This is a genomic window from Bdellovibrio sp. MYbb2, assembly GCF_056175685.1.
The window spans coordinates 1-56,079 of sequence record NZ_JBJKJI010000001.1; the positions used below are offsets into that span (position 1 = coordinate 1).

61 protein-coding genes (1 of these 61 only partly in view) are annotated in these 56,079 nt (G+C 50.2%); 26 read left to right on the forward strand and 35 right to left on the reverse strand.

Going from position 1 to position 56,079, the window contains the following annotated elements:
• Positions 1-253: 253 nt before the first annotated feature.
• Entirely contained in the window at positions 254-1,087 is an 834-nt protein-coding gene (locus AC04MQ_RS00005; protein ID WP_475390429.1) for an outer membrane beta-barrel protein, read from the forward strand.
• A gap of 103 nt (positions 1,088-1,190) precedes the next feature.
• Here the strand turns inward: AC04MQ_RS00005 and AC04MQ_RS00010 are convergent, their stop codons facing one another.
• Positions 1,191-2,648 (reverse strand): DUF1552 domain-containing protein, encoded by a 1,458-nt coding sequence (locus AC04MQ_RS00010; protein WP_475390431.1) that lies wholly within the window; start codon positions 2,646-2,648, stop codon positions 1,191-1,193.
• A 9-nt stretch (positions 2,649-2,657) separates the two neighbouring features.
• The gene (locus AC04MQ_RS00015; RefSeq protein WP_475390433.1) at positions 2,658-4,625 is read right to left on the reverse strand and encodes a DUF1588 domain-containing protein; all 1,968 of its coding nucleotides are present in this window, start codon (positions 4,623-4,625) and stop codon (positions 2,658-2,660) included.
• Between the two features lie 302 nt (positions 4,626-4,927).
• Between AC04MQ_RS00015 and AC04MQ_RS00020 the strand changes: the two genes are divergently transcribed.
• Both AC04MQ_RS00020 and AC04MQ_RS00025 read left to right on the forward strand, forming a co-directional pair.
• A complete protein-coding gene (locus tag AC04MQ_RS00020) occupies positions 4,928-5,428 on the forward strand; it encodes a hypothetical protein (RefSeq protein WP_148278686.1) in 501 nt (166 codons plus the stop codon).
• Positions 5,429-5,593: 165 nt separating this feature from the next.
• Complete coding sequence (locus AC04MQ_RS00025; RefSeq protein WP_475390435.1) at positions 5,594-5,932, forward strand: hypothetical protein; 339 nt, start codon at positions 5,594-5,596, stop codon at positions 5,930-5,932.
• Positions 5,933-5,987: 55 nt separating this feature from the next.
• Here AC04MQ_RS00025 and AC04MQ_RS00030 read toward each other — a convergent pair whose 3' ends face one another.
• Positions 5,988-6,338: a hypothetical protein gene (locus AC04MQ_RS00030; RefSeq protein WP_015089826.1), complete on the reverse strand. Its 351-nt coding sequence runs from the start codon at positions 6,336-6,338 to the stop codon at positions 5,988-5,990.
• A 116-nt stretch (positions 6,339-6,454) separates the two neighbouring features.
• Here AC04MQ_RS00030 and AC04MQ_RS00035 point away from each other — a divergent pair, with 116 nt between their 5' ends.
• The 4 genes from AC04MQ_RS00035 (at position 6,455) to AC04MQ_RS00050 (ending at position 9,944) form a co-directional block, all read left to right on the forward strand.
• Positions 6,455-7,333: a TIGR02147 family protein gene (locus AC04MQ_RS00035; protein ID WP_475390437.1), complete on the forward strand. Its 879-nt coding sequence runs from the start codon at positions 6,455-6,457 to the stop codon at positions 7,331-7,333.
• Positions 7,330-7,587, forward strand: coding sequence for a hypothetical protein (locus AC04MQ_RS00040; protein WP_015089824.1), 258 nt, complete (start codon positions 7,330-7,332; stop codon positions 7,585-7,587). Before AC04MQ_RS00035 ends, AC04MQ_RS00040 begins: the two co-directional genes overlap by 4 nt.
• A gap of 81 nt (positions 7,588-7,668) precedes the next feature.
• Entirely contained in the window at positions 7,669-9,123 is a 1,455-nt protein-coding gene (locus AC04MQ_RS00045) for a substrate-binding periplasmic protein (protein WP_475390439.1), read from the forward strand.
• 11 nt (positions 9,124-9,134) lie between these two features.
• Positions 9,135-9,944, forward strand: a complete 810-nt coding sequence (locus tag AC04MQ_RS00050; RefSeq protein ID WP_475390441.1) for a nucleoside-specific channel-forming Tsx family protein — start codon at positions 9,135-9,137, stop codon at positions 9,942-9,944.
• A 1-nt stretch (position 9,945) separates the two neighbouring features.
• Here AC04MQ_RS00050 and AC04MQ_RS00055 read toward each other — a convergent pair whose 3' ends face one another.
• From AC04MQ_RS00055 to AC04MQ_RS00065, 3 genes are all read right to left on the reverse strand, one after another.
• A complete protein-coding gene (locus AC04MQ_RS00055; protein WP_475390443.1) occupies positions 9,946-10,479 on the reverse strand; it encodes an acyl-CoA thioesterase in 534 nt (177 codons plus the stop codon).
• A 68-nt stretch (positions 10,480-10,547) separates the two neighbouring features.
• A complete protein-coding gene (locus AC04MQ_RS00060; protein WP_475390444.1) occupies positions 10,548-11,609 on the reverse strand; it encodes a linear amide C-N hydrolase in 1,062 nt (353 codons plus the stop codon).
• Between the two features lie 124 nt (positions 11,610-11,733).
• Positions 11,734-13,389, reverse strand: coding sequence for a methyl-accepting chemotaxis protein (locus tag AC04MQ_RS00065; protein ID WP_475390446.1), 1,656 nt, complete (start codon positions 13,387-13,389; stop codon positions 11,734-11,736).
• A 395-nt stretch (positions 13,390-13,784) separates the two neighbouring features.
• Here AC04MQ_RS00065 and AC04MQ_RS00070 point away from each other — a divergent pair, with 395 nt between their 5' ends.
• Positions 13,785-14,513, forward strand: coding sequence for a hypothetical protein (locus AC04MQ_RS00070; protein WP_475390448.1), 729 nt, complete (start codon positions 13,785-13,787; stop codon positions 14,511-14,513).
• A gap of 227 nt (positions 14,514-14,740) precedes the next feature.
• Entirely contained in the window at positions 14,741-15,550 is an 810-nt protein-coding gene (locus AC04MQ_RS00075) for a S1 family peptidase (protein WP_475390450.1), read from the forward strand.
• On the opposite strand, the gene AC04MQ_RS00080 is transcribed toward AC04MQ_RS00075, so the two are convergent.
• A complete protein-coding gene (locus AC04MQ_RS00080) occupies positions 15,547-16,110 on the reverse strand; it encodes a hypothetical protein (protein ID WP_015089813.1) in 564 nt (187 codons plus the stop codon). The two genes, AC04MQ_RS00075 and AC04MQ_RS00080, sit on opposite strands and share 4 nt — an antisense overlap.
• 105 nt (positions 16,111-16,215) lie before the next feature.
• On the opposite strand from AC04MQ_RS00080, the gene AC04MQ_RS00085 reads away from it, so the two are divergent.
• Entirely contained in the window at positions 16,216-17,310 is a 1,095-nt protein-coding gene (locus AC04MQ_RS00085; protein WP_475390452.1) for a DUF2914 domain-containing protein, read from the forward strand.
• Positions 17,311-17,498: 188 nt separating this feature from the next.
• On the opposite strand, the gene AC04MQ_RS00090 is transcribed toward AC04MQ_RS00085, so the two are convergent.
• Together AC04MQ_RS00090 and AC04MQ_RS00095 are read right to left on the reverse strand one after the other, a co-directional pair.
• Positions 17,499-17,738, reverse strand: coding sequence for a hypothetical protein (locus AC04MQ_RS00090; protein WP_015089811.1), 240 nt, complete (start codon positions 17,736-17,738; stop codon positions 17,499-17,501).
• A gap of 57 nt (positions 17,739-17,795) precedes the next feature.
• A complete protein-coding gene (locus AC04MQ_RS00095; protein WP_475390454.1) occupies positions 17,796-19,613 on the reverse strand; it encodes a monovalent cation:proton antiporter-2 (CPA2) family protein in 1,818 nt (605 codons plus the stop codon).
• A 79-nt stretch (positions 19,614-19,692) separates the two neighbouring features.
• On the opposite strand from AC04MQ_RS00095, the gene AC04MQ_RS00100 reads away from it, so the two are divergent.
• The 4 genes from AC04MQ_RS00100 (at position 19,693) to AC04MQ_RS00115 (ending at position 22,730) form a co-directional block, all read left to right on the forward strand.
• Positions 19,693-20,892 carry a TCR/Tet family MFS transporter gene (locus AC04MQ_RS00100; RefSeq protein ID WP_475390456.1) on the forward strand — a complete coding sequence of 400 codons (1,200 nt, stop codon included), beginning with the start codon at positions 19,693-19,695 and terminating at the stop codon, positions 20,890-20,892.
• Positions 20,893-20,988: 96 nt separating this feature from the next.
• Positions 20,989-21,606 carry a PAQR family membrane homeostasis protein TrhA gene (gene trhA / locus AC04MQ_RS00105; protein ID WP_419144693.1) on the forward strand — a complete coding sequence of 206 codons (618 nt, stop codon included), beginning with the start codon at positions 20,989-20,991 and terminating at the stop codon, positions 21,604-21,606.
• 77 nt (positions 21,607-21,683) lie between these two features.
• Positions 21,684-22,103: a hypothetical protein gene (locus AC04MQ_RS00110; protein ID WP_475390458.1), complete on the forward strand. Its 420-nt coding sequence runs from the start codon at positions 21,684-21,686 to the stop codon at positions 22,101-22,103.
• A 30-nt stretch (positions 22,104-22,133) separates the two neighbouring features.
• Positions 22,134-22,730: an NUDIX hydrolase gene (locus AC04MQ_RS00115; protein WP_475390460.1), complete on the forward strand. Its 597-nt coding sequence runs from the start codon at positions 22,134-22,136 to the stop codon at positions 22,728-22,730.
• A gap of 379 nt (positions 22,731-23,109) precedes the next feature.
• On the opposite strand, the gene AC04MQ_RS00120 is transcribed toward AC04MQ_RS00115, so the two are convergent.
• Entirely contained in the window at positions 23,110-24,048 is a 939-nt protein-coding gene (locus tag AC04MQ_RS00120) for a hypothetical protein (protein ID WP_475390462.1), read from the reverse strand.
• A gap of 90 nt (positions 24,049-24,138) precedes the next feature.
• Positions 24,139-24,987: an NAD(P)H-hydrate dehydratase gene (locus AC04MQ_RS00125; RefSeq protein ID WP_015089804.1), complete on the reverse strand. Its 849-nt coding sequence runs from the start codon at positions 24,985-24,987 to the stop codon at positions 24,139-24,141.
• Between the two features lie 25 nt (positions 24,988-25,012).
• Between AC04MQ_RS00125 and map the strand changes: the two genes are divergently transcribed.
• From map to AC04MQ_RS00145, 4 genes are all read left to right on the forward strand, one after another.
• Positions 25,013-25,771, forward strand: a complete 759-nt coding sequence (gene map, locus AC04MQ_RS00130; protein WP_475390464.1) for a type I methionyl aminopeptidase — start codon at positions 25,013-25,015, stop codon at positions 25,769-25,771.
• Between the two features lie 72 nt (positions 25,772-25,843).
• A complete protein-coding gene (locus AC04MQ_RS00135; RefSeq protein ID WP_015089802.1) occupies positions 25,844-26,350 on the forward strand; it encodes a GlcG/HbpS family heme-binding protein in 507 nt (168 codons plus the stop codon).
• 92 nt (positions 26,351-26,442) lie between these two features.
• Positions 26,443-26,838 carry a hypothetical protein gene (locus AC04MQ_RS00140; protein ID WP_015089801.1) on the forward strand — a complete coding sequence of 132 codons (396 nt, stop codon included), beginning with the start codon at positions 26,443-26,445 and terminating at the stop codon, positions 26,836-26,838.
• A gap of 227 nt (positions 26,839-27,065) precedes the next feature.
• Entirely contained in the window at positions 27,066-27,593 is a 528-nt protein-coding gene (locus AC04MQ_RS00145; RefSeq protein WP_475390467.1) for a MarR family winged helix-turn-helix transcriptional regulator, read from the forward strand.
• 64 nt (positions 27,594-27,657) lie between these two features.
• Here AC04MQ_RS00145 and AC04MQ_RS00150 read toward each other — a convergent pair whose 3' ends face one another.
• The gene (locus AC04MQ_RS00150) at positions 27,658-28,884 is read right to left on the reverse strand and encodes a hypothetical protein (protein WP_015089799.1); all 1,227 of its coding nucleotides are present in this window, start codon (positions 28,882-28,884) and stop codon (positions 27,658-27,660) included.
• Positions 28,885-29,091: 207 nt separating this feature from the next.
• Between AC04MQ_RS00150 and AC04MQ_RS00155 the strand changes: the two genes are divergently transcribed.
• The 4 genes from AC04MQ_RS00155 (at position 29,092) to AC04MQ_RS00170 (ending at position 31,770) form a co-directional block, all read left to right on the forward strand.
• Positions 29,092-29,394: a hypothetical protein gene (locus tag AC04MQ_RS00155; protein WP_041576941.1), complete on the forward strand. Its 303-nt coding sequence runs from the start codon at positions 29,092-29,094 to the stop codon at positions 29,392-29,394.
• On the forward strand, positions 29,391-30,293 hold the full coding sequence (locus AC04MQ_RS00160; protein ID WP_475390469.1) for an SAM-dependent methyltransferase: 903 nt from the start codon (positions 29,391-29,393) through the stop codon (positions 30,291-30,293). The genes AC04MQ_RS00155 and AC04MQ_RS00160 overlap by 4 nt, the downstream gene beginning before the upstream one ends.
• On the forward strand, positions 30,266-30,943 hold the full coding sequence (locus AC04MQ_RS00165) for a flagellar brake protein (RefSeq protein WP_015089796.1): 678 nt from the start codon (positions 30,266-30,268) through the stop codon (positions 30,941-30,943). The genes AC04MQ_RS00160 and AC04MQ_RS00165 overlap by 28 nt, the downstream gene beginning before the upstream one ends.
• A gap of 101 nt (positions 30,944-31,044) precedes the next feature.
• Complete coding sequence (locus tag AC04MQ_RS00170) at positions 31,045-31,770, forward strand: DMT family transporter (protein WP_475390471.1); 726 nt, start codon at positions 31,045-31,047, stop codon at positions 31,768-31,770.
• A 71-nt stretch (positions 31,771-31,841) separates the two neighbouring features.
• Here AC04MQ_RS00170 and AC04MQ_RS00175 read toward each other — a convergent pair whose 3' ends face one another.
• A complete protein-coding gene (locus AC04MQ_RS00175) occupies positions 31,842-32,651 on the reverse strand; it encodes a hypothetical protein (protein WP_148278682.1) in 810 nt (269 codons plus the stop codon).
• A 96-nt stretch (positions 32,652-32,747) separates the two neighbouring features.
• Between AC04MQ_RS00175 and AC04MQ_RS00180 the strand changes: the two genes are divergently transcribed.
• Complete coding sequence (locus AC04MQ_RS00180) at positions 32,748-33,389, forward strand: hypothetical protein (RefSeq protein WP_041576939.1); 642 nt, start codon at positions 32,748-32,750, stop codon at positions 33,387-33,389.
• On the opposite strand, the gene smpB is transcribed toward AC04MQ_RS00180, so the two are convergent.
• The 6 genes from smpB to pal are packed head-to-tail and all read right to left on the reverse strand — an operon-like array spanning position 33,334 to position 37,164.
• The gene (smpB, locus tag AC04MQ_RS00185; RefSeq protein ID WP_041576937.1) at positions 33,334-33,792 is read right to left on the reverse strand and encodes an SsrA-binding protein SmpB; all 459 of its coding nucleotides are present in this window, start codon (positions 33,790-33,792) and stop codon (positions 33,334-33,336) included. The two genes, AC04MQ_RS00180 and smpB, sit on opposite strands and share 56 nt — an antisense overlap.
• Positions 33,793-34,617 (reverse strand): 16S rRNA (adenine(1518)-N(6)/adenine(1519)-N(6))-dimethyltransferase RsmA, encoded by an 825-nt coding sequence (gene rsmA, locus AC04MQ_RS00190; RefSeq protein ID WP_475390474.1) that lies wholly within the window; start codon positions 34,615-34,617, stop codon positions 33,793-33,795.
• Positions 34,614-35,651: a tRNA (adenosine(37)-N6)-threonylcarbamoyltransferase complex transferase subunit TsaD gene (gene tsaD / locus AC04MQ_RS00195; protein ID WP_475390476.1), complete on the reverse strand. Its 1,038-nt coding sequence runs from the start codon at positions 35,649-35,651 to the stop codon at positions 34,614-34,616. The genes rsmA and tsaD overlap by 4 nt, the downstream gene beginning before the upstream one ends.
• Positions 35,652-35,655: 4 nt before the next feature.
• Positions 35,656-36,327 carry a tetratricopeptide repeat protein gene (locus AC04MQ_RS00200; protein WP_015089790.1) on the reverse strand — a complete coding sequence of 224 codons (672 nt, stop codon included), beginning with the start codon at positions 36,325-36,327 and terminating at the stop codon, positions 35,656-35,658.
• Positions 36,324-36,635: a DUF4398 domain-containing protein gene (locus AC04MQ_RS00205; protein ID WP_011163199.1), complete on the reverse strand. Its 312-nt coding sequence runs from the start codon at positions 36,633-36,635 to the stop codon at positions 36,324-36,326. The genes AC04MQ_RS00200 and AC04MQ_RS00205 overlap by 4 nt, the downstream gene beginning before the upstream one ends.
• Before the next feature lie 22 nt (positions 36,636-36,657).
• Positions 36,658-37,164, reverse strand: coding sequence for a peptidoglycan-associated lipoprotein Pal (gene pal / locus AC04MQ_RS00210; protein WP_015089788.1), 507 nt, complete (start codon positions 37,162-37,164; stop codon positions 36,658-36,660).
• A gap of 131 nt (positions 37,165-37,295) precedes the next feature.
• Here pal and AC04MQ_RS00215 point away from each other — a divergent pair, with 131 nt between their 5' ends.
• Both AC04MQ_RS00215 and AC04MQ_RS00220 read left to right on the forward strand, forming a co-directional pair.
• Positions 37,296-40,250: a TolB family protein gene (locus AC04MQ_RS00215; protein ID WP_475390479.1), complete on the forward strand. Its 2,955-nt coding sequence runs from the start codon at positions 37,296-37,298 to the stop codon at positions 40,248-40,250.
• Between the two features lie 119 nt (positions 40,251-40,369).
• A complete protein-coding gene (locus tag AC04MQ_RS00220) occupies positions 40,370-40,879 on the forward strand; it encodes a hypothetical protein (protein ID WP_015089786.1) in 510 nt (169 codons plus the stop codon).
• Positions 40,880-40,915: 36 nt separating this feature from the next.
• Here AC04MQ_RS00220 and AC04MQ_RS00225 read toward each other — a convergent pair whose 3' ends face one another.
• From AC04MQ_RS00225 to AC04MQ_RS00235, 3 genes are all read right to left on the reverse strand, one after another.
• Positions 40,916-41,713, reverse strand: a complete 798-nt coding sequence (locus AC04MQ_RS00225; RefSeq protein ID WP_015089785.1) for a S1 family peptidase — start codon at positions 41,711-41,713, stop codon at positions 40,916-40,918.
• 108 nt (positions 41,714-41,821) lie between these two features.
• Positions 41,822-42,064 carry a hypothetical protein gene (locus AC04MQ_RS00230; protein ID WP_475390482.1) on the reverse strand — a complete coding sequence of 81 codons (243 nt, stop codon included), beginning with the start codon at positions 42,062-42,064 and terminating at the stop codon, positions 41,822-41,824.
• Positions 42,065-42,973, reverse strand: coding sequence for a DUF2802 domain-containing protein (locus AC04MQ_RS00235; RefSeq protein WP_475390484.1), 909 nt, complete (start codon positions 42,971-42,973; stop codon positions 42,065-42,067).
• A gap of 161 nt (positions 42,974-43,134) precedes the next feature.
• On the opposite strand from AC04MQ_RS00235, the gene AC04MQ_RS00240 reads away from it, so the two are divergent.
• On the forward strand, positions 43,135-44,355 hold the full coding sequence (locus AC04MQ_RS00240) for a hypothetical protein (protein ID WP_475390486.1): 1,221 nt from the start codon (positions 43,135-43,137) through the stop codon (positions 44,353-44,355).
• Positions 44,356-44,411: 56 nt separating this feature from the next.
• Here AC04MQ_RS00240 and AC04MQ_RS00245 read toward each other — a convergent pair whose 3' ends face one another.
• The 13 genes from AC04MQ_RS00245 to fliD form a co-directional block, all read right to left on the reverse strand.
• Positions 44,412-45,614 carry a pyridoxal phosphate-dependent aminotransferase gene (locus tag AC04MQ_RS00245; RefSeq protein WP_015089781.1) on the reverse strand — a complete coding sequence of 401 codons (1,203 nt, stop codon included), beginning with the start codon at positions 45,612-45,614 and terminating at the stop codon, positions 44,412-44,414.
• A gap of 10 nt (positions 45,615-45,624) precedes the next feature.
• Positions 45,625-46,107, reverse strand: a complete 483-nt coding sequence (coaD, locus tag AC04MQ_RS00250) for a pantetheine-phosphate adenylyltransferase (RefSeq protein ID WP_041576929.1) — start codon at positions 46,105-46,107, stop codon at positions 45,625-45,627.
• A complete protein-coding gene (rsmD, locus tag AC04MQ_RS00255) occupies positions 46,100-46,699 on the reverse strand; it encodes a 16S rRNA (guanine(966)-N(2))-methyltransferase RsmD (RefSeq protein ID WP_475390488.1) in 600 nt (199 codons plus the stop codon). The genes coaD and rsmD overlap by 8 nt, the downstream gene beginning before the upstream one ends.
• Positions 46,700-46,701: 2 nt before the next feature.
• Positions 46,702-47,049, reverse strand: a complete 348-nt coding sequence (locus AC04MQ_RS00260) for a response regulator (protein ID WP_038451406.1) — start codon at positions 47,047-47,049, stop codon at positions 46,702-46,704.
• Positions 47,046-48,968 carry an ATP-binding protein gene (locus AC04MQ_RS00265; protein WP_475390491.1) on the reverse strand — a complete coding sequence of 641 codons (1,923 nt, stop codon included), beginning with the start codon at positions 48,966-48,968 and terminating at the stop codon, positions 47,046-47,048. The genes AC04MQ_RS00260 and AC04MQ_RS00265 overlap by 4 nt, the downstream gene beginning before the upstream one ends.
• 34 nt (positions 48,969-49,002) lie before the next feature.
• Positions 49,003-49,686, reverse strand: a complete 684-nt coding sequence (locus AC04MQ_RS00270; RefSeq protein WP_475390493.1) for a hypothetical protein — start codon at positions 49,684-49,686, stop codon at positions 49,003-49,005.
• On the reverse strand, positions 49,673-51,127 hold the full coding sequence (locus AC04MQ_RS00275) for a glycosyltransferase family 9 protein (RefSeq protein ID WP_475390495.1): 1,455 nt from the start codon (positions 51,125-51,127) through the stop codon (positions 49,673-49,675). Before AC04MQ_RS00275 ends, AC04MQ_RS00270 begins: the two co-directional genes overlap by 14 nt.
• A gap of 56 nt (positions 51,128-51,183) precedes the next feature.
• Entirely contained in the window at positions 51,184-52,692 is a 1,509-nt protein-coding gene (locus AC04MQ_RS00280; protein WP_475390497.1) for a glycosyltransferase family 9 protein, read from the reverse strand.
• The gene (locus tag AC04MQ_RS00285; RefSeq protein ID WP_041576925.1) at positions 52,693-53,304 is read right to left on the reverse strand and encodes a polyamine aminopropyltransferase; all 612 of its coding nucleotides are present in this window, start codon (positions 53,302-53,304) and stop codon (positions 52,693-52,695) included. It abuts the gene before it with no gap.
• Position 53,305: 1 nt separating this feature from the next.
• Positions 53,306-54,352, reverse strand: a complete 1,047-nt coding sequence (locus AC04MQ_RS00290; RefSeq protein WP_475390499.1) for a tetratricopeptide repeat protein — start codon at positions 54,350-54,352, stop codon at positions 53,306-53,308.
• Positions 54,353-54,498: 146 nt separating this feature from the next.
• Positions 54,499-54,924, reverse strand: coding sequence for a hypothetical protein (locus tag AC04MQ_RS00295; RefSeq protein WP_015089770.1), 426 nt, complete (start codon positions 54,922-54,924; stop codon positions 54,499-54,501).
• 23 nt (positions 54,925-54,947) lie between these two features.
• Complete coding sequence (gene fliS, locus AC04MQ_RS00300; RefSeq protein ID WP_015089769.1) at positions 54,948-55,358, reverse strand: flagellar export chaperone FliS; 411 nt, start codon at positions 55,356-55,358, stop codon at positions 54,948-54,950.
• A 35-nt stretch (positions 55,359-55,393) separates the two neighbouring features.
• Positions 55,394-56,079, reverse strand: the 3' portion of a protein-coding gene (fliD, locus tag AC04MQ_RS00305) for a flagellar filament capping protein FliD (RefSeq protein WP_041576923.1). Its footprint extends 679 nt past the window's final position; the window shows 686 of its 1,365 coding nt (coding positions 680-1,365); its start codon lies off the right edge, out of view; the stop codon is at positions 55,394-55,396.

The following is a 56,079-nucleotide window of genomic DNA, read 5'->3' on the forward strand; positions in this document are numbered from 1 at the left end:
CTTGGCATGAAGAGCCCAGTCGAGTACAAGGAGTCCGTGAACTTTTAACTGTGTCCAAAAAATCGGGGTTCACTCCAATCGACATGGCTATTTCCTAGAGCCACACCGGTCAGATGGAAGAAGAAAGCCACCTAATAACTGACCAATTCAGGTAATTTGATTCTTTATGTTAAATGTCGACTGTTGACTATTAAGTTAAACAGCTTTGGAATATTTGGACTCAACTGAGTATTAACAGCTTAAGGAGCTCCAAATGTTTTCTAAAGTAATCGCAGCAGCCATCGTATTGGCTTCCGTATCTGCAAATGCAGCAGACAATGAATTCTTCTTCCAATCCAAAGCGGGTCAGTCTGATGTGACGGCACGTTTGGGCCTTCTTTCCACGTCCATCAAAGCAGACAGTGCTTCTGATGAGACCAAATACACTGGTCTTATCAACACTGGTGCTTCTTACGAATACGGTATCAACGATCAGTTCTCTATCGAAGGCGCTTTGGCGTTCACTTCCGTAGAAGACGATTCCACTCCAAAAAACAAAACAACCGGCCTTCAGGATCCAACAGTAACTTTGAAAGGTACTTCCAACATGGGAGCTTCCACTCTTCGTTACGGTTTGGGTGTGTCTTTGGGTCTTCAAAAAGCAAAAATTGATGGCAACGAAACTTCTGCAGCAACTGGCGGCTACTCTTTCAATCCATATGTAGGTATGGACACTGAAGCAGCTGGCGGCGTTATCGGCGGTCGTTTGAACTATGTGATCAAAACTGAGCGCACGACTGATGTTGAAGGCTTCGGCGACGTTAAAACCAAAGGTGGCAACGTAATGGGTCTGTCTGCATTCTACGAAACAAAAGTTACTGACATCACTTTCGGTGGTGCTTTGAACTACGTAAGCTTCGCAGAAACTGAAAATGAAAATGGCACCACGGCTACTGACTCTTACAACAAATTGGGTCTTTCTGCATACTCTGTAATGCCAATGGGTACTTTCGCGTTGATTCCTCGTTTGGACTACGATTTCTCTCACAGCGATGCTGATAAATACAATGTTATCGTTCTGTCTGTAGCAGGTCGTTTCAACTTCTAGTTTTTAGTTGTTGTTCATTCCGAATACAAAAAAGCCGACTGCAAAGTCGGCTTTTTTATTGTTCAAATTCTGCGACAACATCCCCTTTCCAGGAATCCGTCTTTTAAGTCAGAATCTCGGAAATCGGCTGATAGAATCTTCCTTTCAAAACATGATTGGCCGGGAATTCCCCATAATAGCCAAAGCCCTGTCCGTTTGGCGTCGCAAAGGCGTATTCAGACGGCGGCACACCCATCAACTGCAATAGGGTGATGAGGAAACAATTGTATGGCAAACCCGCAGACGGCATCGTCACATAACGACCCGAGCGCAAAGCCCCGCCCATATTACCAATCAATACCTGCTGGGAATCATAGCCTTGGTGGCCGTTGTCATCACCGAGGTCGCCCATGCCACCGGCACACAGCATCCCCGTCACCATGTTTTCCAAATAGGTCCGCCCCGTAACACCCTCTTCGACATTCAAAGGCGCCAAGAAGCGGTCGGCAATCATATTGGCAAAGTATTTCCACCAAACCTCAAACGCGGTTCTTTGAATAGCGCTGCCACGACTGCCGTGCATGGCATCGTGCACGTTGGTACCCAGTCCGCTTAAACCCGGAATCCACTGTGGGTCCTGCGCCTCCAAAGCCATGACGCCCACTTTGGTAAGACCACACTTAAAGGCCACAGCCAACAGGTCCATATAAATTCGATTGCACAAAGCCGGATCGGAAACCGAACCCGGGTCCGCAGGCTTCGAACAAGTCGGCGTCGGCGCCACCTGCACCAGGGATTTCTGCAAATCCGAGATATATCCCATGTGTTGCTCAAGACGGGCTTTGTCTTCGGCTGAAATTTTACGGCTGTTTTTAAAACCCGTGTAAGCCCCGAAAACCCGATTCAAAATATTGGATTTCAATTCATTCGTGTTATCCGCCGGAGCCGTCGTTCCCGCGGTCAAACTGCCAAAGACTTCGTTATAGAAGTTGCGGATCGTCCAGTCTTCATAGTGCGGGATGACCTGCACATTGCTGCCGACCTTCTGATAGAACAAGGGCCCAGCCCCCATCAGACTGACCCGGATGGATTTACGCACATAGGCCGGTGTTGAATCCGGATAAAGAGTCTTTGAAGCTTCCAAAACAGATTCAATCGAAGGGAATCCCCCTTCTGAATTTCGATCCTGCGCAGAAGCCACCACGAAATTCCCGTGAGCCGAACCCCAGCGAACTGAAGCATCCAGACCGCGAACAATCGTCATCTGGTCGTTGTTTTTCAAAGTTTCATACAACGGGTTGTTCAGCACCGGACTGATGGTGCTGGCCGTACCCAGATTTCGCAGCAGCACTTCTTTCATTCCACTGGAACCCACCGCGGTCGTTGCCGCACTTTTTGCGGGCCAAAGGACGTTCACATTACCGTGGTCAAACCAGAACATCATCATACGCTTCGGCGGAGTCGCAGCTTGTGCGAAAGCTTCCACCGGCATCAGACTTGGCAACAGTGGCAGGGCCAGAAGTGTTTTTCCGGATCCGACCAAAAACTGACGACGGGTTTTCTTGCAATAGTACATCGACATAACGTCCCCTTAGTATTTCCAGCGTCTGAATTCAGGTGAAAGAACAAGGCTTTTAATAGCGCCCTTGATAGAGCCCTGAGTGCCGTCTTTCCCGTACAATGTTGTTAAACTGCGATTCATCTGGCAGTTCGCGTTGGCATCCGCCGGCACGCGAGCCTCAAACCGCTTCAGATGTTTTGTAAAGCACATCATCGCGCGATCACTGACGCCCAGTTGTTCTGACATCTGACGGGCGCCGGTTCCGGAAACTGATTTTCCGGTGATTTCTTTGCTCGAATAGGATGTGTCCACCGGAAGTGATCCAATGGCCTGATTGTTCTTATAGATTGTCTCGGAAGTACGGGAACGGCCGAAGCTGTCGAAGCCTTCAAAGGCATAACCCAGAGTATTAAATCTGGAATGGCAACCCACGCAGGTTGTTCCCGATGCTTCGGTGGAATGAGCCGTGCGATAACGGGTGGTAATCATGTCTTCAGTCAGAACAGGCAATGAGGTCGGAGCACTTGGTGGCGGCAGGCCAATATCCTGACAAAGCACGTGTTCAACAATGCTCAAACCACGCTTGATCGGTGACGCCGTGAAGCCGGATCGTTTGGTCAACATCGCTGCGCGACTCAGGAATCCGGATCGGTCTTCAGCCAGTGTGTCAGTCACGGCATTGACGTTGTAAATCACACCCATGCGCCCGTCCGTGGCGTTGGTGAATCTGGAAGTCATGATATCCAGGAAAGTCCCCGAGCGATTCAGCACAACTTCTTCAAAGTATCCGTCAAGCTCTGAGGCCATCACTTCGCCCAGGCCACTGGTATTGACACCGCCGATAAAGCCAGAATCGTACTGCAAACGATCAAAGACATCGTAACCGTAAGATTCACGGAACAAACGGCGGATCATGTCTTTCGCGCCCGGAGTCGCCATCAGTCGATCGATCTGCTGACCAAGAACCGTGTCATCCAGGATCTGCCCGTTGTCAGCCAGACCTTTCAATGTGCTGTCCGGCGGAGACCCCGTCAGGAAGAAGGCCATCTTCGTCGCCAGCTCATGCGCAGAAAGACTCAGCACTGTGGTGCTGCCAACAACGGCGCTGCCGCGGTCATAGATTTTGTAAAGGAAGTCCGGCATGGTCGCAACACCGGTGAAGGTCACCTGCAACAGTTCTGACTTGGTCAAAGAGGCATCCCAGAAACGGGCCGCCACTTCGTTGGCTTCGGTTGTGCTTAGAGGACGGCGGAAAGCACGGCTGCCCAGCTCTTTCACAAACAACTGATGACAGGACTGGGTGATGCTGCCCGCATTCAGACACTGATTGGTGTTCGGATAGTTTCGTAAACCCGTCGTTGCCCCGACCACCAGTTCTGATGCACGGAAGGCTGATTCAAACAAGGCGTTGGAAATAGGCGCAGTCATCAACAAAGACTGCTCTTTCAATGTGTCACGGTTTTCCGTGGCAACATCCGTTGGAATGGCGCCGATCTTTGAAACCAATGTGGTATCACTTTTTAAAGTGGGCGCAAAATCATCCAACAAAGCAAACAAAGCTGTTTTGTATTCACGGTTGGTCAGCCTGACCATCGGGGTATTTTGCAACTGTCCTGGTGTGCAGGCAAATTCCTGACGATTGTCTTCATTCACCACTGGTGGTGGATTGTAGGCATCAGGGGACAGGGCTTTGGCAATCAACTCCAGCTCGCCCTGACTTAAAGAAATCATACGCATCTGGGATTCTGTTTTAATGGCGATAGAGATCTGTTCGGCCGTGCGTGAACGCTTTGCTGTCGACTTCACCGAACCATGGCAGCTGGCGCAGTTTTCAACATACAGCTTTTGCCCCTGCTGCACTTCTTCCGTGACAACAGGTGTACCCGTTCTTAACTCGGCAGGCCCCATGTCCAAGGCGCTACAGTTCTGAAAGGCCACCATCATCGGCAGCGTGACGACCAAAAAGGCTCCAAGTCTGTAAGCAGCTTTAACGTCCATAGTTAGAGTTTACCTCGTGATATCTGCTTTTCGGCAGATAACTGACGGAGTGGATCCTAAATTACGAGTTATTCATGGCATTTACACTTTCTTCGTCTTTTGTCCGGAGCAAAGTGAACAAGCACTGAGCATTACCAATTTTGCTTGGGAAAAATGCCGCTTTTCCCAGTCTCATTCTGTATCAGTTCCTGCATCGGCCCGGAGTTTATTATTCTTTCAAAGCATATATTCTTTCAGTGTATGCAATTTACTTCGCTTCTCTGCGGGACTACAACAGGCCCATCAAACGAACTGGAGTCCCCATGAAAATCCTATTGGCACTAATGCTTTCTGTTTTCTCTGTAAATGCCGTTGCTTCTTCCAAAGCGGAACAAGCCTTCCTTAAAAAGCTGTATGCGGTGGTCGAATCCGGCACCGAGACTTTTGAAGAAATTGAACTGGACAGCCTGAGTGCCCAGGACCAAGCCGCTCTTTTGAAAGCCGCTGAATATGAATCCAACATCTGGTACGACACCATTCTGGAAGGCGACTATCAGCTGAAAGCCGACGCCAGCGTGGAATATGGTTCCCTGACCAAGATGTATTCTGCAAAAGGTGAATTCATTGCCTACAAGGGCCTTATCCAGCATGAAGCCTACGACACTGGCAGCTGTGACATTCCTTACGAAGAAGACGACAGCGTGATCCAGGACTACATGAAAGAAAACTGCACCCCGGGCTATATCTCCAGCGGGATCTATGTCAGCCCGGATTTCAAATTCCACCTGCGTGACGAAAACGCGATCGAAGACTTCCAAGAATAGTAATAAATTCGCAGTTATAGTCTGAAAGCCACCTCCGGGTGGCTTTTTTTATTCCCGGAAAAGACCGGAACACTTCCCGGCGTCTTAACGGGATCCAAACACTCAAAGCCCCCCTTTTAGGTTACAAGGTCCGTGCAAAACACACTTTAACCAAGAGGATTTATCATGAAACACCTGATCGCACTTTCCGCTCTTTTGATCTCTGGCCCGGCATTCGCTGATTCTATCAAATGCGAAGGCCCCCTGAACTCTGGCACTTATGCAGAATTTGAAATGCCTGCGACTGGCAAGGCGACTTTGGCTTTTGACTATCGTGAGTTCGTGATCGACATGAACTGCCAAGGTTATGCAGCTGACATTCCGGTTTATGAGTGTGTGGAAATCATCCCTGGCGGCAACAAGTATGTTGTTCAGTTTGCAATGGGTGCTGACAAAGCTTACGTATCCCAGGAAAGCAACACTCCAGGTTTCAACACTGAAAAAGGCATTTTGACCTGCAAATAGGTCTGAACTTCTGACCTGTTAAAAAAGGCCGCGAATCCCGCGGCCTTTTTTTTATTTACGGCAAAGATGGATAAGTGCAGACCAATGAATCTGCCTGCCCCACACTCAAGACCTCGTTGGCCTGTTTGGCGATAATGCGGGTCACATGATCAAACTCGATATCAAAGATCTGTCCTTCAAAACGAGTCGCTCCCTCAAGCAAACCGCCGCGGTCTTGCGTTTTAACCTGTCCGGCCACCATCACCACGACATCCACATCAGCAGTGATCTCATCTGCCACTCCCATCACTGTTAATGCCGAATCCACAGTGGGAAGACTTTCACAATGGAACAGCACCTGCCCATCAGACGCCTGAGCCACAGAAGCCGCCACCACCATCACACCTGCCAAGATCATCGTTTTCATTTTAATTCCTTTCGTTTGTTGATTCCTGGCCTCGTTATTAAAAAGACTGTCTGAAAAAGCCAAGTTACTTTGACACAAAGTGTGTCAAATGCCGACACACCCCTGATTCATTACATGTGTCAAAAGCTGACACGGATTGTGTCAATAAATCTGGCTTTTACCTTGCCATCAATGCTAAGACCTTGCTCGCCATGGAACTGACCCGACTTAAAAGCAAAAGAATCCAAGCCCGCAGCTTTAAACAGCTCTTACAAGATGAGCTGGTGGCCCGCTGCCGGACCAATCCCAACTATTCGCTTCGATCTTTCGCGCGTTCGCTGCAAGTAGAACCTTCCGCCCTTTCCCAGATGATCAATGGCAAGCGCCCGATCACCGAAAAAATGAAAATGCGTCTGGGAATGGCGCTGGGTCTTTCGACGGATCAGCTGCGCCAGCTGCCAACAACGCCCGAGGCGGCTTCGGAAAATAGCCATGCGAAAGCTAAATTCCAGCAATTGACCCTGGACACCTTTGCTGTCATTTCGGACTGGTACCACTATGCAATTCTGGAACTGACTTATGTGGATGATTTCAAATCTGACAGTGCCTGGATCAGTCAGCGTTTGGGAATTACCAAGTCTGAAGTGAATATTGCCGTCGAACGCCTGATGCGCCTGGGACTTTTAAAGAAGAATACCAAAGGCAAGTGGATCGATGCCTCTGAAAATGGCGAACTGACCCATCTGAGCCCGACCGAAACCTCGGATGCCGCCAGAAAATATCAGATCCAACTGCTGGAGCTGTCCCAAAAAGCCGTGCAGGAAGTGCCACTGACCCGACGCAATCACACCTCGGCCACTTTGTGTTTTGATCCCGAGGATCTGGCCCCGGCGATTGAGCGCATTGCCGAGTTTCGCCGCTCCTTTGCGCGGGACTTTCAACCGCGCAAGGCCAAAGAAGTTTATCAACTGCAAGTCAGCTTTTTCCCAATGACCAAACAAAAGGACAATGTATGAAAAATGTTTTCACCGCTTGTTTTCTGATCCTGACCGCTCTTTCAACGAATGCCTTTGCCCGCGGCGTGAAGGAAGGTGGCGGCGACTCTTCGGGATTTGAATCGTGCCTGGAAAATCACATGGAAAAAATCCAGAATGAACTGCACAGAGACGACTTGGTATTTGAGCTCTCCTCAGATGCGAAAGTGTTACTTGCGTGGACAAACACCGGTGAGCTTGTGGCCAGCGAGGACATTTCTGACTGTCATCAATAGCATTCAATGGATTGCCAAAGTGTGTGACAAAAGCGGTGAAAAAATTTTGACAACAGTGGGGCAAACTCACTAACTAGTGGCATGAACTTTCGCCGCCTTATCCTGATTCTTGTATCTGCTGCTGTCTATCAGGTGGCCTCTGCCGAGGCTTCGGGCGCTATCAAATTTGGTTTCATTGCCAGCAATGCCCCACCACTTCTGTTCCAGTTTGAAAATCAGAACAATCCAATTCCCACCGGTGGATTGATTTACGAAATGGCGGTCGCCATCGGTGATGAACTGGGCGGTGACTACACCATCGGACGAATTCCGCGAAAACGTGTCGCCACCAATATCATTAACAATAAAATTGATCTGGTCTGCCATAACAGCAAACGCTGGCGCCTGCCCTTTGCCGACGGGGCCCTGTGGAGCAAAACACTTTACACCCACGCCAACGTTCTGGTCGGACTGGGCGATGTCCCATTTGCAACCCCAGATCAGATCAAAGGGGCCATTGGAACTGTTGAAAACTATTTCTATGCTGATTTAGACGACCGCTTCCGCACCAACGAACTGACCCGAAACGACAGCCCGACCATCGAAGTCAGCATTAAGAAGCTGCTGACTGGCCGGGTTCCTTATATCATTCTTGGTGAAATCGAATACAGCTATTACAAAAGCATTTACCCGTCCCTGCATCGCAGTTCTTTTGCACTGGATAAAACAGAAATCCAGTGTTCGCTATCAAAAAAATCCACCCTGCCCCTGGCAAAACTCAACCGTGCCATCGACAAACTTCAAGACCGCCAGGTGATCAGCAAAATATACAAGCGCTACGCAGATCCAAACACCATTCCCAAACCTGTGACCTATGGTCTGAACAGTAATGACTCGCCTCCGTTCATTCACTTCGACAAATCTTCAGACAACGACGGCATCGTGCGTGGCGGGGTCTTTTTCGATATAGCTCTGGAAATCGGTAAAAAGATCCAACGCCCCATCACCTTCGTGCTGCTGCCACGAGGCCGTCTGGATGCGCGCCTTGCTTCCGGGCAGATTGAGCTGGTCTGCTATGACACCGAAGCCTGGGCCGGTCAGTACGCAAAACAGTACCACTGGAGTTCCCCTATCTTCCGCCAAAGTGATTTGATCGTGGGCCACGCTGGTGATCCTGAAGTCGCCAAGATTCGGACGACAGACGACCTGAAAGGCAAACGCATTGGTGCAGTGCTGAACTTTGTCTATCCGGCCCTGACGCCCTACTTTAACGACAAGAGCCTTGAACGCGAAGACGCCGGTTCGGGCGCTGCCAACGTGGAAAAACTCAGTGTGAAGCGGGTGCCGTTGATTCTGCTGAACAGCCTTGAATACAGCTATTACAAAAGCAACGATTCCCGCCTGCAAAAAGCCCCGCTGGAAATTGATTCTGTGGATGTGAAATGTGCGGTCTCGAAAAAATCCACCTTGAAAATCGAGGAAATAAATTCGGCCATTCAGGAACTTTCAAAATCCGGCCGACTGCAAAAGATCTTTGCACCTTCTTATCTGCACTGACAGGAGGATCCATGTTCAAAGTTCTGCCCCTGCTTGCGCTGACAATGGCACTGGCACTGTCCCCGGACGCGTTTTCTCAAGAGGCCGCAAAGTCGCAGAACTTCAGCTGGCTGCAGTTCAATCTGTACAAGGGCTTTGACAACAAAAATCCTTTTGACCAGCAAGACGACACCTACATCGAGATGGAGTTCGGGGGCCGTTCGGGCTTTTTGGACTTTTACGGATTCTTTGACGTCTTTGATATTTTTGATTCCAAAGACAGTGACTTTCATGACAGCGACAATCTGTTTCTGAAAACCTTCCCGCGCTTTTCCATCAATCACATTGCGCAGAAAAACCTTTCGTGGGGGCCGGTTAAGGAATGGTATCTGGCGACGCTGTTGATTGTTGGTGACCGGGCGCTGTTTGAAGAATGCGTCGGTCTGGGTGTGGATTTCAAAGTGCCTTGGAATGGAAAACTGGGCGCGAATCTGATGGCCCGCTATGTCCGTGAAAACTATGGCGCCGTGAATGAACACACTTGGGATGGATACTTTCTGGCGGTGAACTGGTTTGCTCCGTTTTATCACTTCGCCAATCAAAGTTTCATTTCTTATCAGGGATATCTGGATTTCATTTTCTCTGCCGACGAGATCGGTCAAGAGCCCGGCCGAACCACCAGTTCGGTGGCTTGGTACAACGGCTTTTACTGGCATCAAACCGATTATTCATTGGGCTATGGATTGAAGTACTACAAAGACTATGGACAGTTTGTCGACGGCGGTATTGCCGGAGAAACCTCCGGCCTCGGACACTATATGGTTTTGGGATACAAGTTCTGAATCAGACGCCCGCGGCTTTCGACTGCCCCTGATCGGCAGCGATCCAAGCCTGCAGGTATTCCGGCATAAGGGGCGCTGTCAGGTTTTCGCCCACGGCCTTCATCAGCTCCGCGGGTGATACCGTCCCGCCCTTTTTACTTAAGAAGCGCGCGCGAATCATACCGATAGCCACAAGGTCCCCGCGGCTGGTGAACTTGTGTTCAAGATAAAGATACTTATCATCCCAGGTGATCAGTCGTGTGTGCAGATGGAATTTCTGAAAGACCTTCAAAGACCTGCGAAAGCGGATGGTTTCAGAGGCCACCACCGGATACCAGCCTTCAGCGGCAATCGCCCCCGCGGCCTGAGCACGGATCATGTAATCGGTGCGCGCCAGATCCTGCAAAGACAGATAGACCCCATTGTTCATGTGACGAAGAACATCCAGATCTGTCGGCCACACTCTAAACGGTGTCGCGCATTCATCCATAATGCCCACGCGGGAACGGAAACGGGAAAAAATCAGAACATGCAAAAGACGGAAAAACAAATTCATAAAAACCTCGAAAGCCCCAGGGCCGATATAAAGCCTAACAAGCAGGGCTTTACGAAGTCAAAACGGACTTAATTCTGAGCCTTCAAAGAACCTTCGGCATCAGGTCTTAGGAAGCGAAACACCGGCGTGGTTTTGAATTTCGCAGTGATATCCCCGATCAGGTCATAGTTCTTGACCAGGGTGATCTTCTTCACCGTAGCCCCTTTTTTGAAATCCAATTTAGGTAATTCAACCCAAACCAGATAGGGGCTCAAAGTACTTTCATAAAAGTAAAGACCACGGGTCAGATCCGCAACCGTGCGCCAGCGCGTGGTGGAAATATACGGACGCGCGGGATCCGGGACGCCAAAAGGCTGCGACACGTTTCGCATCACACTCAACACCCCGGCCACCGCTTCACGATAGTCCTTGGGTTCAGGCAGACGCTCCGTATAGAAGGCCGCACGCACAAAACGATCCGCCGCCTCGGTGGTGCCCGGCAGTTTTTTACTGCCGCCAAACCCCTGATACTGCTTCATGGATTTCAGCTGCTGATCAAAGGGCGGAGAATTCGTCATAAAGCGATATTCTTTGCCGTGATAGATCTTGGTTTTGCCATCAATGTATTCCATCACCACGGAATCCCCGGTCTTGTCTGATAAGGCCAAATGCACCGTACCCTGGCGCACTCCGTGAGCCGTAGGCACACTGGCCATCAGCACCTGAATTGGTGATTTTTCCAACGACGCCATGGCTTCAGACACCGTGGCAAAGTTATCCAGAAAATACTGCGCCCACTGACTTACGGACAAACCCGGCAGTCGTTCATCGCGGATGCCGAAGTGACTTTCAGACAAGTACAGCAAATTGGCCGTCAGCCCTTTTTCATTCAGCCCATCGGCCGTGCCCACATCGTACATGGACAAAATCACACTGCCGTATTTTGAGGTCCACTTTGCCGGATTGGTGGCGGCCATCCCCTCACGTTCCATCCCCCGCGGGAAAAGCCACAGATTAGATCCGGTGTCTTCGGACCAGTCCATATTACGCCCGACGATCACATCCTGATTTTTCCCGTCCCACAAAATCCGCGTGCACGGATACGCAGGAACAACCAAGAGCAGACATAAAAGCACTGTCAGTGTTTTCATAGATAATCACTCCCTGTTTACAACCATTGCACACCAATGCCTGTGAACGAGCCATCTGTATGAAAACAAAAAGGCCTCTGACTTTCGTCAAAGGCCCCAGGTCGGTACACTTGTTTTAGAAAAATCAGAATCCGTCGGTCGTGCCGACTTTGGCGCGCGGGTCTTCATCGGAATCAAACGGAATGACTGCGGCCGCGGCCGGAGCCGCCGCTTTCTTTGGTGGAGGAGTGAACTTCATCACCTTCGCCGATTTAGCTTCTGGTTTCTTCGGAGCTTTGGCAGAGGACACACGGGACGGCGCTGGCGTTTCCGCCGCAGCTTCAACATCAGCCGAGCCGGTGACGAAGCTGCTCAGTTCACGCACCATGATCTGCATTTGATCAGACTGGGATGAAATCTCTTCCGATGTCGCTGCGATTTCTTCAGAAGAAGCCGCATTGGACTGGGAGCTTTGATCCAATTGATTCATCGCCTTGTTAATCTGCTGAATACCGGTCGTCTGTTCGGCACTGGCCGCAGAGATTTCGTTATTCAGATCCGCCACCTTTTTGATGGAATTGACGATGTTATTCAGAACATCCCCGGACTTATCCGCAATGTGAGTTCCATTTTCAATTTTTTCCACCGAGTCTTTAATCAAAGACGTGATGTCTTTTGCCGCTGACGCGGATCTTTGGGCCAAGGCGCGAACCGCTTCCGCCACAACCGCAAAGCCTTTCCCCTGCTCTCCGGCACGGGCTGCTTCCACGGCCGCATTCAGTGCCAGCAAATTCGTCTGAAAGGCGATATCGTCGATGACATTGATGATCTCTTCGATCTTTTTGGATGATTGAGAGATATCACGCATGGACTCGAGCAGATTCTTGATCTCGCGTTCGCCATCTTCAGCCGCTGAACGCGACGTCTGCGATAAAGATGCAGCCTGTTTCGCATTGTCGGAATTCATTTTCACCATGGAAGTCATTTCTTCCAGGGACGCCACGGTTTCTTCCAAAGAAGCCGCCGCGGATGTCGAGGACTGAGACAAACCCTGACCCGCCAATGTCAGCTGGGTGATGGCTTCATTCACCTGGTGTCCGGCACCCGCCAGACGGGAAACGGTGCTGTTTACCGTGCGGCTTAGCGCCATACCGATAAACATCAGCAAACCAAACACCAGCACTGCGGAAACACCGCCAATGGCCGCCAGCATGATCATGCCTTTTTTGGTTTCGGATTTTTGCAGCAGATTATTGTCAGCGGCCATCTTTTCATACATGGCCACCACATCACCGGCGGTTTTTTTGATGACCGTGGAATGCTTCAGATAAGAACCTTCCGTCATCACCTCGCGCAACTTGTCAAAGTCAGCATCCGGCTTGTCCAAAGATGCAATCAACTGCTCGACTTCCTGAATGTATTCGGCATTGACTTTTTTTGCCGGCTCGTACAATTCAGCCTCACCCGGCTGGAAAGAAGCCGCTTCATAAACCTTTATCGCTTCTTTATATTCAGTGATGGCTGTTTTGGCTTTACCAACATAGCTGTCACGATGTTTTGGCACGTCCTTGTTGGCCAAAGCACCCCACAGGTACTGACCAATACGTGCACGACTGCCTTCAACCTCGCCCATGGCTTTCATGTTCGGAATGACGTCGACATAAGCTTCATTCAGCATACTGCCGACGATGCTCATATCTTTGTACGCCACCCACCCCAGAGCCGCGAAGCCCGCCATCGGAATCAAAGCACACACAAAAAGCTTGCCTTTAATACCCTTGAACCAAGAACTGATTGCCATAATTTTTTTGAAACCTCTGAGAATTGTTAAAAGAGACTTCCTATTTTCGGAGAAAATCAGGACCGCCTGAAGGGCTTAGACTAAATAGTAAATTTGAGACAATTCTGTGAATATACTCACAAAACTCAGACTGAAAAACACATTCAAATTTCACTCAAGCCACTGCCGCCTTTACTAGTTGTTTTTGTTTATGTCGAAACTGAGACGATTTCTTCAAGTGAAGGAATCTTTGAACAATTCAACAAAATCAAGGGTGTGGCTTTTCTATCCGTGTAGCAAAGCGGGACTATTGCATTGCTGAAATTTCCTAAATAGCCCTTAGTGATTTTCAAGAACCTCCCGATCAATAAGGGGTCCCCTGATTGGGGTAGTTATTAAACCATAAGGAAACTCAAATGAAATTATTCTCAAACGGTACGTTGAATCATAAAGCAGTAATCGCAATCACTCTGACCGCCCTGTTCTTCGGATGCGCTAAAAAGGAAGAAGAAACACCCAGCATCGGCACAGGCGGCCTGACAGCAGCTGAAGTGGCTGGCAATCGCTGGTCAAGCTGCACAGCCGTCAGCAGCGCCGCCACCTTTGGCGCAGCGGTGAACGGGCTTTCCTATATGCGTGGTATGAGCTTAATGGCTGATGGCACCTACAGTATCTCGACTCTGTTCTTCACCGGGGCAAGTTGTGCTATGGGGGGTGACCACCTGTTTACAGTCAGCCAGGCAGGAACATTCCAGACGGGCGGACTTCTTGATTCCGGCGCAACTCAGATTGTCTATACGGCCATTGGCACGGTACTGACTAATTATGGTGGTGCAGGAGCGAACGAAACCACTTGGGCAGGTTACTTTGATACCGCAACATGTGTGGGCGGCAGTGATCTGGTCGTAGATACAAATGCGACAGACACCAACGAAGTCACTGGCCTGACTTGCTCCAAAGTGTCGAATCCTGACTTTGCTTTCCCAGAGTTTGCTCCGCTTGGAACTGTCTTCTATGACTCCATCGCCCTGACGGACTCCACACCAGGAAGCACGGTAATCACCGTGGGTGATATGGTTCAGCTATGGAACTTGGGTCAGGCAGGATCTTATCCATCTTCTGCCACTCAGACGTTCAGCGAATAATACTTTCCAACATTCCATTTTCTTCCGTTAAAGCGGGGCCCCCAAGGTCCCGCTTCTTTTTTCGATTCCCCGAACATCGTGGACGAAACACCAAGGCCCCTTTGCGCCCCACACAGTGAAACTTCAACAATATTAATGAACCAATCTTAATAGGCTGCTTCTTGACCCGGCACTGGCTTCGCAATAGTAAGGCGATACAAAGATTTGCCCCACGAAAGAAGGATCCCATGAGATATCTGGTCTTAACCCTGATGGTACTGGTGTCTGCCTGTGCAGAGCAATCCCAGCATGAACTTCAGAATCTGCTTCAAGACACCGCCATTGCCGGGGGCCACGATGTGGCCCCGAACGATGCTCTGGCCAAACTGGTGGTCAGAATCAAAATACAACCCAAACGGTTTGCTCTGCTGCGCCCGTACCAAATCTGCACTGGCGCCTTCGTTTCTGAAAACGTCATCCTGACAGCCGCTCACTGTGTAAAAGACCCTTCAATGGAATTTAAGATCAGTTATGCCCTTGAATCTGCGAAATCCGCCAAACATTCCGTGGAAAAAGTTGTTCTGCACAGGGACTATATCGCGCCGGAAAAATTCGTGGGCCGTCACGACATGGCTTTGATCCGTATCGACGGCAGCAAACCCAAAGAAATGAAAATCCTAAAATGGAGCCAGGATCATCAGCCCCTGATTCTGCCAAAAAGCCTTCTGGCTATCGGCTATGGTGCTTACTCCAACACCGGCAACCCTGCGGGTCTTGGAATTCTGCGCACTGCGGGGGTTCTGATTCAGGAAGAAAAAGACACGTACCTTGTGGCCAATCAAAAAACCAGTGGAATCTGCCACGGTGATTCCGGTGGTCCCCTTCTGGACATCACGGGATCTGAACCTCTGATTGTCGGTGTAAATCATGCTTATATGAACGTGGTGGGAGAACAACCTGAAGACAAGTGCCGCCGTAGAGGGGCTTATATGAAAGTCTCCAGGTACAGTGACTGGATTGAGGAGCAACTGGCCATCCTCAATCCCAAGAAAAACTAGCGGATAGGAAGAATACGGATCTGACCCGGCATGCGCACAATGCGAACCAGGGACAGGTCCTTCTTCAAAACACTTGGAGTTCCGTTTTGCTGATTCATTTCAGCGTTCACTTCCTCTTGAATCACAACCATGTAGGTCGCTTCAAAGATATGGCCGGTCCCCGCATGGCGGAAGCCCACAAAGTAAGTGTACTGAGCGCCGGCACTCATCCACCCACCACGAGCAAATGAAGTTTGCACAGGATCGGTGAATTCAACAGAACCACAATCCTCGATCCAGCTGTCAAAGCGTGGAGCTGCCGGATCACAGTTTTCTTTTTCCAGTTCATCGCGCAGACTTGCCAAACGCGTATTGGAATCATCCAAAAGCATCTTCATGAACTTTTCGTTTTCTTCACCATCGACAAACACGGCGGCCTGAATTCCCTGCCCTTCATCGGTGACGATTTTGACCACAGCCCGTTCCGTATCAACTTTGGTAAATTGGCGGCTTTCTGCGGCAAAAGCGGCGGAAGAAAAGACAAAAGAACCCAGAATGGATAGAACAATCCATGTTTTCATTAAACGAACTCCTTATTGTGAGGAACATAAGGGATAGTGCAGAACTTTTCTTGAGACAAATTAACATGCCTTCATTAAGGGACTGTCATGTGGTAGCTTCGTTTCATGACCGAACTTAAAGAGCGCCTGTTAAAATTCTATGAAGAAAACGAAATCAAGGTCGACATCGGCTTTTTCCTGGGGGGTTTCTTCTTTGATATCCTGACCCTTTCGGCCATTGATGATCTGTTGGGTATTTCCCAACAAATCATCTATCTGCTGATTCTGGGATCCGTGCTTTATTATGACTTCCTGTTCACTCATGGGCTGTTTCAGCCTTCCCGTCGTCTGGAAAAAGTCTGGGATTACCGCCAACTGATCGTGCACTTCCTGCTGGGAAGCCTGCTTAGCGTGTATTCGCTGTTCTTCCTGAAAAGTGCGTCGCTGTTTTCGTCGGTGGTCTTTGTCGCCCTGCTGATGGGTCTGATGGTCGCCAATGAAATGAAGCGGGCTCAGCGCAGCGAGATCAACATCAAGATCGGCTTGTATGTGATCTGCGTGTTTTCATTCTTTTCCATGACGATCCCGGTAATTCTGGGGTTTGTCGGGCTGTTCCCGTTCCTGCTGGCGATTGCCTTCACGGGGGTTGCGATCTATGGGGCGTTCCTGCTGCTGAAAAGAAAAATCCAGGACCAGCGTATGCTGCAGAAGTATCTGCTGCTTCCGGGCGCTACAATTTTAACGCTGTTTCTGGCTTTCTATCTGGTGGGCTGGATTCCACCGGTGCCGCTGTCGATTCAGAACATGGGCATCTATCACAGCGTGGAAAAATCCGAAGGCAAATACATCCTGTCCCACGAACAGGCTTCATGGAGATTCTGGCGCCGCGGGGATCAGGAATTCTATGCTGAACCCGGTGACACAGTTTACTTCTTTGCCGAGATCTTTTCCCCGGCAAGATTCAGTGATTCCGTGATCCTGCACTGGTATTACAAAGATCCCGTTCGCGGCTGGCAAACCACCGACAAGATCCCCATGAACATCACCGGAGGCCGTAAAAACGGCTATCGCGGTTTTGCCTCAAAGCAAAACTATTCTGCCGGTGACTGGCGCATCAGCGTGGAAACCACCGACGGCCGCGAAATCGGACGCATCTATTTCAAAGTAATTAAATTAGAATCAAACAACCCAGAACGGGTCTTCTACAAAGACATCTACTAAAAAGATCACCTATCAGAACTGTGGCCTTGTCAAAAGGGCTCAAGTCCGAGGCGGAAGCCTGCCCTCGCAGCGCAGGCGTGCTCCAAGCACGTCGGAGCGAGAAGGCGGGCCGACAACGAAGGAGATGGACCTTTTTCACAAGGCCAAAAAAAAGACCGCCGGGGGATGGCGGTCTTTCGGGGGATAACTTATTGATTCACTCGCACCAGTTTCACTTCAAAATCCTGGGAGGGGCTTTTTTGAAGCTGTTCCTGGGCTTGTTCGTTGGCGGCAATCGCCACTTCCGAGCTATTCAGAATTCTGAGCAACCTTTTGCGCAGAATCTTTTCGCTGACTGAGGCTTCCTTGATCATTTCGTTGAATCCCTGAACCTCAGCTTGGGATAACGAAGCAGACATTAAAATCAGTGAAATTATTAAGAAGCGCATCCGTGCCCTCCTGTTCCTATTAATAGGAACCAAGCAGGGCTTCGGTCGGTTAAATAATTATTTAGAGGCCTCTGGCGGGTGCTGAGGATCAATATATGTCTTTTCCGCGTCCTCTTTAAGGACCTGAGCCAGCTGCTGGGTCGCCTGGCGGGAAACGTCGATAAAGGACTTCTGATCGTGACGAACCTTGAATTGTTCTTGCAACATCAGTTCATCGTGCAGACGGAAGCGCTCGATGATCTCATGCGCGCGTTTGGCTGGGGTTCCCATCGCCACCAGCAACTGTTCAGAAAGCGCCACGCTGGAATCAATCGTTTCACGGCGAACATGGGTCACGCCAGCTTCCATCAGATCAAACGTGTGCTGACGGTTGCGGGACCGGGCAAAGACTTTCACATGCGGGTAATCGGTGCGCAGAATCTGCGCGATGTTGTTCGAGGTCTCAACATCGTCCACCGCCAGTACAAAGTACTTCGCATTTTTAATACCTGCCGCCTCCAGAATCTCGGGGCGGGAAGCATCTCCGTAATAAACCTTGTTGCCAAAGCGGCGAAGCATGTCGATTTGTTCAGTGTCATGTTCAATCGCGGTGAATTTCACATTCTGCGTGCGCAGAATACGGCCAAAGATCTGACCGACCCGGCCAAAACCTGCGATGATCACCGTATTGCCATTGTCCGCTTCATCAATCTTGTCGTACTGCGGCCCCCCCGCCGGAGTCTTGCAGGCAATCATGGCCTGAATCTTTTCATTCAGCACAATGATGATCGGGCTTGCGATCATGGAAAGAGTCACCACCAAGGTGAACCGTTGAGTCCATTCCGGCGAAAGCACCTGCGCACTTTGACCAACCCCGAAGATCACAAAGGCGAACTCCCCGCCTTGCACCAGATAGACGGCCAGATTATTGGAAGCCGGACGGTGAAGCTTCATCACACGGCCCACGCCGTAAATCAGGAAGCCTTTCAGCACCATGTAACCCACGGTGATCCCCAGAATCAGCCCTGGATTCTGGATCAGCAGTGACAGCTTCACGGACATGCCCACGGAAACAAAGAAAAGACCCATCAGCAAACCTTTGAAAGGTTCAAGATCGGCTTCCAGTTCGTGACGATATTCAGATTCAGACAACAGCACCCCGGCCAGGAAGGCCCCCAAAGCCATGGACAGGCCCACGCTTTCCATCAAGAAGGCCACGCCGATCACCGTCAACAACGTCACCCCAGTGAACAGCTCACGGCTGCGGGTTTCGGCCACCACTTGCAGGAATCGGCCCATCAAAATACGGCTGCCCAAGGCCAAACCGATAAAGATCGCCAGGGCCCCGCCCCAGTTCACTTCACGGGTGGAAGCTGTCACCAGCCCCAGACTTGGAATCACTGCCAAGGCCGGAATGGCCACCACGTCCTGCATCAGCAGGATCGCAAAAGAAGCGCGACCAAATTCGGTGTTTAAAACTTTTCGTTCAGACAGGCTTTGCAATGCAAACGCCGTGGAAGACAGTGACAGGGCAAAACCCACCACGGCAGCGCTGGCCCAGGAAATCCCCAGCTGATGTCCCGCCAGGGTGAAAACCACGGTACAGAACAGGATCTGCAAGCCACCGAAACCCAACAGGGTTTTTCGCAAGCCCCATAGTTTTTTAGGCTGAAGCTCCAAACCAATAATAAAGAGCAGGAAGACCACGCCAAATTCCGCAATGGTTTGCACAAAATGGAAGTCCGAAATCAATCCCCATCCCAAAGGACCAATCAAAATCCCGGCTGCCAGATAACCCAGAATGGTTCCCAAGCCCAGCTTTTGAAACAATGAAACAAGAACGACGGAAAAACCAAGGAACGCAAGAATCTGCAGAAGCTGCTCATGTAAAATCATGTTAACGAAGGTATCAAGCTGTTTTGATCCCGGCAAGATTCCTGTGACAAGCCGGGAACGATCTTTTAGGCTGGGGCCTATGACAAAGAAAACTGCAGGCATCTGGTTTATTTTTATCACCGTGACTTTGGACATGATCGGACTGGGTTTGGTGATCCCGTCCCTTCCGGACATCATGCGCCGTTTTGTATCCAGTGAAACCTCGGTCACGGAATACTTTGGCTATTTCATTTCGATTTATGCGTTGATGCAGTTTTTGGCCTCGCCACTCTTGGGGGCCTTGTCGGACCGCTTCGGTCGCCGATCCGTATTGTTGATTTCACTTTTGGTGGCGGGCTTTGACTATATCCTGATGGCTTATGCTCCCACGCTTGAGATCCTTTTTGCCGGACGAATCATCGCCGGCCTGACCGGAGCCAACATCACCGTGGCGATGGCTTACATTGCCGACGTCAGTAATGATGAAAATCGTTCGGCCAACTTCGGGATGGTGGGCGCCGCCTTTGGATTGGGTTTTATTATCGGCCCGGCTATCGGGGGACTTTTGGGGCACCTGGGGCCTGAGTATCCGTTCCTGGTGGCAGCAGGCTTGAATCTGCTGAATTTCTTCTTTGGTTTGTTCGTTCTGCCGGAATCACTTCCAAAAAACATGCGACGCAAAATCGACTTGCGTCGTACCAATCCGCTTTATTCGCTGGTGGGAATTCTGCGCTCTAAACATCTGTTAGCTCTGTTGCTGGTTTACTTCTTCTTCCAGCTGGCAGGTCAGACACATCCTTCCATCTGGACCTTGTACACGGAAACCCGGTACGGCTGGACAACGGCACAAGTCGGTTTGTCTTTGGCCGTCGTGGGAATTTTATCCGCCATTGCCCAGGGCTGGCTGACCCGACTGGTGATCCCCAAGTTCGGTGAACACCGCACGGTGGTGATCGGTTCGTTTGGTTATGCGATTTCATTTGTCTTCTTTGGCTTGGCCACCGAGGGATGGATGATGTATGCGATTCTGATTTTGTCAGCGGTCTTCTGGACATCCCCTCCTGCATTGCAGTCTTTGATCAGTCAAAAAACACCACCGCAGGAACAAGGCGAGCTGCAAGGGTCTTTGGTCAGTCTTTCCAGTCTGGCCGCGATCATCACTCCACTGGTGACAACAAAACTGTTCGCACATTTCTCTTCGAATCGGGAAGGTGCTCTCTACCTCCCCGGCGCACCATATTATTTTGGCGCGCTGATCTGTTTGATTTCATGGGCGATCATGTACCACCGCAAAGCTTAAACAGAGTTTCCCTAACTTTCTCGTTCGGCTTTCATCAAATCTTGACCTCTCGTTTTTCCAGCATCCATGTTATGCTGGAAAAATCGGGAGGTCCTTATCTATCACGGCGAACGCTTTAACAGCATCACCCACTTGATTGGCGCCGCTCTGTCGGTGGCAGGCACCTCTGTCCTGATCACCCTGGCTACCATCACTGGTGATATCTGGAAAATCGTGGCCACCAGTGTTTATGGTGGCATGCTGGTTTTGCTCTATACCATCTCGACGCTGTATCACAGTTTCCAAGGACGCTCGAAACAGATCTTCCAGAAACTGGATCATATCGCCATCTATCTTTTGATCGCCGGAACTTACACTCCCTTCACTCTGATCACTTTGCGCGGTCCATGGGGCTGGTGGCTGTTTGGTATCAACTGGGCACTGGCACTTCTGGGCATCACCTACGAACTGACGCTGTCACATCGCACGCGCATCCCTTCGATGATTATTTATGTATTGATGGGATGGCTTGTCGTGGTCGCAATGAAACCCCTGACGGCGGCATTGCCGGCGACAGGAATTTTCTGGCTGGCACTGGGCGGGTTGCTGTATACGGGTGGCATCGGATTCTTTTTGTATGATGAAAAGGTCAAACACTTCCATGGTATTTGGCATCTGTTTGTCCTGGGTGGAAGTGCGTGTCAGTACTTCTGCATCTTGTTCTATCTGATATAAGTAAGTGTCACATTGACCCTGACCGGGCTGGCACCATCTTTGAAATATTTCCCTTCGTACCTATTCAAGGAGGGAAAATGAAACCACTAATGACTTTTGCAATGATCTGTTTGTTCACGATGAACGCGTTTGCCGCGGATATTTTGGGTTGGATCAAACCCGACCGCCCTGGGGATCGGCCCGGCTCTGGTCGTCCGCAAGTCACTTGCTCAGCTTCTGATGATGGCTGGGAAGAACACTGGTCTGGACACGGTGATTGTCGAGAGTGTCTGAAAAAACATGGCAACTGTATCGAAACCTGTTCTGCCAAATACTATTCCTGCACCGCTGAAGGTGTCGATTACCGCGGATACCGCATGACCATCGAATCCACCAGCCCATCCCAGTACCAGGCTGAACGTGAAGCCATTGACCGTTGCCACTATCGCTATTCCAACTGCCGTATCACTTCCTGCAATCAAAAGAACGAGACCGTGTCGCGCAGATCTTGCCGCTAGTTCGTATTTCCGGTTATCTTTGAGGGAGTCATGAGCTCTCTCAAAGAATCTCTTTATTCCACCATCAACGTGACCATGCCCGTGGACCTTTCCACGCAGCTGGGTCGCCATGCCTGCGTGGCCTTGATCCTGCGCGGGGATTCTTTCGAAAATCTGCAGCTGGGATTTATCCAGAGGGCCTTCAGCGAATCTGACCGCTGGTCAGGACAGCTGGCTTTTCCCGGCGGCAAACGCGAAGACACCGACAAAACCGATTTGGATGCCGCCCTACGCGAAACGCAGGAAGAAGTCGGCATTGCTCTGACCAATCCGGAACTGCTGGGTCGCCTGAACGACATCCAGGCGCGCAAGGCCGGAACGATGCTGGATTTTTATATCCGCCCATTCGTGTTTTTCACCGAGCGTGATTTCAATATTGTGCTGGATCCGACTGAAGTGGCTGATTTTTTCTGGATTCCGCTGAAAGAAATCCAGAATCCACAAAGAAAGACCACCTACCGTCTGCAGCGGGATAATATCGGCCTTGAGCTTCCTGCCGTGTATCTGGATCGTGAGCCGCCACTGTGGGGATTGTCGTACATGATGACCCTGAATCTGCTCGAAGTTCTGGCAGCCGCGAACAAATAACCATCAAATTGTCTCACCCCTGATCGTCAAAAAGAACGACACCCCTTTTTTCGCTCGTACAGCGGCGCTTTTCACGTCTCACGATTGGACGACGTTCGTTTTTTTCCAGAATTTAAAAAAAGTCGCTCAACTATCCAAAGGTCTGGCCGATAAGTTTTATGAACCTCAGGTTAGGTTCTGCGAAAGGAGCCTTGAATGGCTAAAAAGCATGTCGTACGTAAGGAATATATCTGGAACCGGGAGATTCGTGAATTGGCTCTCCTGACAGAGACGGGTCCGCCTTAAGTGACAAGATCAGATTTTTGATTGGTGATTAAATAAAAAAACCAGAGCGATTAAGGCGCCCTGGTTTTTTTGTTTTTTAAAATGCCGTCTGAAACTACAGGATCGAGAAGATCGTGGAGAAGCTCAGAGTCGTGGACTCGGTACGAGCATCCTTAGGGTAGTAATTCAGGTAAGGTGCAAAGTAGATGTCACGAGAGAACGCATAACCCATACCCACGCGGCCGCTCAGGGTTTTGTTCAGCAATTCCATCTCGCCGTCACGGTAACGTGGATTCCAGAAGTTCATCGCCACAGAAGTGTACACGTTCAATTTATCAGAGAAGTTGTATTTCACTTGTGGGTAGAAACCCAGGTGGTAACGGGAAGCCTTACCGTCTTTTGGCTCATAACCGCGCTCATACAAGAACACGCTCAAGCCTGTATCCAGACCCACGGCCACACCGGAAGAACCGATGTTGTAAACCAGAGAGTTGTCATAAGAAAGAGAAGAGTACTGACCCACGTCACGGAAGTTTGGAACTGTCGTCAGGGAAGCACCGTAAGAGTTACGAACCTGAACATCGCCCAAACGCGCATTGCGGTCATAGCTGATGAATGGAGTTTTAACATCCGTGCGCTCAGCACCCTGGAACGGAGTCAAAACGTTGATACCCGTGCCCGCGCTGATCGCCGCTTTGGAATCCAAACGGTAACGACCGCTGATGGAACCGCTCAGGGAAACCTGATTCACACCGATGGAACCATCCGGATTTGGCTGCAACTTGCTGTCAAGATCGCCGATTGGAGGACCGAAGTAAGACAAAGAGAACTTCAAAGAGTAACGGGACAATGAACCGGATTCCGCTTTCAATTTGGAATCAGTGATGTCTTTGTCGTCTTCGAATTTTTTGTTTTTCAGAACGTCGCCCACAGAAGTGGTTGTTTTCTGAGTTCCGGATTCCACAGATGGAGTGGAAAGAGTTGTAGAAGAAGTCTGTGCGTTGGCTGCCAACGAAAGACCCAGCACCGCTGCGAACAAAAGCCCTTTAGTCATTAAATCCCCCAAAGTTTCGGCAGGTTGTACCCGCCCAAGAGGGAAAAGGAAAGTCATGCTTTTGTTATGGAACGGGGCAGGTAGTTTTTTCTAAAATTCCTCACGTAATTTATAGAGCACCTGAGGCAGATATTCGACCACGTCGGACGCCGTCATGCTTAAAAGATCCCGCTTTTGCGACTTCCACAGATTCGCGGTGGCGCCGTGCACGTAAGCTCCCAGCAGGGCTGCCCTTAAAGCGGGCACCTTTTGCGCCCTCAAAGCCGTTATAACCCCCGCCAGCACATCCCCGGTTCCGGATTTCGCCAAGGCAGCGTTTCCGGTGGAAATTCCAAAGACCCGGTTGGGACCGGCCACCAAAGTTTGTGGGCCTTTCAGCAAAACCACGCAGCCCATCAGCTCCTGAGCAATGCGAATAAATCCATAGCGGTTGCCGGCGATTTCTTCGGCCTCCACCCCCAGGCAGCGCGCAAGCTCTCCGGTATGAGGTGTGACGATCCAGGTTGCAGGCAATGGAAACAGATCCTGTTCCGCACACACGGTCAGGGCATCGGCATCCAGCACCACCCGCTCGACATTACGGGCTTTCAGATCACGAATCACCTCAGCGGTGAATTCATTGACGCCAAAACCGGGACCGCACAAAAGCGCATCGAACTTTTGCTGCTGCCAGTGGTTTTTCTTAAGATCCAAAACCAAAAAATCCGGATTTTCCAAAGACGAAATCATCACCCCTTGCGGGGCCAGCATCACATAACCACTGCCCATGCGCAAAGCCCCGCGGGCGGCCAGAATCCCGGCTCCGGGGTACTGGGCACTGCCCGCCAGCAAAAGGCTGCGGCCCCTGGTGGCTTTATTATCATGGGTGCCAACGGCGGGTAAAAGTTTCCGCGCGGTTGATTTCTTCAGGATGCGAACGGGATCATTGGCTTTTTCCATAAACCTTAGTGTATAAACCAAATCCATGATCGTAAAGACAGAAGCCGACCTGGAAGGTCTTAAAAAAATCGGGAAAATCGTCGCCAACTGCCTGCAGTACATGGCCCGCAAAATGGAACCCGGCATGAGCACCAAAGAACTGGACAATCTCGGTGGCCAGTATCTGGAGCTTCATGGCGCCAAGTCCGGTCCCATGGCAACGTACAACTTCCCAGGCTACAACTGCATCAGCCTGAATCACGAAGTCGCCCACGGGGTGCCCTCTGACAAGAAGATCATCAAAGCCGGCGCCCTGATCAACATCGACGTGTCGGCTGAATTCGGCGGCTACTTTGCCGACAACGGCGGATCCTTCATCGTGCCTCCGGCAAAAAAAACTGATGAAGAGCTTTTGAAAGTCACCCGTCTGGCACTCGACACGGCTATCAAGGCCGTGAAAGCTGGCGAGCTGATCAATGTGATCGGCTACAACATCGAAAAAGTCGCCAAGTCCCACGGTTACACCGTTATTGAAAATCTGGGCAGTCATGGTGTGGGCCGCGGCCTGCACGAAGAACCGAAATTCATCGCGGGTTACTTTGACAAAAACGACAAACGAAAGCTGAAGGAAGGCCATGTCATCACCATTGAGCCTTTCGTTTCCACCGGCGCAAGATTCGTCGATGAAGAACCCGACAACTGGACACTGGTGGCCGGCAAAGAACATCGCACCGCTCAATTCGAGCACACGATGGTGGTTCTGAAGGACCGCGCCCTGATCGTGACCATTCCTGATTCTGTTTAAATACACGAGGGCTTTCTTTGCAGAGGGCCTTTTAAAAGTTCTAAGATTTTCTCCTCACCCTTAGGAGACCTTATGAACAAACGCATCGCCGCTCTGTCTGTGGCTTTGGTGGTGGCAAGTCCTCTGGCTTATGCTGCCTCGCCGTCTGCAGGCTTTAAAATCGAATCCAATATCACTCTGGCTTTGGCTGAAGAAGCGGCCAAAGAAGCTGTCGCCAACTGCGCAACCAAGGGCTATCAGGTGGCCGCTACCGTCGTCGATAAGGCAGGCGACGTTAAAGCCATGTTTCGCGCCGATGGCGCGGGCCCTCATACCGTCGATGCCAGCCGCCGCAAAGCCTACACGTCCGCTTCAGCAAAGAACGGAACCTCCGCAATGCTTGCAGCATCTCAAAGCAATCCTGCCGCTCAAAATCTTGGCGCCATTGACGGATTCCTATTGCTCGGCGGGGGCCTTCCCATTCGAGCTGGCAGTATCGTCATTGGTGCTATTGGCGTGGGTGGTGCTCCAGGCGGTCCTTTGGACGACCAGTGCGCTCAAGCTGGAATCGACAAAATCAAGGATCGACTAGGAAATTGAAACACTAGATTCCCCGACACGCTGCCTAAAGGCTTTAAACCGGAAGAAAACGGTGAAAGGCTGTTTACGTTCCTAAAATAACCGGAGGATTTATGAAACTGTTTTTTGCTATCGCTTCTTTGCTAGTGGCTTTCTCTGCACAAGCTTCTGACCGTAAAGTCGGAAACATCATCGCTGTTGAAAGAGAAATCTCCAACCTTTACAACACGTGCTTGAAAAATGTTTCTGGGGCTACGGACAAACCTCAAAGCTTCTTTTCTTGCGCTATCAAGTTCACAACTGACGGAGAGCTTCCTGTAACCAAAGGCCGCGTTCTGAAACTGATGGACGACCGTTGTCAGGTGGTGGGCGAAGCGATGAACGGCGTTGTGCTGATCACTTTCTCCGGTACAAAATCCCCATCCACTTTTGAAACTTCCCGCGCATGTCTGGAAAGATCTTTGAGCGATAAAGATTTCGTGAAAGTGATCGTTTACACTCTGGAATAATTGCTCCACACAATTCTCAGTTCACTTGCAGGAAGAAGTGCTTCAACACTTCTTCCTTTTTTTTTATTTTCGTCAGGAAAATCTTATCTCGAAATGAGCGCATAATGAGCACAAAAAGGTGAGCAAACTAATAGTTTTTTTGCGTCCTTTTACTTGCCACCTATTAGCCCCCTAATTAAAATAGTAAGGTAGCTTAAATATGCTTGCTGACAGTTCTAGGAGGTTCTATGGCAAAGCTGTTCCTTACCGAAATCCCCTCCCGTGAAGCCATTCAAGAAGAGGCTGGTGTTCTTTATCCTCAGGTAAATCCCGAGGCTTGGTACTCGCATATTCTTTTGCGCAAAATCACCACGGAGTTTGAAATCAATCTGGACAAATTTTTCTCGCAGTACAGTTTGTCCTCAGGTCGTTTCACGCTGATGATTTTGCTGAACAAATATGTGGACGGTCTGATGCCTTCTGAGTTGGCGCAGATGGTGGGTGTGACTCAAGCCACTATTTCAGGTCTGATCAACAGCCTTGAAAAGGCCGAAATCGTACAAAGAACTACGCACGAAAAAGACGGCCGTTCTTACGTGATCAAGCTGACTGAAAAGGGCAAGAAACAAACCGGCGAGATCCTGCCGGAGTATCAAACCCGCATCAATAAATTCTGGAGTGAATTCCCATCCCAGGAAAAAGATCAGATCAACGGCTACTTCGAAAGACTGATCAAACAAATGAAAGAAATCGGCCACAAACCTGCTGCCGAATAAATAAAAAAGCCCGCTTACAACAGCGGGCTTTTTCTTTTTCACACTACCAATTTCTAAATTTTTACTACTCACCGGCCATTGTACAGCTGATGATGTTGTCCAGAGTGAAACCAGATGTGTTCTGGAACGGACCGAAGTGGTTGTAAGATCTGCCCACGGACATGTGCGGGCTTACGCAACGCTCTGCCGGTGCTTTCAAAGAACCGCTGGAAGTCACGTTGTACGGGTGCGTGTTCTTGGAGCTTGTTGCATTCACCTGAACCGCGAAACTGCCAGTCACTTTCGCTGCCGCACAGAAGGCATTGAAGGTTTGCAAAGAGCTTCCCAATACACGGATCAGTTCAGACTGGGATGCATTCGTTTTGATACCGCACTTAGGATACAACTGATTCCATTCACGGATACAAGCCTGGATATTACCACCAGCATCCGGAGTGAACTGGAACAGACCGATGTTCAAGCGGGATTCCGCCGGCTGATTTGGATCTTCATAGAAGTTCACACCTGCTGGGCGGCGATAGCCGGATGGACCATACTTATCCGCCACTTTCTGAGCTTTCGCGGTGTCTGCTGTCGTCAAAGACTCCATGTAAGACAGACACATCATGAACTTGGACCACAACTTGGAAGCTTTCACGTAACCTTCGCGGTTGCCGGACAAAGCTTCACGGCGATAGCCGTTCATCAGATTTGTGAAATCATTGATCTTTTTGATTGTCGCTGCACCTGGAACATTTTTACCCGCAAAGGTCGTGTTCAAAGTCGAGGACGTCACGTTACACAGTGGATGTGAAATCAAACTGTTTGGCAGATATGTGTTCACGTCTTTATTCAGGTTGAAATAAGAAGCCACATAACCCAGCTGCGCTTTGCTTGGCTGCATTTTCAGTTCAACCGCGTAAGCGATACGATCTGCAAAACGGTCGTTTGTATCCAGATTTGTGTCACATTTATCTGTGGCATGAGCTTCCTGAGCGTTACGCACTGGCAGAAGTTCGCGGTAGTTACTGTATTTTGTATCGACCACACCACCGACCGGGTAAGCAACTTCGGTAAAGACGTTGAAACCTTCCGGAGTGATGGAATCAGTCACCGCCGCTGGTTCACGAACCGGAGGGGTTGTCGTTGGTGGAGTTGTTGTCGGAGGCGTCGTAGCAGGAGGAGTTGTGCCTGCGTTACTGCCACCGCCAGAGTTCACCGGCTTCTTCGCCATGGCGAAGGTCGTGGAGGAAACGGTTGTTGTTACTAGAAGAGCCATCAGGATGTTGGTTGTGCTTTTTTGTGTTTTCATACCTCCTAGATCGGAGTTAGGTCGCGCGACTAAAGGCGTTCTGGACCATTTTAAGGTCCAGTTTTCAGGATCTTGGTAAAGTCCGGGAAAACTGAAAAATTAATAAACAGAAACGCTCTGGACCTAGGACCGTACTTTGGGTTTAAGAACTGCCAAGGGTCCTCCGATAATAAAGGGGTAGGTAAACAACAAAAAGGGAGTCTCAATATGAGTCAAAAATATGATGTACCGAACCTCTTTAATTTCCTTCTGCATACTCCAGAGGGCGGTCTCAGAAAAATGCTCGTGGACAACAAGCCGTTCACTGAAGCGCACTTTAATCTGATGATGAAAGTGGTTCGCGCGTGCAACGAATCCCAGTTCACTGAACACTTTGAAAAACAGGATTTCCCAAAAGTGAAAATGGGTCCTTCTGATGTAAAACTAAAAGAGAAGTTCTGGGCAGACTGCATGGTTGTTTGGGATAACCGTGGACTTCTGACTCCGGCTGTGGCAACTAAGGCGGCATGATCGCTTATCTTGCCCCGGAAAAATTTCTGCCTGATCTTCTGGAAGAACTTAAATACGTAAAATCAGTTCACGGAAATCTGGTACTTACTGATGGGCCCCTGCAGAATCCTGTATGGGCCCAAAATATTTGGCTTGATGCCGAAATCATTCCTTTTGAATCCATCACCCAGGCCGCCAAGGCTTTAAAAGCTTTAGGCAAACTGTGGGCCCCCTACACTATCGAAAATCACCGCCGAGCCCAATTGATCCAGGATCAGCTGCCGAAGCTGCGCCCGCGTTTGATCAACTTCCTGGATCCACTTCCAGAAAACAATCTGGGTGCGTGGATGCTGCTGGATAAAAACACGCTGCTGGCTTCGCCAACGACGAACTCTCCATTTCCGTTGGGGGACATTCAGTTCAATGAAGACAAAAAGAATCCTCCGTCTCGCGCCTACCTGAAACTGTGGGAGCTATTCACCGTCCATGGCATCAAGCCCAAAAAAGGGCAACGAGTCGTGGACTTCGGAAGCTGCCCCGGGGGCTGGACGTGGGTGCTGCAAACCGTGGGTTGTGAGGTCGTCAGTATCGACCGCGCCCCGCTGGAACCCCATATCGCCGCATTGCCCGGCGTGAAGTTCATGAAGACCAATGCCTTCAACGTAAAGCCCGAGGACATTGGGGCCATTGATTGGTTCTTCTCGGACATCATCTGCTATCCCGAGAAATTGCTCGAGTTAGTTCAAAATTGGCAAGCTTCAGGACTTTGCTCAAACTTCGTTTGCACGATAAAATTCCAAGGTAAGACCGACTACGAGACTTTGAAAAAGTTTCTGGCGCTCGATAATGTACGTATACAGCACTTGCACCACAACAAGCACGAGGTCACGGTATGGATCAAAGCACCTTCAAGCTCATAGCCCGCGCTGATGAAAAAGCAAAACTTTGGGATGATATGGCCAAAGCCCGCGGCGAATTCCTGTGCAAGGGCACGGAAGATTCCATCTGCAAGTTGAAGGTCGTTCTGTTCAATTCCAAACATCAGGCTTTGGAATGCACTTTTGAATCCCCGACACTGATGAAAGATCAGGAAGAGTATCTGGGCCACTTCTTTTTGGGTGGTGAAAAGTACTACTTCCAAAGCAAAGCGCAAGTCGTAAACGGCAAGGTGCTGATCCCGGTTCCGCAGGAGCTGTATCACCTGCAGCGTCGCCAGAACTATCGCGTGCACATCCCTGACGGCTATCAGGCTTTCTATAATATTATTCTGGTGAACGATAAACCACAGAAGATCACCGGCCAATTGGCCGACCTGAGCGGTCAGGGTTGCCGAGTCGTCTATAAACTGGATGCTCCGCTATTAAAGATGGGCGACAAGGTCACAGGTCACCTCCTGATCGGCAAACGCAGTCCCATCGAAGTGCAGGGCGAAGTCCGCCACATTAAAGTCGACGACGGCAACAAGGTCATCCAAACCTTCGGCATCGAGTTCACTCCATTGTCAGCAATCCTGGAAAACAAACTCTTCGCCATCACCCTGGAAATCCACAAAGAAGTCTTCCGCCGCTAAAAAAGGTTCCCGGTTCTTTTTCGGGTCTACAGCGCGTCGATAAAAGGTGCCTGGTTGTTTTTTCTGGCTACAGCGCTTCATCAAGTGTTCAATGGCCCGATATGAACGCTGGTCTTATCGCAATCAATCTTGCAGCAATCATCTTTGGCTCCGCCGCTCTTTTCGGAGAGCTTCATGCTTCGCCATTTTGGATTGTGGGGGCACGGGGATTGTTCGCGGCTATCACTTTGTTTTTCTATGCATTCACTGTTGGCGGCCTGAATCTGACGTCGGCAAAAAATCATCTAAAGCCTTTGGTGATCACCGGTGTTCTGCTGAGCTATCACTGGGTCAGCTTTTTTGCTTCGGTTCAAATGGCTGATATCGCCGTCGGAATGCTTGTGGATGTGAAAGCCGAAGGTGCAAAACTGTTTGGCACCGTCATCGGTCTTACTTCGGCCCTGGCCTTTGCCTTTTTCGGAGTATTCGCCAAAAGCCTGACCTTGTACATGAGACCAATCACCATTTCATTTGTTCAAAATATTGTGGTCGTGGTCAGCATGCTGCCCTTTTTGGGATTCATGGGACCTGCGCCGGAACGAGGCTCTGACTGGATGTGGTTGGTAGTTTTAGGAGTGGTCACAACCGCATTGATGCATCAGTTGTATCTGTTTGCCCTGAGCCACCTGTCAGCCAAAACCTGCAGCGGCTTCATCGCCCTGGAACCCGTTTACGCAATCGCCTTCGCCGCAATTCTTTTCGGCCAGCCGATCACCCTGTGGGTCGTTGTCAGCGGCCTGATGATCATCGGTGCCTCGCTGGCACTTCTTTTTACCGACAGACAATAAGGTTCCCGGTTCTTTTTTAGGCCCACCCTGCGTTAGATGCTGCGTAGCCAGAAAAAACAACCAGGCACCTTTTATTCGCCGGTAGGTCCGAGGATCGTTGGATCTTGTTTGCGGATGGCTTCGTATTCTTTATCCAGATCCTGCTGCTGCTGTTTCTTTTTTAGCTCGGCTTGTTTCTTCTGATCAGCCACGGCTTTTTTGTTTTCATCAAAGCGCTTGGTGTAATCGCGGTGAAGCTGATTGAATTCGTCCGTCTTTGAACGGATGTAGTCATCGAAGTTTTTGCGTTTGTCGCGCATGTCGGCCTCGAACTGGTCACGTTTTTCCTTCTGATTTTCGTAGAAGTCTTTGCGCTTGGATTCGTGTTCGTCATAGAACTCTTTGCGTTCGTCAGAGGTCGATTTCGTTTTGGCGAAGGCCTTGCGTTTGTCCGCCAGATCTTTGGTGAATTCGTCGCGCTCTTTTTTCTGGATCTTGCCGAACTGTTCGCGCGCCTTGGTCATGTCTTTATTAAACAAATCACGCTTCTTGTTCACGATAGAACTGAACTTGCCACGAACCTCGGAAGGTGTGCGGGACAAGTCTGAAACCAGACCATCCATGAAGGCCTTTTCATCATTGTCCTTTTTTACGTTGGCCGGGATGTTTTTACGTAGTTCTTCAAACGCCTCGCGGTCGGCTTTCAAAGAATAATTTTCATCCACCAGAGTGGTTGATTCAGGACCTTCGTTCTGAGCGCGGGACTCGATCGCGGAAAGAAGGACGACCAAGGTAAGAAATAGAACGTATATTAAAGACCTTAGTCTTTCCCCATGAGACCTAGGTCTCAATGTATCTTGCAGCTTGGACCCCGCAGTTGCGAAAGCCGGTGATAAACTCATGCTGTCCTCCGTGATTTTGCTTCTTTTTGAGAATAATTGGACTCTACACAAAACACAACCCGCCGATAAGTGGGACATATGTTGTATGGAAGAAGAGTGATCGAACCTCAACGCGTGCCTCAGGGACAGGGTCCCCGCCGCTTCATATTGAACAAAGCCTTCCAGTACAAGTATTGCTGGTACATGATCACAGCCGTTGCTGGCGGCGCTATCTTGTTCCTGCTTCCGGCTTTTTACTTCATCAATCAGAATTACGAACTGTTCAAAAGTCTTGCTTACGACACGCATCCGACGCTGGTTCAGCATCTGGAGCGCGAGATCACGTGGTTGCAGGTGTTCTTGGCGGCAAGCTTTGTTTTCCTGACCGGGGTTACACTGTTCCTGGTGATCCGCATGACCAAAAATCTGCTATCGCCGCTTGTTGCGATGGAAAAGCACATGCACCAATTGATGCTGGGTCAGTGGCATATCCCCGACTATCACCTGCCGGAAGAAGATGACTTCCGCGATCTGTCCATGACTTATGATTATTTCTATCGCGCTTTGAAAGCGAACACAGAGACCGAACTGAAGCTTTTGGAAAAGCTCAGCATCGATCCGCAGAACCGCGAGGCCTATGCCGCGTGGAAACACCTGTTGTCTGAAAAACGGGCCCGCCTGGGCATCAAAGAAGAGTTTATCCTTAACGAGAACGTCGTAGAGATGAACGAATTTGATCAGAAACGTCGCGTTTCTTGATCGCCTCGCGCTTGTCGTGGGTCTTTTTACCCTTCACCAAAGCGATCTGCAATTTCGCGCGGCCGTTTTTGAAGTAGATCTTCAACGGCACGCAGGAATAACCCTTTTCACGTAAAGCATCGAAGATTTCGTCCAGCTCATTTCTGTGCATCAGAAGCTTACGATGTCTTTCCGGAACGTGATTGTTGTAACTGGAAGCTTTGTATTCCGCGATATGCGCATTTTGCAGGTATGCCTCATCCCCTTTGAAAGAGATGTAGGAATCCTTCAACTGAACATCCTTGTTGCGCAGGGATTTCACCTCGCTGCCCATAAGCTGCAGACCCGCCTCGTAGGTTTCCACGATCGTGTAGTCAAAGCGTGCTTTTTTGTTCTCATGAACAATCAGGATGTTTTCGCTCATTTACTCAAATCCAAAATGCTTATACAGGGCCACAAACTGCTTCGGAGAAAGCTCTTCCGCGCGGGCCGTTTCTTTAAAGCCCAGCTCGGCCAACCAGCCGACCATTTGCTCTTCAGTTAGCTTCTTTTGACTTAAAAGACCAGACAAATTTTTCTTCAAAAGCTTGCGTCTTTGCGCGAAGGCGCACTTCACGAATGTTAAGAAAGCCTTGCGGTTTTTGACCTCAGACTCAATACGTTCGAAAGAAAGCACCCGGCTGGCCACCTTCGGAGGCGGCTGGAAGTCTCTTGGCCCCGCATCCGTCACAGTTTCAATTTTCCAGAAAGCTTGTGCATAGACACTTAAAAGACCGTACAGGTCGCTGTCCACCGTGCCGCGGATTTTCTGGGCGACTTCCTTTTGGAACATCAGCACCATTGCCGCAACACCTTCGTTTTCCAAAGAACGTTCAATCACGATGCTGGAAGAAATCTGATACGGCAGATTGCTGACAAAGACCACGCGCTTGCCGGTATAGAACTGCTTCCAGTCCAAACGAAGCGCATCTTTTTCGATAACCGTCAGACCTTTTTCGCGCCAGTAAGCCGCGATCGCAGTATCAAGTTCAATCACCTGCATTGACAGATTCAGCTCTAATAACAGATCCGTCAAAGCGCCCGGGCCGGGGCCCACTTCGACCAGTTCTTCCGGCGCAAAAGCTTTCACCTGATCGATGATGCGATTGATGACCGTGTCGCTGACCAGAAAGTTCTGGCCCAAAGATTTTTTCGCGGCAATGCCCATGGCCTCTTGCGCGCGCTGCAAACGTTCACGTGAATAACTCATTTAAAATCCGATGCAAGAGCTTGAGGTGACGGTCCCAGATCCAGTTCAGAAACTTCACCACGAGCCATGCGCAAAGCGCCGACATAACCAATCATCGCGGCATTATCAGTGCAGTAACGCAGAGGTGGAATCACCAAAGTATAACCTTTTTTATCAGCCCATTCCTGAGCCCGCTGACGAAGGCGCGAATTCGCACTGACCCCGCCAGTCAGAATCACACGCTTGGAACGGAAGACTTTCGCCGCACGATCCAGCTTTGCGATCAGGACATCCACGATGGCTTCCTGGAAAGAGGCACACAGATCCGGCAGACGTTCCTGCACAAGTTCTGGTCCCAATTGTTCAAGCATGCGCTGGCCGGAACTTTTCAGCCCCGAGAAGCTCATGTCGAAAGTGTCATCATGGATCATGCTGCGGGGGAATTCGAACGCCTGCGGATTACCCGCCTTGGCCATTTGATCGACGCGCACACCACCCGGGAAACCCAAGCCTGCCATCTTTGCAAATTTATCGAAACACTCCCCGGCCGCATCATCCTTGGTAGCACCCAAGATACGATAATCGCCCAGTCCTTTAATTTGATACAAGCTTGTGTGTCCACCGCTGATGGCCAAACCCACATACGGGTAACCGAAATCTTCCGGTGGAGCATATTTATCATCGCGCAGGAACGGCGCCAGCAAATGTCCTTCAAGGTGGTTCACACCCAGGAACGGTAAATGCTTGGCCTGAGACAGGGATTTTGCTGTTACCAGTCCCACAATCAAAGCGCCAATCAAACCCGGACGGTTGGTGACGGCAATACCCTGCACGTCAGACCACTTCATATTGGCTTTCTTAAAGGCTTCTTCGATCAATGGAATTAAAGCGATGGAATGGTTGCGGGCGGCAATTTCAGGAACGATGCCGCCATAGATTTCGTGATCCAGATCCTGAGAGGCCGCCACCACAGAGTGAACCCAGCCGGTACGATCGACGATCGCGACAGAGGTGTCATCACAGCTGGTTTCAATGGCGAGAACTCTTTCAATCACAGTATTACTTTTTTAAACCCTTCAAACGGATCTTAGCACGACGAGCCTCTTCTGACTTCGGAAACTTGCTGACCACCTCGTCATAGAAGGTTTTTGCCTCGTCTTTCATGCCCAATTCCTGGAAGGACACCCCGATTTTATAGGTCGCATCCGCAAACTTAGGACCTTTCGGATTTTCATCACGGTATTTTTGGAAGTTCAGGATGGACTGTTTCCAGTCTTTTTTGCTGAAAAACTCCTGAGCTGCCTCTAAAGAGTCCCTTTTGGCCTGTTTCGCCGACTTTTCAGCCTGAGCCGCGGCTTTTTCAGCACGCAGGGCATTTACTTCGGCATTCAACGCATAGATTTGTTTTTCCATGGTTGTGAGGGCTTCTTGCATTATGGCCACTTTGCCATTCAGATCCTGATTCTGCTGCTGGGAATTTTTCAGAGCATTTTCCACACCCGAGTGACTGGAACCCAGCTTGTTTTCAACCACATCCACGCGGCCGTTCAACTCGCGCATTTGTTCTTCCAGATCTGCGACACGACCGGAAGCATCGGCATTGGTCCTTTGCAGAGTGACCACCTGCTGCTGCATCACCTGACGCTGTTCATTTTCACGAACATCGGTACGGGTTTTCAAACAGCCCGTCAGCAAGGTCGCGGCTGCGACAACAAGAATGATCAACTTCATAGGACATCTCCAGTTTTTTGACGAATCAGACGGGCCGAGTTCTCAGCTTTTTCAGCTGCCATGCGGGCGCGGATGAATTGTTCTTTGGCTTTGCCGTAATCACGGTCTTCGAAATAGATGCGGCCTTTACGATAGGCTTCTTCCGCCTGATGCCAGTATCCGGGGGAATGGCGGGCCGCTTGAACAGAACGAGCCGCATCCAGTGCGGCTCGAGCTAAGGAATAGTCATCCAGGGGAACAGGCGCAGTTTGACAGCTGACGATCACCGTGAAAAGCAAAACTCCGATGAAAAGTCTCTGTAGGTTCACTCTGCGCCCTTCTGCTTAGATGCTACTGAGCAGGTACGAAGTTAGCACGGCGGTTTTTCGCCCATGCAGCTTCAGTGTCGCCTGTCTCAAGTGGTTTTTCTTTACCGTAGCTGATAGTGCTCAAACGGTCAGCACCGATACCCAAAGATACCATGTAAGCTTTAACCGCGTTGGCACGTCTTTCACCCAAAGCCACGTTGTATTCGATAGTACCACGAGAATCGCAGTGACCTTCGATTTGTACGCGAACAGAAGGATTTGCTTTCATCCACTCGACGTTAGTCGCGATGTCTTTTTTGGAAGAAGCATCCAGGCTGGATTTGTCATAACCGAAATGAACAGTTACCAAACCAGAAATCTTGCCGGAATCAGAACCCATTGGGTCGAAGCTCAATGGAGCAGAGTCAATTGCTGTGGACTGACCGCCAGTAGGCAAAGTCTCGATAGACTGATCAGACTGAGTTTGTTTTCCTTTACAACCTGCTACGAATGCGATGGCAACAAGACCAAGAGCCAATTTACGAACCATGATGTCCTCCTATGAACTTCGAGTCGTTATTATAACACTAAAAACTTTAATTTATAGCAGCTCATTGTCAAACCTTAGATTTCCTAAATTGATGTTGCGTTGCTGTACAGCCGGACCACTAGCAAAGATTTATGCAAAAATACTCCGCAGTTTACAGCTTGGCGTCTCTATTTCTGACAATTTTACTTTCAGTGTCCCAAGCCAAGGCACAACTTGAAGTGCCTCCGCAGTTAAAATGGAAAACCCTCAAGACCGCCCACTTCGAAGTTATTTTTAATGCCGAGCAGCAGGACCTTGGCTATCTGTATGCGGAAAAATTAGAGAAAGCCTATTCAGAACTTCGCTCTTACTTTCATTCCCGCCCTGACAAAACAATCGTCATTATCAACGACAAAACCGATGTCACAAATGGATACGCCACAAGAGTCCCATATCCGCACATCATGGCTTACCCCGTGCTCCCCGGCCCTGAAGAAAGTCTTTCTGATACAGGCGACTGGGCGTTCGAGCTTCTGGCCCATGAATACACCCACATCCTGACTTTTGAACCGGCCAACGGAATCATGAAACCCCTGCGTGCGGTTTTTGGAACCATCATCGCCCCGAACATCCTGATGCCCCAGTGGTGGAAGGAAGGCGTGGCGGTTGAAATGGAAACCCGCCTTTCCGATCACGGCCGCCTGCGTTCGCACTATCAGGACGCCACCGTTCGAGCGATGGTCGACACCAAAACCCTGCGTGATTTTGATATCGCCGAAGCCAATGAAAACATCTACACCTGGCCTCAAGGCGCCAGACCTTATCTGTTTGGGTCTTTGATGTGGAGTCAGATGATCGCGGACAAAGGCACCAAAGTTGTCGGCGAACTGCATGAACGCCAGGGCGGCCGGGTTCCGTATTTTATTGAAACCCCGGCGCGGGACTATTTGGGTGCCAGCTACAGCACTGAATACGACAGCATGATGAAGGAAACCGAACTGCGCGCCCTGGAGCAGCTAAAAACCCTGCGCGAAGTTGCACCGACCGCCACGATCACCCCGCAAAACAACTTCCAATCAGTCAGCGCCCCGGCGATTTCACCTGACGGCAAACATCTGGCCCTGATCACCGAAGATGACGGCAATTCCCGCGCGGTAAAAATCCTGACCAAAGAAAAAGAAGGTCAAAGTTTCCTGGATTCGCGCATGACCGACACCATTGAACGGTTTAGTGAAAGCTTTATCCCGGCCACCCAAAAAGACGGGCCGCCCACCGGAAGCATTCAGCGCATCAGCTGGTTCCCGGATTCCAAACGTTTGATTTACGACAAGATCGACTACACCAATCGCATCCAAAGATATTCCGACCTGTTCGTGTATGAGCTTGGCGAAAGAAAGGCGAAGGCTCTGACCAAGGGGCTTCGCGGTCGTGAACCCGCCGTATCCCCCTCTGGCAACCAGGTGGCGTTCGTTAAATTGGATGGCAACCGCACTCACCTGGGGTTGATTCGCCTGACTGGCGAAAAGAATCCCCCGTCGGAATTGCTTTTCTCGCCACCGATGCAGCAGCGAGTGTCCTATCCGACGTTCCTGAATGAAGACACGATTGTATTTTCACTGCGCAGCGAAGACGGCCGCGAAAATCTGCACCGCTATTCCATCTCAGGCAAAACTTCCGAAGCGGTGCTGACGGATTATCCCAACGCCCGCTTTGCACGAAAGACGGCGGACGGCGTGATCTTTGCCTCGGCCAAAAACGGCGTGCCGAATCTTTATTTGTCAGACGTGGAATTTAAAGACGTCCGCCCGATTTCGCACACCCTGACCGCCCTTTTCACCGCCGACATGGATCCCTTGAACAAGGAAATCTTTGTCACCGAGATGACCTCCCAGGGTTTGCGTGTTTCGGCAATCAAACCCGATGAATGGCAAAAAACACCGAACACTCTGCCTCAGGTCAGCTCTTTGATGGGGGATCGCTACAGCAAGGCCGAGCGCAATCCCCAGGCTGAAGAGGAAGCCAAAAGTGCCGTGAAAGCTTCCGAGCTAGATGATTATTCTCCGTACGGGTATCTGCTGCCGCGCTATTGGATGCCGTTTATTTCAGGATCTTCCAGTGAAACGGGCCTGGTGATTGAAGCTCAGACTTCCGGCTTTGATCCACTAAAAAAACACATGTATGAAATTGCCGCTTCCTGGGACACCGGGATCAACAAAGGCAGCATTCTGGGAAGCTACATCAACCAGACAACCCCGTGGCCGTTTGCAGTTTTAAGTTACAAACGCAGCTACTATCTGGGAACCGTGTCGAACGAGATTGAAGACTTTGGCGCACAACTGTCCGTGCTTCCTGACACCCACTGGGCTTCGATTTATTCCAACCTGCAAGTGGGCTGGCAGTATCTGGAAAGATCCACCCTGACAACCGAAGTGAAACGCACGGGGCCTTATGCTTATTTAAGTTACGCGAATTATTCCCAGTCCGGCGCCCAGATTTCCCCTGAATCCGGGGGCGGAGCGTACTTGGGGGCTTACAATTATATCGCGCAGGAAGGTTATCTGAACCACTCGCAGTTCCTGGCTGGTGGTGAAATCTATCTTTCCCGCTTCTTGCCGAAACACCATGCGATCATGCTAAGACTGAATGGCGTGTATACTCCGGAAAAGGTGTCACCGATTTACGGTGTCTCCACCGAATCCATGGTCTTTATCCCGAACAGCCCGTTGCCTCAGTATATTTTGCGTGGCTACAAACGGGGGCAACTGTTTGGCCGAAATCTGGTGACCGTCAATGCCGAATACCGCCTGCCGCTGAAGGATCTTTACCGTGGTTCAGGCACTGATGCCCTGTTCTTCCGCCGCCTTTCTGCGGCGGTGGTGGGTGATGCCGCTGCTGCCGACGGCCGTTTCGTGAACGACGTGGACCTGGTGTATGAAGTCACCAGCATGAACAAGCCTTATTACAGCGCCGGAGTCGAAGCCAAACTGGAAACCACTTTGGGTTACGTGATCCCGGTGAATGTGGTCCTTGGTTACTATGTCGCTTTCCAAGCGCCGAAGGGTGCCGAGGGTGTTCTGGCGACCGCATTGCAAATAACGGGGTTCTAGACCCTGTTATTGCGGCGAGCCAAACCGCTCCATCTTGACAAAGACACAGCCCCTCGAAATTATTGAGAATATCGACAACTAGCGGCGAGGATGCTGCGCTGTCAATTTTGGGGGGATTCATGGAGAAAATCAGCTGGATTAAAGAACTTGTGAAAGCTGAACAACAGATGGAAGAGTCCGGTCTTGTGGACATGAGTTTCGGCTTTGACGCCGATAAAATTCTGATCAACGAGACGATTCAGTTCCTGCTGGCTATGAAAACTGAGTTCGTGGATGCATCCACATCCTTCAACGAACTGAAACCATCAGCTTTGGGTCGCATCAAAATCTACGGGATTGCAAAAACCCACGCTGACTTCATGCTTTTCCGTAACGGCTTCAAGATGATCTTCTCTTTGAAAGCTCCGGGCCAGATCAGCATTCGTTTTAACTTTATCGGAACCAACTACATCCCTACTCCTGGCGCGGAAGCTTCTCAATCCGCAACCAACGTGATGGACGAACACATCATCGAGGCCAAGTGGGGCGCCTTCGGCGAAGTCATCTGGACATACCAGAACCAGCCGGCAAAGCTGGAATACATGGTTCGCCACTATCTGACTCTCTTCATCAAAGAGAGCTCCAAATAAGAAAGGCCCCGGAAGGGGCCTTTTGCTTTTTTTGCCTTAGCGGGACAGTTCCGCTACAGCATCTTGAATGAATGTCTGGTGAGCATCCACGCGAGTGAATACCGAGAACAGCATGCACTTCGGCGTCAACAGACCCGGCAAAGAGTCCCCGCGACTTGCCACGCCCCACACATGCAGGCGGCCGTTGATTTCAAGGTACGCCGGACCACCGGAATCACCACTGCAGATACCTTTGCGCAGGGACTGACCCAGCATCACTTCAGTTCTGGAAAAGTTAATATCGTCGATAGACAACTTTGTCGTGCGCAGAGTGCCCGCGCCTTTGCTCATCACAATTGTCCAGTTCAAGCCATAGCCGGCAACGATTGTTTTTACGTCGTTGTTCAGGTGACCTTGTTCAAACAAGATTGGCGCCACCGTGTAACCCGCCGGGGCTTCGCCTTCAAAGCGCAGAACCGCGATGTCGTTGGTGTCTTTGGTTTGAACCGCACCCGTGTAACCGTCATGCACAACCTGACCGGTCACGCGGCGGATTTGCTCTTTGCTGGCTTTCTTCATTTCTGAAGTAAAGTAGATCGCCAGGTCTTTGGCGTTAGGATCCACGCAGTGAGCCGCTGTCAGAACCAGATTTTTTGCAATCAAAGTTCCAGAGCAGATGTAACCGATTTTGGATTCATAGATGCCCACGGTGCTGCGACCGATGCTGCTGGTGGTTTCAACCTTGTCACCACCGACGATAGCTGCGTTATCCGCTACGGTCAGATTCGGGGAATTCTGTGGCGCACACGCAGCCATCAGGAAAAGGGAAGAAACCAATAGTAATGCTTTGTTCATAAAGCCTCCGTTTGTATGGGCGGAGGTTTATTACACAGGGACTGGATACTCCAGCGTATTGGTTGACACTTTTGTGGGGTTTTTGTCTGAAAGGGCGGATTTACCTAATTACACAACCCGCTGAAACTTGGGGCTGGAGGGTGAAAACACCTGAAATCTCAGGGGATTGATACTGAGGACCTGCAAAGATATAGGGTCGTTCTTTTTAAAACCGCTACCCGTGTGATTAAAGATAAGAAGCAGCTCGCCTTGAAAGTTGCACAGAACTTCGGTGGGCGCGGTGACCTCTTCCACCTGGGCGTGCAGGATCTGGCCTTTCTCCAAAGATTTAAGAAAGGCCCGGGATGCCATTTAGTCCAAGTCCTTCGCCAGATCAATACGACGGAACTGAACCGGACGGATCTCTGGCTCGCCGATGTGCAGGACCGGTCTTTTCTTTTCCACCTGGGCCGCGGTTGGTGCAGCCGGCGTCGGCTTCTCGCTTAGGAAATTTTGCGCGATATTCTGGGTCACGTTGAACAAAGCAGATACGTTGTTCGCCGTCTGCTGAGCAGCTTCTTCTTCAGCTTTCACTTCATTGCAGGCGGCTTTAAAGGCATCACCCAATTTTTTCAAAGCTTCCTGGTCGGTTTTTGGAACCTCGAAAGCGGTGCTGATTTCAATCGGGATTTCTCTTTGCAGCGGAGTCATGAAGCTGATGTTGTCCACGTCGCTCAAGTCGGATTGAGCGGATTCTTCCATTTCTTCATTCGCCCATTCTGGCAGACTGTCTTCACAGAACATCAACTGATCGCGATTCACTTTGGCGATGAATTCAATTTCACCGCGGGACAAGTCCACTTCACGGGCGATTTCATCCACAGATGAACCCTGATGGGCCATGCGCGCGGCCTTTACGTATTTAACTGTGTTCTGGCGTTCAATGATTTCCGTGTGAGGAATACGATCCTGGAAGATCTTGGCCACTTCCATGCTCTTTTGCATGTTCTGGTCGATCTTGCCGATTTGTTTGTCGGCAGCCTGAATCTTGGCCTGAATGTCTTTTACTTTTTGTTCCAGCAGCGCGGTCAGCTGGTTGACTTGAGTTTCCGTGCGGTCGGAAAGGTCTTCCAAAACGGCGATCTTGGATTGCAGCAACTGCAAACCTTTGCTCAGTCTTGGATCGTCTTTAGGAGGTCGGTTCAAGCGCACCCACAAACCCACAACGCCCGCCAACAAAATCAAATTCACAAGTACTTGAAGCAAGACCCAAAAGCTCACCCATGGCCTCCCCGGCTATTCTGTTATTTATTTTAGACTGGCTAAGGTCCGTCTCACAATGAGACCAAGGTCCTAAATGTATCAAAGCAGGACCTAGACCCTAACTCGCTTTGGGACACAAAAATCAGTGTGTTATTATGCAACAAAGGGGAGTGTGGATTATGTCGTTGAAAAAATGGCAAGGGGTGCGTTGGGCCTCTGTGTTGCTGGTGTTGGCTTTGAGTGCCTGTGGACCTGTAAAATTTTCTGCCCCTTCCAACGACGATGTCGGTACGGATGGAAAAACTCCCGATCCGGTTCCAACTCCAGGCACCACTCTTCGCGACGTTCACTACAACAACACCGTTCAAGCCTCTGACAACAAGCTTGATATCATTCTGGTGATCGACGATTCCAACTCGATGCTTCCGGACAACCGCAAACTGGCGGCGAATCTTTCATCTTTCATCACTAAGCTGCAAAACTCCAATATCGACTGGCAGATGTGTGCCACCGTCACCCGCGCCCTTCCGGTGACTGACACCACAAATGCCTGGGGTGCTTCCATTTACTGGCAGAAAAACGCCACCGCCTCAACTTCCCTGGGCATGGTGCTTAAAAAATCCAGCAACGTGGATCTGAGTGCCGTATTCGCCCACACTATTGAATATATTGGTGCCGGCTATAAAAACTCGGATGACGAACGCGCGATCAAAGCCGCTTATCACCACGTTTATAACGGTGACTATCACTACAATCCCAACAACGGCTGCTATCGTGCGGATGCCGGTATCGCTTATATCATTATCTCTGACGAAGACGAGCGCAGCATCGGTGGCGATGCTTCCCAGCAGGTTTACGCGGGTGAATTGAAAGCCCTTGAAAACGAAGACAAGCCACAAGTGTTTGTCGACTATGTTCGCTCTACTTTCGGGGCCACTCAACGTTTCACGGTGAATTCCATCATCGTAAAGCCGGGTGATTCTTCCTGTAAGGCGTCCCAGGACGCTGGCGGCGCAAAAAGCCATTACGGCTTTAAGTACGCGGAACTGTCCCAGCTGACTGGCGGTGGCGTCGGCAGTATCTGTGACAGCGACTATTCCACGAACTTGAATCTGTTCATTGATAAGATCAAAGACTCTTTAAGCTCTGTGCCTTTAGAGTGTACTCCGGTAGGTACGGTGAACGTGACCATCACACCAAGCATTGGGACGGTTGAATCCCGCGTGGAAGGCCAAAGCATCGTCTTTAGCACAGCCGTTCCAGCAGGCCGCACTGTCGACATTACTTACCAGTGTGCCGATGACAGCCGCAGCCCAAGCTCTGTCGGCGGCAAAGTGACCCCGCTGAAAGAAGAAGGCTTCTTCAGCCGAATGCTGAGCTTCTTCAGAAATCTGTTCTAACCGGAATAATAAATGAAAATAAAAAAGGCCTTGAGTGATCAAGGCCTTTTGCTTTTTTACACAAGCTGACTGACAAGATCCTTCATGCGGGCTACCCCCCGCTTCATGGTCTCTTCTGAAACCGCAAAGCTTAAACGCATGAACCCTTCGGTTCCGCATTCAGCCCCAGGCACGGTCGCCACAAAGAATTTTTCCAGCAGCACATCACAGAAATCTTTTGAGGTTCTGATCACGCGGTCTTGATAGGACTTCCCGAGATGTGCACGGATGTCGACCCAGAAATAGAAAGCCCCTTGCGGTTCGGCGGTTTTAAAACCCGGCACTGTTTCAAGCTCTTTCAAACCTGAATTCTTGCGGGCCACAAGCTTAGCCACCACGTCCTTGATATCCGCTTCCGAGGTCTTAATCGCCGAAAGCAGCGCATGCTGGGAAATACTGGAAGGTGAACCCGTGCTTTGGCTTTGATAGTCCGCCATCGCCGTGATCAGGCGCTCTGGGCCCGAAGCCCAGCCAATGCGCCAGCCGGTCATGGAATAGGCCTTAGAACCGCCATTGACCAGCACCGTGCGATCTTTCAGATCCGGCGCGACGGTTAGAATGTGCGGAGCGACCGTGCTGCCATCAAAGACCAGGCGGTTGTAAATGTCGTCAGAAATAATCACCACTTGCGGGTGTTTGCGCAGAACTTCGGCCAGGGCTTTTAGTTCATCCGCCGAGTACTGCAAACCCGTCGGGTTGCTGGGTGAACAGAACAAGAAGCCTTTGGTTTTGGCATTGATCGCCGCTTCCAATTTTTCAGGCGTGATTTTGAAGTTTTCCATTTCGCCGCATTCAACGATGTGAGGCACACCGTCCGCCAGCTCCACCATCGCGGGATAGCTGACCCAGTACGGAGTCGCAATCACGACCTCATCCCCTGGCGAGCAGATCATCTGCAGCACTGAAAAGATGATGTACTTCGCACCGGAAGCCACGGTGATTTCTTTCGGGGAATATTCAAACCCCAGTTCAGATTTCAACTTTTCAGAAATGGATTTTCTAAGCTCCACCGTGCCATTGGCCGGAGTGTACTTGGTAATGCCTTTTTGGATGGCCTCAATGCCAGCGTCGGAAGCGCCCTTGAAAGTGGGCCAATCCGGCTCTCCAACGGTCAGGGAGATCACATCGTGCCCCTGGGCAGCCAGCTCTTTGGCCTTTGCTACCAGAAACAGGGTCGGAGAAGGCTTCAGATTTTGCGCTCGTTTGGAAAGCTGAATCAAGATTCGCTCCTTACTTTCTGATTTTTTTCTCCATCGCTTCGACCACCACGTCCGGCACCAGGCCTTTCAAGGCGCCACCGTTGATGGCCACCTCTTTCACCCCGCGCGAAGAAATATAATAGAACTCGGGGCTGGCAAAGACCAAAAGGGTTTCAAAGTCCGGCGCCAACTTGCGATTCATGTTCGCCATGGTCATCTCGTACTCAAAATCCGACACCGCACGCAAGCCCCGCACGATCACCTGGGCTTTGGCTTTTTTCATGTATTCCACTGTCAGGCCGCCAAAGATATCGACTTTGACGTTTTTCAGATGGGACAAGGATTTTTCGATCAAAGTCTTTCTTTCTTCAACAGAAAACATGCTCTGTTTCTGTGAAGATTGTGCAACCAACACGATGACTTCTTCATACAAAGGGGAAATACGGTTGATAATATCAACATGCCCCATTGTGATGGGGTCAAAGCTTCCTGGGTAAACGGCAATTTTACTCATGGTGTTCCTCTTCGGCTGCCGGTTCTTCATCCTGTTCCAAGGCACTTTCGTGACAGAACATACTTAGGATTTTATCGCCATATTCTTTTTTGCTGTAACGAACCACAGAGCCATAGCGGTCTTCCATGCGTTCTTTGGCCTGGGACTCAATCGCCAGCAGGGTCGTTTTGCCAAAGGCTGCACTGGTACTGGCTGCTTCCATTACGAAGTGAGCCATCTTTTCAGTGAACGGCGGATCGGCAAAGATAATATTGAACGGTTCACCCTCGTAGGATTTCAAATAAGCGATCACGTCCATATTGACGATCTTGTAATCCGCAGCCGGCACACGCAGTTTTTCAAAATTCTTGCGCGTGATGACCAGCGACTTGGGGTTCTTTTCAACGAAAGTGCAGAACTCCGCCCCGCGCGACAAAGCCTCAATGCCCAGATTGCCGGTGCCGCAGAACAAGTCCACTACGCGAGCGCCGTCGATATCAAACTGCAATTTATTGAACAGGGTTTCTTTCACCCGATCCGTTGTGGGGCGGATGTGGTCGGCATCAAATGCCACCAGCTGATGTCCACGATATTTCCCCGCAATAATTCTCATGACTACAAATCCTCTGCCATTTTCACAACGGCAAAAATATCTTCAAAAGGCTTCGGCACAAAAAGATTCGCACCCATCTGCTGGGCGGTTTCCATATTGTGTTCACCAGCGAACGCTGACATCAGAATCACTTTGGCTTTGGATTGATCGCGCATTTCCTTCAAAACTTCAGGACCGGTGCGACCCGGCATCAGCACATCCAAAAACACCAGATCCGGATTGGAAGTCTGCCACAGTTGCAGGCCTTCATTGCCATCACCGGCCTCCAGCACGTCATGACCCTTGCCTTTCAAGGCACGACTCAAAGAGCGGCGGACCAGAGCTTCATCATCAACAATTAAAATCTTCAAGGCGCATTCCTTTGCGGAAGCACGATCGTGAAACAAGTCCCGTGGGGATCCACGTCTCGGAATTCGATGGTGCCTCCGAATTTTTCAATGACTGACTTAGACATACTTAACCCAAGACCGGTACCAAGTCCCTCTTTTTTTGTCGTAAAGAAGGGTTCAAAGATGCGTCGACGGATGTCTTCCGGAATGCCCGGCCCGGTGTCTTCAATCTCCAGCACCACAGATCCATTGACCAAACTAGTGCGCAGGCTCAAGCGGCCCGGATCTTTCATGGCCTGACAGGCATTGTTTATCAGATTAAAGACCACCTGCTGCAACAAATGCGGCTCCACATAAACCGTGGAGCCCAAAGTTTGTAAATCCACCTCCAGGCGGTGGGTGCGCAACGCCGACTTCAACATCGGCAAAGTGCGCTCAACGACCTCATCCACGCTGATGAATTCCGAAGGCTGGTCTTCCCCTTTCGAAAAATCGAGCAGGTTTTTAATAATGCGCTGAGACCGTGCTGTGGCCTTTTCAATCTCGACCAGATCTGAATGCAGATTGCTGCCCTCTTCGGCTTCCTGCAGCAGCACCTGCGACAACGAGCGAAGACCGGTCAATGGATTATTCAGTTCATGGGCGATGTTTCCGGCCAGCAAACCAATGGCTCCCATTTTTTCACTTTGCAGCATGCGCAGGTAAAGTTCGCGGGACTGGGTGATATCCACATACTGGTTCACAACGTTTGTTGGACGACTGCCCTGATCCAAAAGCACCGGATAGCTGTGCACCTGATAGATGCGCCCATCCACCTGAATCTGGCCCGCGGCCGGTGCGCCTTCCTTCAAAGCCTGCGGCACCGGACACCCTTCACACGTGGCTTTGCGATGAGCAAAGCTTTCATAACACTTGTGGTGCATGAAGCGGTCACTGAATTTGCGATTGGCGCGAACCACGTTGTAGTCGATGTCCACAATCGCAATAGGGTCGCGCATACCATCGAAGGTCTTTTCCCAACGATACGAAAAAATGGAAAGCTGGTTTTCCAGCAGAACACGGTCCAAAGCCATACTTAACGGACGAACCCGGTCGTTCATGAAATCCATGAACGGCCCCATCTCTTTGTCGTTCAGCGAGTTCTCAATACACAGAATCGCTTCGCCTTCACCGCTGGTCAGGTGACTGGTCATACGCAGTTCAAAAGGCACAACATACGCTTTAACAAACGGACGGCCAAAGTGATTGGCAAACGAGCGAATCAGCTCGGCACTGGGCACTTGCGCTGTCTTGGGAAATTCAAAATAGCTGGTGGATTCGGTCTGAGTGAAATGCCCGGACTGAAAACTTAAGAAGAAGGTTTTTGATCCACCCAAGCGGAAGGCCAAGATCGGATCTCCCATCTTGTGGAACTTGCGAAGTTCCTTGCGCAGGATCGCCAGGATGTCTTCAAATGACGTCTGCGTCGCAAGATCCTTGATGAAACGAATCAACTGGCGTTCCCGGGTCAACTTTTCGCTTTCCTCATGGTGGGACATTTCAATGTACTGGGTGCGCTCTTCAACCATGCCCTCCAGGGAATGGGTCAGGGCTTCCAGCTGTTTGTTCTGGTGGGAAGATTCTTTCAGCAGCAAAGAGCGAGATAAAAACATCGCGTGCTTTTGCAAAGCGTTTTCGAGCTGTTCCCAGATCTCATGCTCCGTCAAAGGCCAGCGCATGAAGCGGTACACCTGGGCTTTGTTGATGCCCTCGCGGACCTCTTGTTCGTTAAGTTCTTCTGCGATCAAAATACGCGGAGCCATCGGCTGCAACAGGCGGGCTTGGTACAAAAATTCCAACGCATCAGAGTTGCCGACTTCCTGGACTAAGATCGAGGAAAAACGCTGACTCTGCAAAAGCAAAAGGGCCTCAGCAATAGAGGCCCTGAAAATGATCTCCACTTCCCGCTTTTGAAACGGGAAAAAGTGGGGAAGTCTAATTGGCGATACGTTTCCGACCCATAGAATGGGATCGAGCTTGTTCGGAATCGAACTGATTTCCTGTGTATTCGCCATTAAGTGATTTCTCCAACACCTTCAGGTGGTCCAGCCACATCTGAAGAACATTGTTTAAATCATACTCCAGGACATCCGCTAAAAGAACAAAATCCTTATTTTCCAGAGCGCGCAAGGCCTCAAGAACTGTTCTTTTGCTTTCAGCTTCGGTTTTATCCCAGTCCAGTGGCGTGGCGCCAAAGAACTGATCACCCATGGTTTCTTTGATCGTCATCGCACTGTCGATCAGGAACTCACAATTGTGAACCAGATCGTGAATGGATTTTAAAAGACCGCTCAGGCCCTGAGCACGCATGCGCTTGGCCAGGTTTTCAGTTTGTTGAATCAATTCCGGCATCGCCTCAATCCAGCCGCGCAAAACAATGCCCGTCAGATCACGGCTGTTTTCAGTCAGATACTCCAAGGTTTCAATCTGCTCCAGCGTCACTGTTGAAAAACGCGCCTCATCGGCTTCAGCCACTTCCAGACCGTTGACGATATAACGGCAAACAACCTGGTTGGTATGGCGCAGGTCCGATTCAATATCACTGAACACGCGCGCCAAAGGAATATTCTCGTTATAGAAATTGCGAAGATCGTCTCCGCTGACTTTAAACCGCTCCATTGCCTGCCTCTTCCTTGAGTGCCTCATGTGGAATGTATACATGAAGGTAGCGTTTGAATCGCTCATGCACATTCAATGTTGCGGTACGGATTTCCTCGAGCGAGCCGGGTGCAATGCAGATTCTTTCCGCTTGATACCAGCTTACTAGAGGACTCAATTCCGGAACCATTCGGCTAATGTTGTTGATAACTTCTTCGGCGCTATCCAGGAAAGGAGCGACCTTGGCCACCCCCAGCTCTGGAATCAACGCCAGCTGTTCCATCGCAAAAGTATTGATATCATTCAGTTTCATGGCCCCTTGCAGGATCTCCATGCGGTCGGCCACCGGGAAACTGCCGCCCATATAAAGAGCTTCTACCAGCTGCCACTGGAAGGATTCTGAAGGCGCCTCTTCGCGAGCATAGCTCACAAGGCCGCCCGTTCTAACGATCAGTCCTTCGCGGACCTCACCATCCAAAAGATCCCCCAGCACCGCACCCAGGTCCTCGGCCACCACTTCGGATTCACTTTCGCGGCGATAGATAAAGGACAGACTTGCTTTCGGGCCCGTCTCCCAGAAATTCACGGGGCCCACACTGACGTTCAAAGTCGGTGTGTCCGTCAAAGAGGCAATATGAACAGGCGCACTGTCGCAACCCACCAGCACTTCAGCTTTCTTGATGATCGCTGGCAGTTCGGACACCTGCGTGCGGCCCGCCAGATTCACAAAAGTCATATCCGGCACCTGGGTTTCAATCTGCAGCGCCAATGGCGCTTCGGCAGCTGAACCGATCAGCACCACTGGAAGATGCGCATATCTTTGCGAAGTCACCTTCAAGGCGCGCACCCATGCATCGGGGCTTAAAGCCTTCTGTGGATCGCTGGCACCGACATGCAAAACCATGTATCGTTCAGGCAAAGTCACTGAAGCTTCCTGATACGTGGAAATGCCCCAGTCCTCTTCGGTGTACTGTACATCGACCATGGATGCCAGAATGTCCGCCACGTGAACGCGGTTGGGCTTATCAAGTCCCACTTGGGCATAGAAATAGGCACTGACGTCATCAGCAAAACACAAACTGCCGTCGGCGTTACGGGTGTAACCGCTCACCACCGTGTTTGGCTCTGACAAAGCATGAGTCAGATAGCTTGAAAATGGGGAAAACGTAAAATTAATGATGCGGTCGAATTGTTCGGACTTCAAAGTCGTCACAAATTCGTCCATATGACTCAAAGACGCTTCCAGATCCGGTTCCGTCTGAATCAGCGGCGTCAGAATCTGACTTGAAGGCAATGACCAATGACGATCCACCGCCTGCAACCCTTCAAGGGCGCTTTCAAAGCGCGGACGAGTCAGAATATGAATCTCTGCCGTGGGATAAGTACGACGCAGGCCCTGCAAAACAGGCCAGGTCATATAGATGTCCCCGAGCCTAGCGAGTTGCAGGATGAGTATTTTCATTTTTAATCTGTTCCTTAACGAGTTCTTTCAACAACTGAACTTTTTCAGCTTCCTTGCTATAGCTTTGCGTCTTCAAGATCTCGCTGTAGGCTTTTTCCAGTCTCTTCAAAGCCACTGATAGATAGTTGTCCAATTCCTTTTGCATAGTACGCTCCTTCCATGGAGAGAGATTGCAAATGACGAGTCAATGTTTCACGAATTGCCAAAAGCTCGGCCTGATCTTCCAGATCCACTTTCACGCGATCCAGAACCTGGGTCGCCTGAGAATAGCGGGCCAGCAGGGATTCCACGAACCCCTGGAAATAACCGGCGTCATCTTTTTTACTTTTAATAATATCCTGAGCCACCAAGATCAGTTCAGCCACATCCGTTGCTGAAACCGTTTTGCGGCTGGCCAGCATTTCCCGTGACGGTAACGCCGCGATAATGCGTTTTTGCCAAGCCAGGTAAATCTGCGTTTTTTCCTGATAGCTGTTCAAAGCCAGCACCAGGTTCTTTTCCGGATGGGAATCCAACAGCTGCTGCAAAGCCGCTACATACGCAGGCTCAGCATCGCGCGAAGCTTTATCCAAATAAAGCTTCCAGGTCGCCCGCTCCAAAGATCCCGCGGTGTTTTCGATATTCCGGGATTCACCACTAAGTTCATCCCACACCTCACCGAACACACGTTCCACGGTGATATCTTCAGTCAGTATTCTTGCGTTTTCGGAAAACGCCCCGGTTTTCACAGCATCGCTTGTGCCCATAACCAGTTCCACCAAAGGGACGCCCATTTGCGCTGCCAGATGTTTGATGCTGGTGTCGCCGGTAACCAGCAACGCACAGTCTTGCAGATGCTTGCGGGCTTCGGACAGATCACAGATCAAAAGATCTTTTTCCGAAAATGCGCTTAACAAGGTTTCGCGTTCAAACGGAGCCCCCAGAATCTGAACCTTGTAATCCACAAGGGCCATTTCAATGGTTCTTTTCAGTTGAACGAAATTATCCAGGCCCCAGTTTTTAGCTGTCTGACTGGTCAGACACTGGAACAGAATGGATTTGCTTTTCTTGCGAACCCCGGCGGCCTGAGGCCGAACCGGAAGGTTGAAGGAATTCCCCAAAAGCTCGACATAATGAAACAGCGACTTTTGGGTCCCCGAAAAGCGATCATTAAAATACTTAAGCCAGCGGTTGTCCATCCCACGGAAGCGACCGTCTTCTTGATGAAGACCACGCTTTTCCGGGATTTCCAAAGCGCCCAGCAAATAGGCGCTGAGCCTGTTATGAGTAAAATTATAAGCCAGATCGTACTTCTCGCCATTCAGCGACTGTACAAGCTCTTCCAGCACGGAATAGGAATATAGAATATTAAAGCCGCTCTCGCCCAGGCCCCGCTGCAAAGTTTCCCGGTCAAAATGGATGTACTTATCCACCACACCGTGAAGGATGCGTTCGACATTTGCGAACTGACGGTTCATCAGCAGATGAATCTCGGCCGTGGGATGTTTTTCCCGCAGACCGCGCAGCAGAGGTTCCTGCTGGATGATGTCACCAAGCCTCAGAAGAGAGACAACCAGAATCTTCATTTATTTCACCAATTCACCGAGCACGCGGAAAATCTGTTTATTAGTTTCAGGCATCGCAGAAGCCTCAATCACCGGAATCACATCGTTGATGGACAACAACTGATTTGGCTGCAGATAAAGGGCTTTCATGTTGATACCGAATTCTTCGAAATGATAACGAACGGATTCCACCGAACGACCCGTCAGGTGCGCGAACGCTTCAGTGAAGAACTGAGCCTGCGCCCCCCAGCATTCCTGGAAAGAAAGAACGAAAGAGCGATGATTCAGCACTTCCTGGAACAGTTCAGACTTGAAAAGATCCTGAGCGGTTTGCACCACACGAATCTCTACACGGTCTTCCAGATCCGGGAACTGGGAACGGAACACTGGAATCAGGGATTCACGGGATTCAATCACCGTGATACGTACATCCGGATCCACGTCCGCCAAAGCCGCCACATGGAAGCCGGCGCCAAGACCCACCACCACGACATGCTCTGCCGGCAAAACACCCAAAGAATAAGCCCACTTCAAGCCCTCACCGCGCGGATCGCGCAGAGAAGCCAGTGCCTGACCCTCTTCAAAAGCAATCAGGGATGATTCGTGATTTTCAGAGAATGTGATCATAGGCATTTTAAGCAACCTTCTGTGATGCGGTGATTTTCTTTTTAAGATTTCTGACTTCTTTGTGATCAGGATTCCAAAGAAGAACGCGCTCGATTTCAAGCATCGCCTGCTCGACCTGACCGGCACTGCACAGCAGATTGATCAGAACCAGGGACATGTCTTCATCTTCTTCCACACTTGCAAGATAACCCTGAAGAGCTTCGATGGCTTTTTGTAACTTACCATCACGCAGACCCCAGTTCGCAGCCAGATGAACGGCTGTACGGTTTTGTGGATTGATATCGATAGCCGTTTCAATATTGGCCCAAGCCAGTTCCATATCACCGAATTGGCTGTGTACCATGGCAAGGCCAACCCAGGCTTTGTCATTTTCCGGATTTATTTCAACGGCTTTACGGAAGCAGTACAGGGACTTGTCATAATCGCCACGCTGAACTTCCAACGTACCGAAGTTCACCAGCAGCACATCAGACTGCGGGCTCATTGTGTAAGCTTTATTATAGTATTCTTCCGCGCCGTCGAAGTCGCCCTGACGCACGAAAATATTGCCCATGTTTTTGTAGGTCTCAAACAAAGTGTCGGACTCATCTGTCAGAACAGCCAAAGCTTCAAAGTATTTGTCCAAAGCTTCCTGATCGCGACCGGATTTATATAAAGACGTGGCGTAGCCATGCAGGCTTTCAAAGCCATAGTCAACTTGCGCCAGGGTCTTTCTGACGATCAAGGCTTCAGAATTGCGGGACATCTTGTCCAGACAGTTCGCCAGCATGTTCAATGTTGCAGGATTTTTGGAATCTTTATTGCTGGCTTCGCGTAACAGATTCATCGCCAGAGGGTATTCACGATGTTTCATCAATACTTGCGCGTGACGAATAAAGTTGGCTACACGAGGGTCCGTGATTCTTTCTTCTTTGACTTCCGGCAGTTCCGCATCGAAATCGGCAATGGCCTGTTGCGGATCAAAATAAATTTTAGTGGATTCCTGAACGAACTCAGGACCTGATTGGTCACCGGAAATTTCACTGGACTTTTGAACGATCTGATTTTCCAACATCTGTTGTGCTCTCCTCGCGAAGACTTGATGGAGCAACACAGATGCCAATGGGTCGTTTGTGATTTAATTGAATCTGAGGCAAGTTCAGCCAGTTGTTTGACTCTTTGGCCAAACTCGCCGTCATGTTTTTGTCAGGAAAATTTTTCCTAGACCTCTTCATCCAGACGCTGATTGAAGGTCTTGGTCTTGTAACCACCCACAGCCTTACGGTTGCGGCGAACCTCCTGCAGTTCACGGATAATCGAGTTCTTGGCCATTTCAATGCAAGCCAACACTTGAATATCCTGCTCGATAATGCGGGCAACATATTCATCCTTGATGGACAAAGCCTCTTTCACCTCGCGGCGTTCGTTGTCAGCGATCACGCTGTCTGCACCGATCTCGGAGTGAGCCTTTTCAATCTGGGCGTCCACATACTTAAGCACATCCAGAATGCGGTCACGGGTCTGATAGAAGTGCTCCAGATTGTCAAACTGCCCTTGGGCGAAGTTTGCCAATTCCACTTCATTCAGTGCATAGAATTTTTCGAGGTAATGATTCTTTTCGTTCAACAAGGTGATAATTCTGGTCATGTCCCCTCCACAGTGACTCATTCTTAGCCTGCTTTTTTGTCTGGTGAATTGTTGGTTTCCTGCTTCAACTTTTCCACTGCCTGAACCCAGCCGTCATACAGCGTGTTCAGAAGCTTCAAGTTTTCTTTCAATGGCTCAGGACTGCCTGTGATATTGGCTTTGGTGTATTGCTCCATCATGAACATATAAAGCTGTTCAAGCTGGTTCGCGACATCGCCACCGACTTTGTGATCCAGAGTGTTGTTCAGTTCCATAATGATATCGAAGGCGCGCCCAATGTTCGTGCCGCGATCTGCGATTTTCTTTTCTTCGGCTGCCTTGATAGCCAGCTTCGTGAATTTAATGGCACCTTCGTAAAGCATCAGCAGGATTTTTTCGCGGCTGGCGCTTTGTACTGAAGTCGTTTTGTACTTCTGATATGCATTTTTGTTCATAGACCCCTCACTCCATTCTTACTTATTCAACGTTCTTATGCCTTGGGTGCCATCGCTGCGAAGCGTGCCTGCTGCGCATTGAGGTCCGACATCTTTGACTCCAGATCCGCGAATTTGCGTCGCAGACTGTCTTCTTTTCTTTCCAACTGGCGTTCTTTCGTTTCAATACGGTTGTTCACCTGCTTGATACGATCCTCCAAACCACGTTTACGGTTGGAGATGGTGCCGAACTGCCCGTTCACCAGATTCCCGATCTCACGCTTCACGGTCGCCACAAAACCTGTGTTAAAACCGTCACCGCGCAGAAACGCCGCCACCGCCTGTGGGTTGGCCTGCAGTACTTTGTTGAACTTGTCTTGCGAGAAGTTCAGGGTACCGTTTCTGTTGAACTCAATCCCCAGCTCACCCACACGGCGAATCGGAGATTCCACACCCATTTGCGGATTCAAAATCACCCGGCGCAGGCTGTTCTCAATCGAGCGCAGCATGCCGTCACCACCCAAAGGGCCCAGGGACGGGTTCTTGCCGTTACCAGCCTGGAGCTTGCTCTGCTTCTGGATGAAATCCAGAGCCGCATTGTAAGCGTCCACGAAGCTTTTGATCTTGCCGCTGATGACCTCAAGATTTTCTTTCACTGAAAGACGAATCTCGCGTCCCGGCGCCGCAGATTTAAAATCCAAAGTCACGCCCGGCACCAAATCCGTGGATTTGTTGTCGGGAA

Coding starts and splice junctions, on each gene's coding strand:
- AC04MQ_RS00030 (WP_015089826.1), bottom strand. CDS start 6,338: ATGAAAACGATGATCTTGGCAGGTGTGATGGTGGTGGCGGCTTCTGTG.
- AC04MQ_RS00150 (WP_015089799.1), bottom strand. CDS start 28,884: ATGAAAACACAAAAAAGCACAACCAACATCCTGATGGCTCTTCTAGTA.
- AC04MQ_RS00165 (WP_015089796.1), top strand. CDS start 30,266: ATGGATCAAAGCACCTTCAAGCTCATAGCCCGCGCTGATGAAAAAGCA.
- AC04MQ_RS00175 (WP_148278682.1), bottom strand. CDS start 32,651: ATGAGTTTATCACCGGCTTTCGCAACTGCGGGGTCCAAGCTGCAAGAT.
- AC04MQ_RS00145 (WP_475390467.1), top strand. CDS start 27,066: ATGGCAAAGCTGTTCCTTACCGAAATCCCCTCCCGTGAAGCCATTCAA.
- AC04MQ_RS00170 (WP_475390471.1), top strand. CDS start 31,045: ATGAACGCTGGTCTTATCGCAATCAATCTTGCAGCAATCATCTTTGGC.
- map (WP_475390464.1), top strand. CDS start 25,013: ATGATCGTAAAGACAGAAGCCGACCTGGAAGGTCTTAAAAAAATCGGG.
- AC04MQ_RS00020 (WP_148278686.1), top strand. CDS start 4,928: ATGAAAATCCTATTGGCACTAATGCTTTCTGTTTTCTCTGTAAATGCC.
- AC04MQ_RS00135 (WP_015089802.1), top strand. CDS start 25,844: ATGAACAAACGCATCGCCGCTCTGTCTGTGGCTTTGGTGGTGGCAAGT.
- AC04MQ_RS00120 (WP_475390462.1), bottom strand. CDS start 24,048: ATGACTAAAGGGCTTTTGTTCGCAGCGGTGCTGGGTCTTTCGTTGGCA.
- AC04MQ_RS00040 (WP_015089824.1), top strand. CDS start 7,330: ATGAAAAATGTTTTCACCGCTTGTTTTCTGATCCTGACCGCTCTTTCA.
- AC04MQ_RS00290 (WP_475390499.1), bottom strand. CDS start 54,352: ATGTTGGAAAATCAGATCGTTCAAAAGTCCAGTGAAATTTCCGGTGAC.
- AC04MQ_RS00015 (WP_475390433.1), bottom strand. CDS start 4,625: ATGGACGTTAAAGCTGCTTACAGACTTGGAGCCTTTTTGGTCGTCACG.
- AC04MQ_RS00100 (WP_475390456.1), top strand. CDS start 19,693: ATGACAAAGAAAACTGCAGGCATCTGGTTTATTTTTATCACCGTGACT.
- AC04MQ_RS00140 (WP_015089801.1), top strand. CDS start 26,443: ATGAAACTGTTTTTTGCTATCGCTTCTTTGCTAGTGGCTTTCTCTGCA.
- AC04MQ_RS00160 (WP_475390469.1), top strand. CDS start 29,391: ATGATCGCTTATCTTGCCCCGGAAAAATTTCTGCCTGATCTTCTGGAA.
- AC04MQ_RS00200 (WP_015089790.1), bottom strand. CDS start 36,327: ATGAAGTTGATCATTCTTGTTGTCGCAGCCGCGACCTTGCTGACGGGC.
- AC04MQ_RS00215 (WP_475390479.1), top strand. CDS start 37,296: ATGCAAAAATACTCCGCAGTTTACAGCTTGGCGTCTCTATTTCTGACA.
- AC04MQ_RS00085 (WP_475390452.1), top strand. CDS start 16,216: ATGACCGAACTTAAAGAGCGCCTGTTAAAATTCTATGAAGAAAACGAA.
- AC04MQ_RS00285 (WP_041576925.1), bottom strand. CDS start 53,304: ATGCCTATGATCACATTCTCTGAAAATCACGAATCATCCCTGATTGCT.
- AC04MQ_RS00095 (WP_475390454.1), bottom strand. CDS start 19,613: ATGATTTTACATGAGCAGCTTCTGCAGATTCTTGCGTTCCTTGGTTTT.
- coaD (WP_041576929.1), bottom strand. CDS start 46,107: ATGAGTAAAATTGCCGTTTACCCAGGAAGCTTTGACCCCATCACAATG.
- AC04MQ_RS00295 (WP_015089770.1), bottom strand. CDS start 54,924: ATGACCAGAATTATCACCTTGTTGAACGAAAAGAATCATTACCTCGAA.
- AC04MQ_RS00110 (WP_475390458.1), top strand. CDS start 21,684: ATGAAACCACTAATGACTTTTGCAATGATCTGTTTGTTCACGATGAAC.
- AC04MQ_RS00005 (WP_475390429.1), top strand. CDS start 254: ATGTTTTCTAAAGTAATCGCAGCAGCCATCGTATTGGCTTCCGTATCT.
- AC04MQ_RS00060 (WP_475390444.1), bottom strand. CDS start 11,609: ATGAAAACACTGACAGTGCTTTTATGTCTGCTCTTGGTTGTTCCTGCG.
- AC04MQ_RS00230 (WP_475390482.1), bottom strand. CDS start 42,064: ATGGCATCCCGGGCCTTTCTTAAATCTTTGGAGAAAGGCCAGATCCTG.
- pal (WP_015089788.1), bottom strand. CDS start 37,164: ATGGTTCGTAAATTGGCTCTTGGTCTTGTTGCCATCGCATTCGTAGCA.
- AC04MQ_RS00280 (WP_475390497.1), bottom strand. CDS start 52,692: ATGAAGATTCTGGTTGTCTCTCTTCTGAGGCTTGGTGACATCATCCAG.
- AC04MQ_RS00065 (WP_475390446.1), bottom strand. CDS start 13,389: ATGGCAATCAGTTCTTGGTTCAAGGGTATTAAAGGCAAGCTTTTTGTG.
- AC04MQ_RS00025 (WP_475390435.1), top strand. CDS start 5,594: ATGAAACACCTGATCGCACTTTCCGCTCTTTTGATCTCTGGCCCGGCA.
- AC04MQ_RS00055 (WP_475390443.1), bottom strand. CDS start 10,479: ATGAATTTGTTTTTCCGTCTTTTGCATGTTCTGATTTTTTCCCGTTTC.
- AC04MQ_RS00270 (WP_475390493.1), bottom strand. CDS start 49,686: ATGGAGCGGTTTAAAGTCAGCGGAGACGATCTTCGCAATTTCTATAAC.
- AC04MQ_RS00125 (WP_015089804.1), bottom strand. CDS start 24,987: ATGGAAAAAGCCAATGATCCCGTTCGCATCCTGAAGAAATCAACCGCG.
- AC04MQ_RS00275 (WP_475390495.1), bottom strand. CDS start 51,127: ATGAAAATACTCATCCTGCAACTCGCTAGGCTCGGGGACATCTATATG.
- AC04MQ_RS00050 (WP_475390441.1), top strand. CDS start 9,135: ATGTTCAAAGTTCTGCCCCTGCTTGCGCTGACAATGGCACTGGCACTG.
- AC04MQ_RS00220 (WP_015089786.1), top strand. CDS start 40,370: ATGGAGAAAATCAGCTGGATTAAAGAACTTGTGAAAGCTGAACAACAG.
- smpB (WP_041576937.1), bottom strand. CDS start 33,792: ATGAGCGAAAACATCCTGATTGTTCATGAGAACAAAAAAGCACGCTTT.
- AC04MQ_RS00070 (WP_475390448.1), top strand. CDS start 13,785: ATGAAATTATTCTCAAACGGTACGTTGAATCATAAAGCAGTAATCGCA.
- fliS (WP_015089769.1), bottom strand. CDS start 55,358: ATGAACAAAAATGCATATCAGAAGTACAAAACGACTTCAGTACAAAGC.
- AC04MQ_RS00115 (WP_475390460.1), top strand. CDS start 22,134: ATGAGCTCTCTCAAAGAATCTCTTTATTCCACCATCAACGTGACCATG.
- rsmA (WP_475390474.1), bottom strand. CDS start 34,617: ATGAGTTATTCACGTGAACGTTTGCAGCGCGCGCAAGAGGCCATGGGC.
- AC04MQ_RS00155 (WP_041576941.1), top strand. CDS start 29,092: ATGAGTCAAAAATATGATGTACCGAACCTCTTTAATTTCCTTCTGCAT.
- AC04MQ_RS00075 (WP_475390450.1), top strand. CDS start 14,741: ATGAGATATCTGGTCTTAACCCTGATGGTACTGGTGTCTGCCTGTGCA.
- AC04MQ_RS00225 (WP_015089785.1), bottom strand. CDS start 41,713: ATGAACAAAGCATTACTATTGGTTTCTTCCCTTTTCCTGATGGCTGCG.
- rsmD (WP_475390488.1), bottom strand. CDS start 46,699: ATGAGAATTATTGCGGGGAAATATCGTGGACATCAGCTGGTGGCATTT.
- AC04MQ_RS00090 (WP_015089811.1), bottom strand. CDS start 17,738: ATGCGCTTCTTAATAATTTCACTGATTTTAATGTCTGCTTCGTTATCC.
- AC04MQ_RS00010 (WP_475390431.1), bottom strand. CDS start 2,648: ATGTCGATGTACTATTGCAAGAAAACCCGTCGTCAGTTTTTGGTCGGA.
- AC04MQ_RS00240 (WP_475390486.1), top strand. CDS start 43,135: ATGTCGTTGAAAAAATGGCAAGGGGTGCGTTGGGCCTCTGTGTTGCTG.
- AC04MQ_RS00080 (WP_015089813.1), bottom strand. CDS start 16,110: ATGAAAACATGGATTGTTCTATCCATTCTGGGTTCTTTTGTCTTTTCT.
- AC04MQ_RS00045 (WP_475390439.1), top strand. CDS start 7,669: ATGAACTTTCGCCGCCTTATCCTGATTCTTGTATCTGCTGCTGTCTAT.